This is a genomic window from Longimicrobium sp., assembly GCF_036399255.1.
In the GTDB taxonomy this organism is placed as follows: Bacteria; Gemmatimonadota; Gemmatimonadetes; order Longimicrobiales; family Longimicrobiaceae; genus Longimicrobium.
The window spans coordinates 1-56,952 of the sequence record NZ_DASWNM010000026.1 but is presented as its reverse complement, the minus strand read 5'-3'; the positions used below and the strand labels follow the sequence as shown (position 1 = coordinate 56,952).

At 69.2% G+C, this 56,952-nt stretch carries 50 protein-coding genes (1 of these 50 only partly in view); 14 read left to right on the top strand and 36 right to left on the bottom strand.

Going from position 1 to position 56,952, the window contains the following annotated elements; all coding sequences use genetic code 11:
- Positions 1 to 27, top strand: partial view of a double-CXXCG motif protein gene (locus VGC13_RS04250; RefSeq protein WP_414682979.1) — the 3' portion only. 309 nt of this gene lie to the left of the window's left edge; the window shows 27 of its 336 coding nt (coding positions 310–336); its start codon lies beyond the left edge, outside the window; it ends in the stop codon at positions 25 to 27.
- 186 nt (positions 28 to 213) lie between these two features.
- Here VGC13_RS04250 and VGC13_RS04245 read toward each other — a convergent pair whose 3' ends face one another.
- A complete protein-coding gene (locus VGC13_RS04245) occupies positions 214 to 819 on the bottom strand; it encodes a hypothetical protein (protein ID WP_331123964.1) in 606 nt (201 codons plus the stop codon).
- A 675-nt stretch (positions 820 to 1,494) separates the two neighbouring features.
- Between VGC13_RS04245 and VGC13_RS04240 the strand changes: the two genes are divergently transcribed.
- Positions 1,495 to 2,088: a hypothetical protein gene (locus VGC13_RS04240; RefSeq protein WP_331123963.1), complete on the top strand. Its 594-nt coding sequence runs from the start codon at positions 1,495 to 1,497 to the stop codon at positions 2,086 to 2,088.
- 155 nt (positions 2,089 to 2,243) lie between these two features.
- Positions 2,244 to 3,206, top strand: coding sequence for a JAB domain-containing protein (locus tag VGC13_RS04235; protein WP_331123962.1), 963 nt, complete (start codon positions 2,244 to 2,246; stop codon positions 3,204 to 3,206).
- A 37-nt stretch (positions 3,207 to 3,243) separates the two neighbouring features.
- Here the strand turns inward: VGC13_RS04235 and VGC13_RS04230 are convergent, their stop codons facing one another.
- Positions 3,244 to 3,690 carry a hypothetical protein gene (locus VGC13_RS04230; protein ID WP_331123961.1) on the bottom strand — a complete coding sequence of 149 codons (447 nt, stop codon included), beginning with the start codon at positions 3,688 to 3,690 and terminating at the stop codon, positions 3,244 to 3,246.
- A gap of 213 nt (positions 3,691 to 3,903) precedes the next feature.
- Here VGC13_RS04230 and VGC13_RS04225 point away from each other — a divergent pair, with 213 nt between their 5' ends.
- Entirely contained in the window at positions 3,904 to 4,803 is a 900-nt protein-coding gene (locus VGC13_RS04225; protein ID WP_331123960.1) for an RNA polymerase sigma factor RpoD/SigA, read from the top strand.
- 350 nt (positions 4,804 to 5,153) lie between these two features.
- Here the strand turns inward: VGC13_RS04225 and VGC13_RS04220 are convergent, their stop codons facing one another.
- From VGC13_RS04220 to VGC13_RS04200, 5 genes are all read right to left on the bottom strand, one after another.
- Positions 5,154 to 5,888, bottom strand: a complete 735-nt coding sequence (locus tag VGC13_RS04220; protein ID WP_331123959.1) for a hypothetical protein — start codon at positions 5,886 to 5,888, stop codon at positions 5,154 to 5,156.
- Complete coding sequence (locus VGC13_RS04215) at positions 5,885 to 6,526, bottom strand: Panacea domain-containing protein (RefSeq protein WP_331124112.1); 642 nt, start codon at positions 6,524 to 6,526, stop codon at positions 5,885 to 5,887. Before VGC13_RS04215 ends, VGC13_RS04220 begins: the two co-directional genes overlap by 4 nt.
- Before the next feature lie 360 nt (positions 6,527 to 6,886).
- On the bottom strand, positions 6,887 to 7,912 hold the full coding sequence (locus tag VGC13_RS04210) for a hypothetical protein (RefSeq protein ID WP_331123958.1): 1,026 nt from the start codon (positions 7,910 to 7,912) through the stop codon (positions 6,887 to 6,889).
- A gap of 20 nt (positions 7,913 to 7,932) precedes the next feature.
- Entirely contained in the window at positions 7,933 to 8,373 is a 441-nt protein-coding gene (locus tag VGC13_RS04205; RefSeq protein WP_331123957.1) for an HIT family protein, read from the bottom strand.
- On the bottom strand, positions 8,370 to 9,227 hold the full coding sequence (locus tag VGC13_RS04200) for an HNH endonuclease signature motif containing protein (RefSeq protein ID WP_331123956.1): 858 nt from the start codon (positions 9,225 to 9,227) through the stop codon (positions 8,370 to 8,372). Before VGC13_RS04200 ends, VGC13_RS04205 begins: the two co-directional genes overlap by 4 nt.
- 189 nt (positions 9,228 to 9,416) lie before the next feature.
- Between VGC13_RS04200 and VGC13_RS04195 the strand changes: the two genes are divergently transcribed.
- Positions 9,417 to 10,478: an HNH endonuclease gene (locus VGC13_RS04195; RefSeq protein ID WP_331123955.1), complete on the top strand. Its 1,062-nt coding sequence runs from the start codon at positions 9,417 to 9,419 to the stop codon at positions 10,476 to 10,478.
- Between the two features lie 46 nt (positions 10,479 to 10,524).
- Here the strand turns inward: VGC13_RS04195 and VGC13_RS04190 are convergent, their stop codons facing one another.
- From VGC13_RS04190 to VGC13_RS04175, 4 genes are all read right to left on the bottom strand, one after another.
- A complete protein-coding gene (locus VGC13_RS04190; protein WP_331123954.1) occupies positions 10,525 to 11,745 on the bottom strand; it encodes an adenylosuccinate synthetase in 1,221 nt (406 codons plus the stop codon).
- Positions 11,746 to 11,975: 230 nt separating this feature from the next.
- Positions 11,976 to 12,908, bottom strand: a complete 933-nt coding sequence (locus VGC13_RS04185; protein WP_331123953.1) for a hypothetical protein — start codon at positions 12,906 to 12,908, stop codon at positions 11,976 to 11,978.
- A gap of 33 nt (positions 12,909 to 12,941) precedes the next feature.
- On the bottom strand, positions 12,942 to 14,015 hold the full coding sequence (locus VGC13_RS04180; RefSeq protein WP_331123952.1) for a hypothetical protein: 1,074 nt from the start codon (positions 14,013 to 14,015) through the stop codon (positions 12,942 to 12,944).
- Between the two features lie 1,106 nt (positions 14,016 to 15,121).
- A complete protein-coding gene (locus tag VGC13_RS04175) occupies positions 15,122 to 16,975 on the bottom strand; it encodes a DUF885 domain-containing protein (RefSeq protein WP_331123951.1) in 1,854 nt (617 codons plus the stop codon).
- Positions 16,976 to 17,726: 751 nt separating this feature from the next.
- On the opposite strand from VGC13_RS04175, the gene VGC13_RS04170 reads away from it, so the two are divergent.
- Positions 17,727 to 19,001 (top strand): DUF1963 domain-containing protein, encoded by a 1,275-nt coding sequence (locus VGC13_RS04170; RefSeq protein WP_331123950.1) that lies wholly within the window; start codon positions 17,727 to 17,729, stop codon positions 18,999 to 19,001.
- A 199-nt stretch (positions 19,002 to 19,200) separates the two neighbouring features.
- On the opposite strand, the gene VGC13_RS04165 is transcribed toward VGC13_RS04170, so the two are convergent.
- Positions 19,201 to 19,611 (bottom strand): SRPBCC family protein, encoded by a 411-nt coding sequence (locus tag VGC13_RS04165; protein ID WP_331123949.1) that lies wholly within the window; start codon positions 19,609 to 19,611, stop codon positions 19,201 to 19,203.
- Here VGC13_RS04165 and VGC13_RS04160 point away from each other — a divergent pair.
- Complete coding sequence (locus VGC13_RS04160; RefSeq protein ID WP_331123948.1) at positions 19,601 to 19,768, top strand: hypothetical protein; 168 nt, start codon at positions 19,601 to 19,603, stop codon at positions 19,766 to 19,768. The genes VGC13_RS04165 and VGC13_RS04160 overlap by 11 nt on opposite strands.
- A 91-nt stretch (positions 19,769 to 19,859) precedes the next feature.
- Entirely contained in the window at positions 19,860 to 20,459 is a 600-nt protein-coding gene (locus VGC13_RS04155; protein WP_331123947.1) for a DMP19 family protein, read from the top strand.
- A 1,046-nt stretch (positions 20,460 to 21,505) separates the two neighbouring features.
- Here VGC13_RS04155 and VGC13_RS04150 read toward each other — a convergent pair.
- From VGC13_RS04150 to VGC13_RS04075, 16 genes are all read right to left on the bottom strand, one after another.
- The gene (locus VGC13_RS04150; protein WP_331123946.1) at positions 21,506 to 21,889 is read right to left on the bottom strand and encodes a hypothetical protein; all 384 of its coding nucleotides are present in this window, start codon (positions 21,887 to 21,889) and stop codon (positions 21,506 to 21,508) included.
- 57 nt (positions 21,890 to 21,946) lie between these two features.
- Positions 21,947 to 23,026 carry an alpha/beta hydrolase gene (locus VGC13_RS04145; RefSeq protein ID WP_331123945.1) on the bottom strand — a complete coding sequence of 360 codons (1,080 nt, stop codon included), beginning with the start codon at positions 23,024 to 23,026 and terminating at the stop codon, positions 21,947 to 21,949.
- A gap of 94 nt (positions 23,027 to 23,120) precedes the next feature.
- Positions 23,121 to 24,752 (bottom strand): NADH-quinone oxidoreductase subunit N, encoded by a 1,632-nt coding sequence (locus VGC13_RS04140; RefSeq protein WP_331123944.1) that lies wholly within the window; start codon positions 24,750 to 24,752, stop codon positions 23,121 to 23,123.
- Positions 24,753 to 24,765: 13 nt separating this feature from the next.
- Positions 24,766 to 26,340, bottom strand: coding sequence for an NADH-quinone oxidoreductase subunit M (locus VGC13_RS04135; RefSeq protein ID WP_331123943.1), 1,575 nt, complete (start codon positions 26,338 to 26,340; stop codon positions 24,766 to 24,768).
- Between the two features lie 14 nt (positions 26,341 to 26,354).
- Positions 26,355 to 28,847, bottom strand: coding sequence for an NADH-quinone oxidoreductase subunit L (gene nuoL / locus VGC13_RS04130; RefSeq protein WP_331123942.1), 2,493 nt, complete (start codon positions 28,845 to 28,847; stop codon positions 26,355 to 26,357).
- Between the two features lie 5 nt (positions 28,848 to 28,852).
- Positions 28,853 to 29,158 (bottom strand): NADH-quinone oxidoreductase subunit NuoK, encoded by a 306-nt coding sequence (gene nuoK / locus VGC13_RS04125; protein ID WP_331123941.1) that lies wholly within the window; start codon positions 29,156 to 29,158, stop codon positions 28,853 to 28,855.
- A 4-nt stretch (positions 29,159 to 29,162) separates the two neighbouring features.
- Positions 29,163 to 29,687: an NADH-quinone oxidoreductase subunit J gene (locus VGC13_RS04120; protein WP_331123940.1), complete on the bottom strand. Its 525-nt coding sequence runs from the start codon at positions 29,685 to 29,687 to the stop codon at positions 29,163 to 29,165.
- A gap of 1,196 nt (positions 29,688 to 30,883) precedes the next feature.
- Positions 30,884 to 31,393, bottom strand: a complete 510-nt coding sequence (locus VGC13_RS04115) for an NADH-quinone oxidoreductase subunit I (RefSeq protein WP_331123939.1) — start codon at positions 31,391 to 31,393, stop codon at positions 30,884 to 30,886.
- Positions 31,394 to 31,398: 5 nt separating this feature from the next.
- Positions 31,399 to 32,751, bottom strand: coding sequence for an NADH-quinone oxidoreductase subunit NuoH (nuoH, locus tag VGC13_RS04110; protein ID WP_331123938.1), 1,353 nt, complete (start codon positions 32,749 to 32,751; stop codon positions 31,399 to 31,401).
- Between the two features lie 142 nt (positions 32,752 to 32,893).
- Entirely contained in the window at positions 32,894 to 34,501 is a 1,608-nt protein-coding gene (locus tag VGC13_RS04105; RefSeq protein WP_331123937.1) for a molybdopterin-dependent oxidoreductase, read from the bottom strand.
- Positions 34,502 to 34,535: 34 nt separating this feature from the next.
- Complete coding sequence (nuoF, locus tag VGC13_RS04100) at positions 34,536 to 35,834, bottom strand: NADH-quinone oxidoreductase subunit NuoF (protein WP_331123936.1); 1,299 nt, start codon at positions 35,832 to 35,834, stop codon at positions 34,536 to 34,538.
- Between the two features lie 103 nt (positions 35,835 to 35,937).
- Positions 35,938 to 36,627, bottom strand: a complete 690-nt coding sequence (locus VGC13_RS04095; RefSeq protein ID WP_331123935.1) for an NAD(P)H-dependent oxidoreductase subunit E — start codon at positions 36,625 to 36,627, stop codon at positions 35,938 to 35,940.
- Complete coding sequence (gene nuoD / locus VGC13_RS04090; protein WP_331123934.1) at positions 36,624 to 37,913, bottom strand: NADH dehydrogenase (quinone) subunit D; 1,290 nt, start codon at positions 37,911 to 37,913, stop codon at positions 36,624 to 36,626. The genes VGC13_RS04095 and nuoD overlap by 4 nt, the downstream gene beginning before the upstream one ends.
- Positions 37,913 to 38,638 (bottom strand): NADH-quinone oxidoreductase subunit C, encoded by a 726-nt coding sequence (locus VGC13_RS04085; protein ID WP_331123933.1) that lies wholly within the window; start codon positions 38,636 to 38,638, stop codon positions 37,913 to 37,915. Before VGC13_RS04085 ends, nuoD begins: the two co-directional genes overlap by 1 nt.
- 91 nt (positions 38,639 to 38,729) lie before the next feature.
- Entirely contained in the window at positions 38,730 to 39,359 is a 630-nt protein-coding gene (locus VGC13_RS04080; RefSeq protein WP_349264181.1) for an NADH-quinone oxidoreductase subunit NuoB, read from the bottom strand.
- A 116-nt stretch (positions 39,360 to 39,475) separates the two neighbouring features.
- Positions 39,476 to 39,832, bottom strand: coding sequence for an NADH-quinone oxidoreductase subunit A (locus VGC13_RS04075; protein WP_331123931.1), 357 nt, complete (start codon positions 39,830 to 39,832; stop codon positions 39,476 to 39,478).
- 259 nt (positions 39,833 to 40,091) lie between these two features.
- On the opposite strand from VGC13_RS04075, the gene dcd reads away from it, so the two are divergent.
- The 4 genes from dcd (at position 40,092) to VGC13_RS04055 (ending at position 44,086) form a co-directional block, all read left to right on the top strand.
- Complete coding sequence (dcd, locus tag VGC13_RS04070) at positions 40,092 to 40,649, top strand: dCTP deaminase (RefSeq protein WP_331123930.1); 558 nt, start codon at positions 40,092 to 40,094, stop codon at positions 40,647 to 40,649.
- A 544-nt stretch (positions 40,650 to 41,193) separates the two neighbouring features.
- Positions 41,194 to 41,811, top strand: a complete 618-nt coding sequence (locus VGC13_RS04065) for a chemotaxis protein CheC (protein WP_331123929.1) — start codon at positions 41,194 to 41,196, stop codon at positions 41,809 to 41,811.
- 20 nt (positions 41,812 to 41,831) lie between these two features.
- The gene (locus VGC13_RS04060) at positions 41,832 to 43,523 is read left to right on the top strand and encodes a glycerol-3-phosphate dehydrogenase/oxidase (protein WP_331123928.1); all 1,692 of its coding nucleotides are present in this window, start codon (positions 41,832 to 41,834) and stop codon (positions 43,521 to 43,523) included.
- A gap of 26 nt (positions 43,524 to 43,549) precedes the next feature.
- Positions 43,550 to 44,086: a DUF1572 family protein gene (locus tag VGC13_RS04055; RefSeq protein WP_331123927.1), complete on the top strand. Its 537-nt coding sequence runs from the start codon at positions 43,550 to 43,552 to the stop codon at positions 44,084 to 44,086.
- A gap of 146 nt (positions 44,087 to 44,232) precedes the next feature.
- Here the strand turns inward: VGC13_RS04055 and VGC13_RS04050 are convergent, their stop codons facing one another.
- The 4 genes from VGC13_RS04050 to VGC13_RS04035 form a co-directional block, all read right to left on the bottom strand.
- On the bottom strand, positions 44,233 to 44,865 hold the full coding sequence (locus VGC13_RS04050; RefSeq protein ID WP_331123926.1) for a DUF3800 domain-containing protein: 633 nt from the start codon (positions 44,863 to 44,865) through the stop codon (positions 44,233 to 44,235).
- A 119-nt stretch (positions 44,866 to 44,984) separates the two neighbouring features.
- A complete protein-coding gene (locus VGC13_RS04045; protein ID WP_331123925.1) occupies positions 44,985 to 45,197 on the bottom strand; it encodes a hypothetical protein in 213 nt (70 codons plus the stop codon).
- A complete protein-coding gene (locus VGC13_RS04040) occupies positions 45,194 to 46,975 on the bottom strand; it encodes a DUF2339 domain-containing protein (RefSeq protein WP_331123924.1) in 1,782 nt (593 codons plus the stop codon). Before VGC13_RS04040 ends, VGC13_RS04045 begins: the two co-directional genes overlap by 4 nt.
- A complete protein-coding gene (locus VGC13_RS04035) occupies positions 46,959 to 47,510 on the bottom strand; it encodes a thioesterase family protein (protein ID WP_331123923.1) in 552 nt (183 codons plus the stop codon). Before VGC13_RS04035 ends, VGC13_RS04040 begins: the two co-directional genes overlap by 17 nt.
- Before the next feature lie 200 nt (positions 47,511 to 47,710).
- On the opposite strand from VGC13_RS04035, the gene VGC13_RS04030 reads away from it, so the two are divergent.
- Together VGC13_RS04030 and VGC13_RS04025 are read left to right on the top strand one after the other, a co-directional pair.
- The gene (locus tag VGC13_RS04030; RefSeq protein ID WP_331123922.1) at positions 47,711 to 48,160 is read left to right on the top strand and encodes a hypothetical protein; all 450 of its coding nucleotides are present in this window, start codon (positions 47,711 to 47,713) and stop codon (positions 48,158 to 48,160) included.
- 99 nt (positions 48,161 to 48,259) lie between these two features.
- The gene (locus tag VGC13_RS04025) at positions 48,260 to 48,742 is read left to right on the top strand and encodes a hypothetical protein (protein ID WP_331123921.1); all 483 of its coding nucleotides are present in this window, start codon (positions 48,260 to 48,262) and stop codon (positions 48,740 to 48,742) included.
- A 9-nt stretch (positions 48,743 to 48,751) separates the two neighbouring features.
- Here VGC13_RS04025 and VGC13_RS04020 read toward each other — a convergent pair whose 3' ends face one another.
- The 4 genes from VGC13_RS04020 to VGC13_RS04005 form a co-directional block, all read right to left on the bottom strand.
- Positions 48,752 to 49,849 carry an alanine racemase gene (locus tag VGC13_RS04020; RefSeq protein WP_331123920.1) on the bottom strand — a complete coding sequence of 366 codons (1,098 nt, stop codon included), beginning with the start codon at positions 49,847 to 49,849 and terminating at the stop codon, positions 48,752 to 48,754.
- Between the two features lie 757 nt (positions 49,850 to 50,606).
- Entirely contained in the window at positions 50,607 to 52,508 is a 1,902-nt protein-coding gene (dnaG, locus tag VGC13_RS04015; RefSeq protein ID WP_331123919.1) for a DNA primase, read from the bottom strand.
- Between the two features lie 100 nt (positions 52,509 to 52,608).
- Entirely contained in the window at positions 52,609 to 54,990 is a 2,382-nt protein-coding gene (locus tag VGC13_RS04010; RefSeq protein WP_331123918.1) for an endonuclease MutS2, read from the bottom strand.
- 167 nt (positions 54,991 to 55,157) lie between these two features.
- The gene (locus VGC13_RS04005) at positions 55,158 to 56,807 is read right to left on the bottom strand and encodes an ATP-binding protein (protein WP_331123917.1); all 1,650 of its coding nucleotides are present in this window, start codon (positions 56,805 to 56,807) and stop codon (positions 55,158 to 55,160) included.
- Positions 56,808 to 56,952 lie beyond the last annotated feature (145 nt).

Genomic DNA, 56,952 nt, shown 5'->3' with positions numbered 1-56,952 from the left:
TCCGGTTCCCCCCTGTTCAGAGCATGAATCCGTCGATGGCCGCACCTGTGGTAGTGGGGAGGTGCGGCAAGAGACTGTCAGGATTCTGCAGTTCCGCCGCCCATGCGCTCCTCTTGACGTGTAGCGGGTCTGAAGGAGTCGGGTTGCTGGTCGGCTTTGGTGGGCGGCGCTTTAGCCGCTCCGTGAGGAATGGCTGGACAGGCAGCATCCAGACTACTTCTTCCCGCGTGGCTTCGTGTCAGTGATGAGCTGGCGGGCGAACGTGCGAAACCCTGCCGATACATCCTCAGCCGCGCACATGATCGGCCCAACCAGGACTTCCGCTTCAGGTGGAAGGGCGTGTTCCAACTGCTGGGTCGCCTTCAGGATCGCCTCTGCGCGGGGATGCCTGTGAGGACGGCGGCCTCGTCGCCGCGGCGTTTCACGCCAGTCTAGCGCCTCCAGGTGCGCGACGCCCGCGGGCGTGCCCGTCAGCATCCCTCCGTCTTCGCCGACGAGCCCACGCGAGCGGAGCGCCCGCGCGGTCCGCAGATCCACGTCTTCGCGATTGAGGCCGCCGGCGCGAACGATCAGGCGCAGCAGATCCTCTTGAGCGCTAGAGAGTTTGCCTGTTTCTCTTGGTGCCGCGGTGTCGGCGCCTGGCATCGAAACAGCGTCCCTGCCCGCAACAGTCACCCGTATGCGATCTTCGTCGACGCGCACGAGTCCCGAAGTACGCAGCGGCCGCAACAGCCGGCCATCGACTTCGCCCGGTGGTAGCTCCCCAGCGGCGATGATCCGCTGGAGCAACTCATAATGGTGAGGCTTGAGAAGAGGCATTCTGCGGTAAGCGTGGCTGTATTTCCTGGACCAGCTGACGATCGAAACCCGGTATCGCTCAAAACCCTGGCAGGTATGAACGCCTGAACTTAGGCGGCATCTGTTTCGTGCGACAGATGGCGCGCTTCCTTTCAGACTCCGGGCTGGTTATGGCTCTCCGGTCAACTGGGCCCGCACCCGCTGCCGTCCAGCGACGCGCCATCCTCCTGCGTGTCGACAGATGTTGGCAACTGGAGTCCAAGCCACTGCAGAGTTCATCGCGTTCCTCCTGGGGCGTTCTCCACGGCAGTTCCGGAGGTGCTGACTGACCGTGCTGGTGCTGACGCTCGAGTTGGCGGCAGTCCCACATACGGCTACACCCGGACTGTCCGGGGTGTAGCCGCTTTCTGTGTCTCTCGCGGGAACGCTGCTGCGAGCTCTTTTCCGTCGAGTGGTCACGCACACGGTCATGGTCCGTCCCATCCCTCGGCGCACCCAGCCACGGCAAAAACGACCTGTCCGTGTGTGCCCGAGGCCATCCGGATCGTCGGACAGTGCCGCGGTTTCGTCCGCTTTCCACGAACAGGACAGCGTCACGGAACTGCGTCATGGCATCCGCCGCTGCTGCCTGCACGAGTTTGGAAGGGATCGCTGTCCGGACCCTGCCGAACTGCACCCCAAGCGACGGAGCCCGAAATGGAAGAGTCCGAGTGGCTGAAGACGGGGCTGATGGGGTTCACGTCTCCGATCTCCGTCGATGGGAGCGACCTCCAGCAGTCCTTGATTGCCGCTGAGCTCCCGCCCGAGTTCACGCTGTCGGTCTTACGTGCGTACCGCTTGCTCCTCGCGTGGTCGGAAGGAGGCGCGACCCTGGCCCAGCACTCCGACGCCCAGGATCTCCCTGCATGGGAGCGGGAGGCGCTGAACAGGCTCGATGAGGGCGTGGGTTTCTGGGCGCCCATCTCCATCATAGCTGGCGAGTTGCAGGACGCGGGCGTTGCGGACGGGGAGCAACTCGCTCACGCGGGCCTGGTTCTCGGCGAGTGGGCCTTCGGGATCGGCGCCACGGGCAGCGGTCTGCTCTTCGTCGAAGTGGCTGCCCTGGCCAGCCCGTTCAACCCGAGGCGTGCCTACCTCGCGGGACGAATGCTGCTCGAGCGCGGCCGCATGCGTGAAGCCCAGCGCTGGCTGAGGCGGACGGTGTGGCTCGCGGTCGCGAGCGGTGACGACGAGGTCCACGCGCTCGCCAGATCTGCCCTGCAGGCACCCTCCAGCCCTTCCGGCGAATGACCGCGCGCGGGAATCGGCGCCGTGCCGGCGCAGGTGGGTCAGGTCCCACCGGAACCCTGAGGCCGGGCTGCCGGATTGCTGTCTACACCGCCAGGCTGGAACGCCAGCGTTATCTCACATTCCCATGGCGCGAGTTCGGGGGGCCAGCGGATGCGGTGGCGCTCTTCCGCAGATACGTCGGGCTGCCAGACCGGGAGCACGTAGTGGCGCTGCATCTCGATGCTCGCCGACGCGTCACCGGGATCCACACGGTTTCGATCGGCGGCCTCCAGCGCAGCGAAGCGGGTGCGCGGGAAGTCTTCAAGACGGCCATCCTCGGGAGCGCGGCCTCTATTGTCCTGGTGCACAACCACCCTTCGGGGGACCCGTCGCCCAGTCCTGATGACGTGGCCGTCGCTCAAGGGCTGGAGTTGGCAGGCCAGTTGTTGGGGATTCCGGTCATCGACCACGTGATCGTGGGAGATCCGGGCGCTGCCTCACTCCGCGAGATGGGTCTCCTGGAGTTCGACCCCCAGAACCCCGACCCACTGGAGGCCCGGAACACCGACGAGGGTTGGATGGCGGGGCTAGAGCCCTTGAAGCTCGGGGCCGCGTTCCTCGCCGGCGGATTGCCGGCGGTCCGCCAGCAGGCCCGGTGCGAGTTCCACCGAGAGGACGGTCGTGGCTTCGTTGCTCCTCACGGGCGGCACGCCATCCTCGCCCCGCTGATCACCCTGCAGCCGGATCCAGCACTCAGGCCAGGGGAAATCGAGCCGATGCTTGAGGAACTGCAGCGGCGGATCGGCGCGGCCCTGGAGCGGGCGCTGGACGGGACCGGTGGAACTATTCGGGTCGACGACGTCGGGCTTTCATTCGCTGGCCCGACGCCGGTCTTTCCGGTCACCGCCGGCGCTCGGGTTTTCATGGACTCTACGGAGATAGTCCCGGGGCACGAGGGACTCTGGACGGAGACGGGTACGTTGATGCATGACGCCGCAGGGCGGGCGTTCTGTTGCAATTTCGAGGTGCGCTTCACGCGAGTCTGCGGTGGAGACCAGCAGGTCGGGGAGGTCTTCACTCTCGACGATAGCCAGTCGGAGCATGGCGCCTCGCGCGGAACGAGGGACGCCGCACGATGAAGCGCGAGCCTGCAGCGCACCACGCAGACGCGGCCCGTCACGTCAGCAGGCCAGCATCCGCTCGCTCGGGAAGCGGATGCGTCTCCGCGCGGCGCGGATGCTTCCGGCCTTCGGGGCGCGGCGACCGGTGCATTGTCTCATCGACCATCCGTTCGAACTCCGTCCACCAAGCCGGTGGATGTCCGCCGAAGCTCTCGCGTAACGCCGCGACGACAGCCTGCGCCAACTCCGGCCGTCGACGGACGGGCACCGGAGAGGTGAGGAGTTGCAGCGCGGCCAGCGCCTCCTCGGGGCTCAATGCAGCAGACTGTTCGCGGTGCCACAGATACCAGGCGCGCAGTCTCCCCAACGTTTTCGAGTACGGGCGCGCTCCGGCCAGGAACTTGGACAGGCCGCTGGGGCTCATCCGCACCTGTCGTGAGACGGCTCGCAACGAGGTGGCGCCGGTCCGCTGCCTAGCCGCGGCCCGGATGGTCTCGACCAACTCGGTGTCCCCGGATGAAATCGTTTCAGGAAGCATGTGTCGGCGGGGAAAGGAGTGTGACGACCCTGTTCATTCTGATCACAAGCATCCTCTCCGCGCAACCCAATCGATTGCGCCACCGGCCGAACGAGATCATCGATCTTCGGACGCTGGACGGGTGAACTCCTTGTTCTTCAACACGACGAACTCGGAATGACTCCCCCGCATCCTGCGATGCCGCTGGCCAGGAACAGCGGCGGCGTACGATCAGGGCCCACCGGTCCAATCGTCGGAAAGCCGTTGCGAGTGTCGCTGTGGGGTGACCCAGAAAGCCCCACGTCCCTGGACCTGTATCTGAAGGAGATCGGGGCGCATCCGCTCTTGACGCGCGAGGAGGAGATCGCGCTCGCACGTCGGGCTCGCGCCGGCGATGCTTCGGCTGCCGAGGCGCTGGTTACCTCGAACCTGCGCTTCGTGGTGATGATCGCCAAGAAGTACCAGAACCTGGGGCTTCCGCTCTCGGACCTGATCCACGAGGGAAACGTCGGAATGCTCTATGCTGTCCCGAAGTTCGACCCGGACCATGGCGCCCGGTTCGTCTCATACGCCTCCTGGTGGATCCGGCAGGCGATCTACAAGGCCCTCGGACGCGCCATGCTCGTGCGTCCGCGCGGAGCCGATGAGGTGAAGCTGCGGCGAATCCGTAAGCACGCGGCCCGACTGGCACAGATCCACAGGAGCGAGCCCGCACTCGCGGATGTTGCGGACGCCGCCGGAGTGGAGCTGATCGAGGCCGCACACGCCCTGAACCTCCGGGGCGAGCAGTTCCGGAGACGGGGATTCAGCACCAGCGGAGAACTGGAACTGTTGCCGGACCACAAGCCGCTGCCGGATGCCGAGACCTACTATGTAGAGCGTGCGGAGCGCATTGAGACAACGCTGCAGACATTGCCGACGCGCGAGGCACTCGTTCTGAGGCTCAAGTTTGGATTGGAGGAGGGGCAGCCGATGACTCAGGCCGCCATTGCGGAGTTGCTTGGCATATCCGCCGAGCGTGTCCGTCAGCTAGTCCAGCAAGCGCTCAAGAAATTGCGGGAGCCATCGCGCGCCGTACGGCTAGAGCCATTCATCTGAGTTCCGCGAGAGGAGCGGGCGTTACGTTGGTGAGATCTTTGGTGAGTCACGGGCAACAGCCCGCCACTTGGCCGTGTTCTAATGCTACATCGGCAGTTCTACATTCGAGCCGGCACAACCTGCTGTAGCACTAGCGCCCACCCATCCCCCGAATGGGGTTCAGGGGGTCGCCGGTTCAAATCCGGCCGTCCCGACTAGGATAAGCGAAGGCCCTGCATCGTCTTGCGATGCAGGGCCTTTTCGCGTTCACCACCGTCGCGACGGGTTGGGGTAGGAGTTGGGGCATGTGGAACCCTGCGGGTCACCGTCTCACGGAGTTTCAGGCGCGGGTTCCTTCCGCGTTTTGGCCATCAGAGGTCGAAGTTCGCGACAAGCGCCTCGTCGATACGGTGGAGCGTGTCCGCGTCGACCGTCACCATGGTGAGTCCTGCAATCTGGCCCGGATTGAACGGGCGGCGGTACTCCGAGCCGGTGAACAGGCCGGGCACGGCCAGAATCGCCGTGGCCATCGTCCCAGGAAGTGCGGGTACCCACTCCGAGTCCGACTCGATCTCCCCGTCCTGTGGCTCGACCTCAGCCGAATCGTAGATGGGGACGAGCTGCTGGTAACGGCGGGTGCGTGCGTAGGCATCCGGTGTTACCACGATAGCGTACCGGGCGCCATCAAGATCCGCTTGGGCCTCGGGCGTCAGCAGAACCACGCGACCTCGCTCGGGCTCGTCAGGAGCGTGACGCTCTCCGAAACCTTGATCAATCCCAAGAGCCGCCCGAAAAGCCTGCTGAATCCTGTCGACGGCGTTAGCTTCCCCGATGCGGTGCCCTGCATCATCTGGCATGACGCTCCGAAGTCGCGCCGGAAAGAAGCCAGTTCTCTCCAACTTACCTGTGCTCGTACGCATCCAGGCGAGCGAGAGGGGCGTCGCGCCAAGCTGCGCCTCGGTATTTTGCGTGCTGCCGTAAGCAAAAGCCCAGTTCGGAGTCTCCGTTCTGGGCGTGTGCAGGAGCAACCAGGGTCGCTCCAATTTGATGTCCGCGTCCGGCCTCTCCTCAAGGGGGAGGTTGTGGACGGCTCCGATCTCGCTCATGTGTGGACGGGCACAATCCTCCGGCGCCGCCGCGGGCGTGCTGCCAGGTCGCGACTCACAGCCCGCACATACTCGTCGTGGTCCACAGGGAAGTGGTGATCCGGGAGCGGCTGAAGGGGGATGATTCCCTCCTCCAAGAGCTCAGGACGCATCAGTTTCAGGTTAACGCTCATTCTGGGGTCATCCCGGTCGTCGAACTGCTGGCGGTAGAACGCCTGCATGAGGGGCAGCGGAATCTCCTGCCGGCTCCGACTCGTAGCCGGCCTGTCACCCCAAATTGTAGTCCACGGCTCCTCGCTGTGCGTCAGATCCTCCAGGAACTTCGCCGAGTGCTCACCATAGACCGCGAGCACGCCTTGAAGCACTACGCGCTCTTGCGGAGTAATGCGGGGTCTTCTCCGCGAGCGCGGGATCGTGCCGTATCGAAGGTGCTTGTATTCTTGGTAAACCGCATCGACCACGGGACCGTGGGCCCACGCCTCAACACTTTCCTCGAAAAGCGGCCGCCCGAGCAGCGTCACCCCCCAAGCTTGGGCGTAATAGACCAGCTTCTGAAGCTTGAGGTTCGTAATCGAGTCACCGGCCTTGCGGTCGATCTCGTTCAGGAACCAGGCAGCGATGTCGAGTGCGCTGTGCATGCTCACCGGGGAAGCTGATGTCCCCGAAATATAGCCGAAATCGCAGCGTTTGTCGAGTCAGAAGCTTTGATCGCTACTGAACCACAGGCGGTCGTGACCTGCTCCGCCCGAGGTACTCGAACCGACGTTTAGTGGTCGCGGGACGCCTGCTCAAGGTTTTGGAGAAAGCCAGACAGCGCCCGGTCGATGGCTGTACGCTCCTCCGGCGTCAGGTCACGGTTGGCGCCGAGCTTCTGGCGCAGCCCGCTAGCGCACCTGAATGGGGTTCAGAGGGTCCCCGGGTTCAAATCAGGCCCCGCATCCTCTTGCGATGCAGGGCCTTCGTGTTTCTGCGTCCGCCCTGACGAGGCGCTGGCCGGTTTACGAGGCGGCGAAGAGCTGGTGCCAGTGCGGGGACAGCTTTTCCAGTGAACTCCGATTGAGCCAGACGAGACTGCCCAACCGTGCAGCCGTGCCGTAGGCCCAGTGCGCGACTGCGCGTGACGCATGCGCGTCGTGCAGAATACCCGCAGCACTGAACGCGGTGTGCAACTCGGTTTCGAACGTTCGGTTCCGGGAAAGCCATCGCTCCAGGTGATGCTCCGCCGCAAGGTGGTCCGCCTTGCTGGAGTTACAGGATCCATGGGCGAGCACGAAGTTGTGCCCCAGATCGATCGGGTACCGCGACCAGGGAACGAAATGGTCGACGGCGACACCCGCCTGCAACCTCCCGCCGCAATAGAAGCACTCTCCCCGCTGAACCTCCATGAGGATCGGCTGGTAGACAGCCAGGCTCGATCGCTCCGTTCCGAACAGGAACGCGGAGAGATCGACCGTGCTGCCCAGCACACCCAGGTTCCGTGACCGCACGAAGCGCAGCCAGGCTCCCCGGACAAGATCGAGGATCAGGTCGTAGAACACCCGAAAGCAGTACGCCACTCCGGGCTGCAGGATGATCTGGTCACCCGTGCCCACGTTCTCGTAGAGAAAATCCAGCTTCTCGCGTCCCACCGTCTGCAGCTTCCACAGTGGCATCTCGCACAGCGTACGATCCACGCGCCGGACGAGCTTTTCCCATGCCTCACGGTTCTGCTTCACCTGGCCAAGCGTGCCGCCATGCCGATCACGAGCCGCGGTAATCCGAGTGACGATGGCGGCCTGCCTGCCGGCGTTCTGATTCAGAACCGCTGGAGTGGCCGCCGGAAACGGAGCCGCCTGGCGCCAGTACAGCTCGATCAGCTGCTCGCTGATCTCCCACGTCTTCAGCGGCAGTTCATCACCCGTGTCGTTCCCCCGGACCACGGCCAGGTCGGCCAGTGCGTGCAGCAGCGCGAACTTGTAGGTGGCGACGAATCCGCCATCGGAAAGAATGCGTTGAAGCTGCTGGAGAAAGCGGACCTGCTCCACGGCGCCGGGGGGTGGACGACTCATTCGGTGGGCACGTCCCAATACGGAGCCTGCGCCGGGATCACCCAGCGGACCCCGCCTCGTGGATCGGCCACGTCACCCGTCCAGCGGGGAATCACGTGCACGTGCGCGTGCATGATCGTCTGCCCTGCCGCGGCGCCGTCGTTCAGGCCGATGGTGAACGCATCCGGAACGAACTCGGCGGCGAGGGATCGACGGATCTGCGCGACCAGGCTCCAGACAGAGGCGAGCTCGTCCGGGTGCAGATCGAACGGACTCACCACGTGCCGGCGGGGAATCACAAGGATGTGCCCCGGCGAAAGCGGGTAGCGGTCCGGGATCGCCACCGCGTGCTGGTTCTGGTCCACGAGGTCGTCGGCCGACAGCTCGCAGAACGGGCAGCCGCTCACGAAAACGCGCTCCGGAATAATCGGTTCGGTGGGCTCGTTTTCGAGGGTCATGCCGCCGGCCTGAGGTGCTGGTTGAGCCGGATGGCTTCGATCAGGCCATTGGCGAAGCGGAACGTGAGATCATCGTAGTCGAAAACCGCATCCGCCTGATGCACGGCCGCATGGTGGTTGGGGCAGACCAGGACCATGTTCTCGATCTCATCCTCTCCCCCGCGCGAGAGCCACTGGATGTGGTGACCGTGGCACAACCCGCGGCCGTACCGGGCACGTGGATCGAAGCGGCAGATCTGGCACCGGCCGGCATACGCCTGTTGCAGCGATTCGACGTGCCGGCGTACGCGGGTGACATCCACCGTCTCGAACAGGTAGCGCATCCGTACCGCGGACGCTTCGTCGCCGTCCGCAACCAGCAGCTCCCGCGCGCCCGGCCCCAGCAGAAGCCGCGCTTCGAACTCGTCCTCCGGATAGACCCCCACCTTCCGCAGCACGGGCAGGCCCGCCGAGAAGTCGTACAGCAGCTGATGATCGGTGGACTCAAGCGGCCTCACGGCACTGTGACCCTGGAACGATTGGGCAAGGAGTTCCGCCCGGGCGGCGATCCGCAGGTGACGGATCAGCGCCTCGGCGCCAGGGCTGGCATCGACGTCGAAATAGCGCGTGCGATCCAGGTCGCCCCACACCCGGTAGCGGCCGTAGCGGTAGGCCGGCGGGTTGCGGGTCACCGCCCGGACGACGAGGGCAGCGGCAAGCACGTACCTCCCGGCCCGGTCGCGCGTGAACGCCCACACGGTGTCGCCTTCGGCCACACGCGCGAGCACGGGGCTGTTCTGGTTCAGGTGGTACCCGAAGCCGAACCGCCGGTCGCGCAGATAGTTGTCGGGACGCCAGTAGTACAGGACGTTCACAGGGGACCATGCGCCGTTACGGCTTCTCCGCGGAGAGCTGACCACTTTAGTCCGCATCTGTCGCAATCTACTCGCTTGCCACGTACATTACGCAAGTCACGCGATGACGCCAATCATCATCTAGCGCCCTGCCGCCGTGGACCGGCTTCCCTCCAAGGCGCAGCTTCAGCAGCACCGAGCGGCCACCTCATGACCACTCCGTCCCATGAGTTACGGAAAACGATTGTAGAAGTTCTTTCGGCTGTACATCCTGAGCCGGTGGGGCTTCAAGATATCTATCGTGCCGTCGAGCGCGCCGTCGCGTTCGATGCCAGCGATCTGGCTCCACCGACCGTGCGGGGTGCATCCGTCAGCGAGCCTTCCTGGAAGCGCAACGTGCGGAACGTGTTGCAGCACTCCAAACAGGCAGGCGCTCTCGTCAACTTTGCGCATAACGCATGGCGGCTGCCCACTCCGGATCCACGGACCAGACTGGACGAGGCGATTGCCTGGGATCTGGTCCGCGCAGAGGCGGAGAAGGCGCTGAATCGGGATGAGGTTTATCAATCCACCAAACTCGGCCAGAGATACCGCCTGACCGAGGTCAACGCCGCCACGCTTCTGATCGCGCGGCTGGATTCCCGGAAACCTGAAAGGCTGACGGCTGGTGAAGTTCGGCGGGCTGCTCAGTACCTGAATGCCTCAGGCGGAAGGGTCGGGCGCCGGACATTGATGTACACGGTCGCCAAGGAAGTCAGTCTCGTTCATCTTCACCCTCGGCTGAGCTGGAGCGCGGACAACGACTGGGTCGAGGCGGTCGGGGCGGCAGAGACTGCCAAGCCGGTCTACCAGGATTTCGGAGAGGCGCCGGATGACGATCCGGCCCGCCTTGCGCGATTCGCCCGCCGCGTGCGGCGCGGGCAGCCCAAGTTCAGGAAGAACCTTCTGACGCTCTACGGCGGGCGATGCGCGGTGTCAGGGTGGGGCCCGGAATCGGTCCTCGAAGCGGCGCACATCCGCCTTCACGCCCACTCCGGCCTGAACCGTTCCGAGAACGGCATCTTGCTGCGCGCCGATCTTCACGGGCTTTTCGACGACGGACTGCTGAAGATCGATCCCGATACGCTCACCGTGGTTCTCGACCCATCCCTCCGCGACACTCCGTATTGGCCGCTGAACGGCGCCGCGTTACGCCCGCGCCGGGACGGGAGCCACCCCTCGCGCGAGTATCTACGCCAGCGCTGGCCAACCTCGCCGGACGCCACGGGATAACAAGCAAGAGCATCCACGCCGCGCCTGGGCCGACGTGAACCTTCGCTCACGCGCCGCACGCCGCTGCGACATCGCCGGCTCGGGGGCCGCGGGACACGAGCAGCTCGCCGGGCAGGTGCCGGCGGATGGCGTGGACGAGGTCGTCGGGAGAGCCGTCCATGGCCTCCCCTTCGCACGTCCAGCGGGCGGCGGCGGGGAGCTGGTCCAGGCAGGTCACGGCGACGCCCATCCGGATTCCGGCGGTGCGGCCCAGCGCGGCCACGTCGCCGAAATCCTGGGTGATCCGGGCCTGCAGGGCGGTGACGTCGAGGAGGGCGTAGCGCAGGCGGCCCTGGAAGGCGTGGGGGACGTTGGTCAGGTCATACACGCCGGGGAAAGGCTTGTCCGCAAGCTCGCCGTCCAGGGGGCCGGCGCCGTGGCGGGTAAGGTAGGCGCGGGTGGCGTACGTGACGGCCGTCTCGGCGGGGGGAAGCTCGGACATCAGCTCCACGACGTTGCGGACGCCGGTGTGGGAGCGGGTCACGTGCGGGAACGTGCCCCGGTCCTGGTCCAGCGCCAGCCCCTGCGCGCCTTCGAAGACGACGTCGTCGTGCTCGCGGAGAACGTCGTGGTCCGGACGCACCTCCACGCGCCCGAGGAACTCGTCCAGGACGGCGAGCCAGTTCTCCATCAGCGCCCCGCTGCCGATCAGCTCCGCGTGCGTTTCGCACGCCGCCTCGATCCCCAGCTGCGCCACACGCCGCGGCACCCACGCGTCCCGGATGCGGCGGAGCATCGCGGCGGCGGCCGCGGGGTCGCGCAGGGCCTGGCCGACGGTGAGCCGAAGGCGCGGCTCGGCGCCGCGGGTGACGGTCTCGTTGATGCCCAGCCCCACGCTTCCGTGGCGCGCCGCCCCCCGGCTGGCTTCCACCATCTCGTTGATCAGCATGTCGTACGGCGTGGTGACGAGCGCCCGCGGATCCACGTGGATGCGCGGGTCCACGCCCAGGCGCGCCAGCTCCCCGTGCTCGCGCTGAAAGAGGATGGGGTTGGCGATGAAGTGCCGGCTGAGCAGGGTGCCGGCCCCGGCCAGGCTCCCCGCGCCAAAGTGGCTGAACACGTGGCGCACGTCCCCCTCCGCCACGACGGTGTGGCCGGCCTGCGCTCCGCCGTTGAACCGCACGACCAGAACGCCGCTTCCCCCGTACTGCCGGGTGAAGTAGTCCGTCATCAGTCCCTTGCCTTCGTCGCCAAAGCTGGAGCCGATCACCACGCGCGCATGCTTCATGGGCCGGACCTCTTTCCTGATGATGAACGGGGCGCCGCTCCGCCCCCTGGTTTCCGTCTCCCGCGAAACGCCGCGGGAGGACCGAGTGCCAAGTGCCAAGTGCCAAGTGCCAAGTGCCGAGTGCCGAGTGCCGGGTGCCGAGTGCCGGGCGCACGACGCGCCCGGCACCCCACGCATTGTCTTCAAGCGAGCCCGCCCTGGCCCGCGCTCGGGCCCGGGCGGTGCCGCCGCTACAGGGCCACCAAGCCGGCGTCCGCGTCTGCGCTGGCGTTCACCGTCAGACCCTTGAGCGCGCTGCGCACCACCAACGAGGTGTCGCCGCTCCACGACGAGGCCACCGCGTCCTTGTCCCTGCCCTGCCGCACCTGCAGGATGCTGACGATGATCTCGCCCAGCATGGTGTAGTCGTCCACGGGGATGGCATGCTGGCCCAGCAGGCCGCGCCACTCGTCCAGCACCTGGGGGTACATGCGGGCGTGGTTCCCCTGCATGATCACCAGGTGGTACACGTCCCAGGAGCGCCGCGCCATGGCCAGCAGTTCGGCCGTGGTGTAGCCCCGCTGCACGTCGGTGCCAAAGACGCGCTGGATCTGCGCGCGGGTCAGCGCGGGAGGCACGCCCTCGTCGCCGTAGGTAAAGAGCACGCCCTTTTCGCCGCGCTTTTCGAACGCGTCGGTGCTGGTGTGCATGGCGGCGAAGTACCACGGCAGGTGCGTGCTCTCGCTGCTGTTGCCGCCGCCGCCCCGCTCCACGTACAGCGACATGGCCTGCGTGCCCAGCGCGGTGGCGCCGGCCTCGAACTGCGTGGCCTGGAACGGCGCCCGGTCGCCGCACTCCACGTCGCCGTAGGCGGCCACCAGGATGTGGGGATCGGTGACGGGCTGCCGGCCGTAGATCTCCAGCGCCACCGCCGGCAGCGACTGCTTGAGCAGGATGAAGGCGAGCTCGTCCATGGACCCCGTGACGTCCCCGGCGATGATGATGGGGGTGGAGCGCGGGTTCACGGCGCTGTCGCGCGACTCGCGCACGCCGTTCCTGAGCTTCGACGGGTCGTTGGCGTCCACCATCCCGCGGGTGTTCAGGACCTCGGCCTTGCTCTTTCCGCTGAACGAGGTGGTGGCGAACCGGCTCCACTCCTCGGCGCTGAATCTGCTGCTTCCCATGTGTGCCTCTCGGTCAAAGTTCGTCCGGCAGGGTTACCGGCCGCTGCGATCGCCGTACATCTCCCGCGGCGCCAGGTCCATCACCACGAACTTGCGCGGACCGAACGCGGCATCCCGCGCGCGGGCCCAGTTGGCGTAGTCTTCGATTCCATCGTCCGCCCCCGGGGTGGTGAGCCACTGCCGCAGCGCGTGGGGCACGGTGGGGTCCCGCAGCAGGCGCGTTCCCCCCGGATCGCCCAGCAGCGTGCGGCCGATCAGCCGGGTCATCTCGCGGTCCAGCCGGGGCGTGGCCGTCCGGGCCGCCGCCTCGTGCGCGGGCGTGATCGCCTTCCACACCCTGGCGCTGGATGCCGGCAGGTGCGTCATCGTCTCCCCGGCCTCGCGGGCGTACCACCATCCGCCCAGCAGCAGCCCGGAATGGGAGGTGGGCGAGATGAAGTAGTTGTCCAGGTCGATGGCGTTGTGGGTGAGCCCCGCCCACTGCAGGTACGCGGCGGCGTTGTGCAGGGTGCCCAGGATCCACGCCACGTGCCGGGGATCCATCCTTCCGCCCAGGTGGTCCAGCGCGTCGCGCAGCCGCACCACGTCCGGCGCGCGGGTCACGACCAGGGCGGGGCCGGCGGCGGTCTCGGCCTCCAGCTGGACGCAGGGAAGGAGCTTCTCCACCTCTTCCCACATGTCCCGGCTGGCGGCGCGGAAGCCCTTGATGGTGCGCAGGGCCTGCGCGTACAGCGCCCGGTGCTCTTCGCGAAACAGGTACGTGATGGAGCGCCGGCCGATGAGCAGCGTGCCCAGCTCGAACTCGTGCCGCCGCAGAAAGCGGATGTTCAGGCGCTTGCCGGAGCCCAGCGCCAGCGCCTGGACGCCCGCGCCACGCCACGTGCCCGTGTCGATGGCCCGGTCCCGCGCGGCCTTGAGCTCGCTCAGGTGCTTGAACGCCTCGGCGGCGGCCGGGTGCCGGTCCGGGTGAAAGCCCAGGGCGAGCATGCGGTACAGCCTTCCGTCCGCGTCGTCGTCGCCGCTGAACAGCCGTTCCGGCTGCCAGGCGGGGATGGCGAGCAGCGCCTCGGCGGTGATGGGGATTTCCGTATCCAGGGTGGCGGGCATTGATCTCCGTCCTCTGCGAGTGACCTGTGCCGAATTCCGCGACTGCACGTTCTACTGAGAACGTTCTCATCACGAGAACAGTCTCGACACGAGAATAATCTCTGGCACACCGGGTGTCAAGGATCTTGTTTTCACAATGGATTGGCGCGGTGGTGCGGGGTGGGCGTTACGTGTGCCCCGGACGCGCCGATTGTGTCCGGACATTCGTCGGAGCCCATCCCGTCGGCTACGGCTGGGTTCCGCGCGAGGAGCCCCCGTTTCCGAGGAGATTCTTCGGTCCGCGCGGAGAGATGCCGCGCGTTTCGGACGGTTCGGGGGGGCGCCTTCCTCAGTGGGTGTTGCCAACCCTTCCAGCGTAATTGACTTCCTGAGGGAGGCGCCGCCCCACGATTCGCTTGTACACTGCACCCTGGCGCCGACCGAAGGACCTCGCCAGCAGAACGACGGGGCTGGTCCCGTGCCCTGATCTGGCCCCTGCGCCTCCGAGACGAGGTCCTTCGGTCGCGCGCAATCTGTAGTGTGACTTCTGGCTGGACGTGATGCGCTCCCTCAGGAAGTCACCGCTTCGTCATGGATGTGAGGTTTAGCAACACCCTCCACGTGACCGAAGGACCTGCTCTCCGGCGAGGGGGGCCGGCTTCATGCGCGCGGCCAGCCCCGCGGTTTGTGCCAACGAGATCCTTCGGTCGGCGCCATGGCTTTTTCGTACCCGCAGATCGAGGAGCGGCGCCTTCCTCAGTGGGTGTTGCCAAACCTCCCCAGCGTGATTGACTTCCTGGGGGAGGCGCCGCCCCGTAATTCGCTTGTACACTGTACCCTGGCGCCGACCGAAGGACCTCGCCAGCAGAACAACCGGGCTGGTCCCGTGCCCTGATCTGGCCCGTGCGCCACCGAGACGAGGTCCTTCGGTCGCGCGCAATCTGTAGTGTGACTTCTGGTTGGACATGATGCGCTCCCTCAGGAAGTCACCGCTTCGTTATGGATGTGAGGTTTAGCAACACCCTCTCAGGCTGAGGAAGTCAAAGCGGGCAGGCTGATTCTTGAACACCCTCTCAGAGGGCCGAGCTCGGCAGCTGCTCCGGCGTCCAGCGATCCCGAATCTGGCGCTACCGCCGCAGGTACTCGTCCACGTTGCTCGCGAGCACGTCGAGCGGCACGTTGCCGCCCAGCACCACCGTGTCGTTGAACGCCTTGAGGTCGAACGCGGCGCCCAGCGCGGCCCGCGCCCGCTCGCGCTGACGGTTGATCTCGCTGTGGCCCACCTTGTAGCCGCACGCCTGCCCCGGCCACGAGCAGTAGCGGTCCACCTCGCTGGCCACCTCCAGCGGGTTGCTCCCGTTCACCTCCACGAAGAACCGCACGCCCTGCTCGCGCGTCCACCCCTTGGCGTGCAGGCCGGTATCGACTACCAGCCGGCAGGCCCGGAACGCGATAGACTGCAGGTAGCCCAGCCGGCCGACGGGATCGCTGTCGTACGCGCCCAGCTCGTCGGCCAGCTGCTCGGCGTAGAGCCCCCACCCCTCGGAGTACGCGTTGAACGAAAGCATCTGGCGCACCAGCGGCATGTCGTGCGTGTACTCGCCCTGCCAGATGTGGCCGGGGATGGCCTCGTGAAAGGCAAGGTCCGCCAGGCTGTACCGGCTGTGCAGGTCGGTAGTGCGCAGGTTGATCCAGAAGCGGCCGGGGATGGCGCCGTCCACCGACCCGGCGCCGCCGTACGCGGCCGGCGCGCCCGGCTCCTCCTCAGGCGGCAGGCGCTTTACCTCCATGTTGGGGTTCACCACCGTGTTGAACGCCCGCGGCATCTGCGCGCGGATCCACGCCAGCCGCTCGTCGATGAAGCGCAGGATCTCGGCGCGCCCCGCGTCGCCCTCGGCGAATTTGTAGCGCGGATCGTTCGCCAGCGCCTTCATCCGCTCGCCCACGGTGCCCTGCGCGTAGCCGATCTCCTTGAGGATCGCGTCCATGCGCGCGTGCAGCCGCGCCAGCTCGCCGCGGCCCAGCTCGTGTACCTCGTCCGGCGACATCGTGGTGGTGGTCGACGCCTTGAGGGCCCAGCGGTAGAACTCGTCGCCGTGCGGCCGCGCCGAAATCCCGGCGTCGTTGGTGGCGACGGCGCGCTGCGCCTCCAGTTCGCGGATCTGGCGGTCCAGCGCCGGAGCGATCTCCTGCGCGGCGATCCGCCGCGCGCGCCCGGCCCAGTCCCCGGGGATGTTCCGGGACCGGCGCTCCAGCGACTCCACGAGCATGCCCCCCTCGCGCGCGCCCTGCGCGGAAAGGCGCAGCTGCGGCAGCGCCTTGTCCAGCAGAAAGGCCGGCGGAACCATGCCCATCTGCCGCGCCGCCCGGATGCGTTCCAACTCGCCGTCCAGCTGCCGCGCGTACGACTGCAGCCGCGCCAGGTACGCCTCGGCGTCGGCGGCGTTCTCCACGCGGTGATCGCTGTCCAGGAAGCGGGGGATGTCGAGATACGCGCCGGTGTTCTGGATCACCACGTACGGCGAGTTGCGCCAGCCGCCCACGGTGATGTCGCCGTAGGGGAGCGCAAAGCCTTCCAGCGCCGTGGTGTAGGCGCTGCGGACCACTTCAACGCTGGTCCTCACGGCGTGCGACAGCCGGCCGGCGTCGACCGCCGCGAGCCGGCCCAGGTCCGCGCGCAGCTGCTCCGCGATCCGCCGCTGCCCCGCCGCGGAGCGGTCCACCAGCCGGGACCGGAGACCGGCCCGCGCGCCCACGTCCAGGCCAAGCGAGGTCGCCAGCTCGGGCGAGAGATCGAGGAGATCGTTGCCGATCTGGTCCAGGAGCATGATGGCGTTCCGGTCGGCGTCGGTAGGCGCGGACGAGGGCGGCATGCGGGTGGCGCCGCATGCGGAGACCAGCGGCAGCGCGGCGACGGACGCCAGGGCGGCCAGCATCTCCCTGCGCGTAAGGAGTCCGTGGGCAGTCGGGGCGTCGGACATCGTCGAAGGCTCGGTTCAGGGCGTGAGGGGTGGCCCACAATGTGGACTCGCCCAGCGGGAAGCGACAGCCCCGGCGGCTGCCGTCATGTGCCCGCCGTCTCAGAGTGTGATTAAGAATCCCCTGCGGTCGCGCCGGTCTGTCATTTCGAAGGAGGCGCCACACCGCACCATCGGCTCGCACGAAATCCTGCGCGCGCCGACTAAGAAATCTACTGTCTGCTGCTGGTGCCCTGCCGCACCGCTCCGGTAATGGCCCTGTCCGCCCGTGTCGTAGCCGCAAGGTAAGCACGGGCTGCCGCGTCTGCCCTCCAGCAAATCCGACAGCGGATTCCTCGGCCCTGCAACCTCTGGTGTGAAAGCAGGCTACGGCGTGGCCGGGCCTCGGAATGACAGCGTTGCTGGATCTGCCTGATGTGCAGCGTCGGATTCTTAAACACACTCTCAGCGAACCTCGCCGTCACCAGCCGGAAGGGGTGATTTCGAACACGACCGCCCTCGTGGCCACACCGGCGCCCGTATCGATCATCCAGCCGGCGTCCGGCGGCGGCATCGGCGTCCCGTCCGTTGCCCGGTTGGAGCGCACGGCCGCCTTCGTCCTCCCCGCGCGTTGTCAGGGGCGGCGAGTGCGGATAACATGGCGAAGGAGCGGTTCGGACCGGGAGCCGGAGCGGTGACGACGGAGGGACACGATGAGCGAGCGCATGCGTCGGAGAGGCGGCGAATCCCGCCTCCGGACGATGGAATAGGCGGGATGGCTGAAACCGACGAGGTCGACGCCCTGTTCCGCCGCTACCGGCGTGAGGCGGTGCTCCTGCACCGCCCCTGGCCGCCGCACGCCGGGCCGCCGACCAACAGCCGGTTCGGCGGACTTCCCCGGCTGCCCGAGCGCTACGAGTGGCCGCGCACCTCCCGCGGCACGCCGCTCCACTTCATGGCACAGGTCGACTGCGCCGACATCGCCTTCAAAACCGTCCTGCCGGACCGGGGCGTGCTCTTTTTCTTCGGCCGGGACGACGCCTACGGCGCCTGGCACGGACAGCGGCCGGCCTCCGACACCTGCCGCGTCCTGTACGTGCTCGATGCCGTGGCGCTTACCCCGCCGCGGCAGCCGCCCGCGGACCTGCCGCCGATCCGCCATCCGTCCAGGGGGCAGAACGTCCACTCCGCGTGGCCTGTCGTGCCGCTGAAGTTCGACAGCTTTCCCGGCGAGGACGCCCTGCCCCTGGCGAGCGACCGCGACCCGCGGGCGTGGCGCCGTCTCCTGGAACGTCTGGCGCCCCGTGCCGGGAAGGCGCCGGAGATCGGTGCGGAGGTGCGCGCCGCCTACGACGCGCGGCTCGATGCCCGGCGTGCCGCCGCCCTCGCCGCCGCCACCGGCGCCCGGCCGCCACGCGCGCCCAGGCACGGAAGGGAGGCGGCCGAGGGCGGCGGCGCCATCTTCGACTTCGCCCCCGCGGGCCCGCAAAGCTTTCCCCAGCACTGGGCTTGCGTTCACCACCTCGCCCGAGAGATCCTGGACCGTCCGCGCTCCCCCTCCATCTCCGGGAAGGAGCACGGGGAGCGGGTCGCCGAGGCCGAGCGCTGGCTGGGCCGCTCGCGCGAAGGCGCACTGGACCGCCCGGTGGCGGAGGATGACCGGCAGGCGCTGCGCACGTGGCTGGCAGGCCTCGACGACCGCGCCCAATTCGTCTACTGGAGCGCCGTCCGCACGATCTGGTCGTGGGCGAGCGACCCCGCCCTCGCGGCGCGGATCCCCGACCACGTCTACGCCGCCTGCGCGCCCGTCTTCTACGGCTACGACGAGGAGAACCTCCGGTTTGCCCAGATGCTGGGCCACTCTCCCGCCCCCCATGTCGCGCGCCCTGTCGGCGCCCCCACGATCTGCCTGCTGAGCCTGGACACCGACGGGGCGCTCGGGTGGTACATCGGGGAAGGCGGCCAGTGCGACTTCTGGATCACTCCCCGCGACCTCGCCCGCCGCGACTTCAGCAAGGTCGAAGGCGTGCTCGACGGGTACGGCTACTGACGCCGGCTCGCCCGTGCGGCCGGCGGCCAGCCGATCGCCGCGCCGTCGCTCCGGCTCATGCCAGATCCTGAAAAAGAATAATCGTACAGAGGAACAGAGTCAGACAGAGGAAACGAGACCATGCTTCCACTCGCTTTCTCTGTTTGATTCTGTTCCTCTGTACCCTACAGGTGTTGTTTTTCCTGATCTGGTATCAGCATTAGCCCTTCGCCTGCACGTGGCGGCCGAAGTTGTCCAGGATCGCCTGCCATCCCTGGCGCTGGAACTCGGGCGGAAACTCGTTTTCCGCATCGAACGTCTCGCGGACCCGCACGCCGCCGGGGGCTTCGGCGAACTCGACCGTGACCTCGCGGCCGTCGCTCATCCGGTACTCGATGGCCCGCCCCGGCACGACGCGGGTGTAGGTGCCCTCGAAGTCGAAGCCCTCGCTGCCGTCCTTTGCCTCCATCCGCGACCGGAACGTACCTCCCTCGCGAAGGTCGACGGTGCTTTCGGTGGTGTGCCAGTCCTCGCCCGCGGAATTCCACGCCCGGATGTCTTCCGGGGTGTTCCAGGCGTCCCACACCCTGTCCGGCGCGGCGTTGACGAGCGTTTCCACGGTGATCTTCATCGTTGTCTCCCTGTTGAACGTTGGCGGTGGCTCACCCGTGCGTCGAACGAGCGGAAAGGATTTCGACATCGGTTCCATCCGCCGGCACGTCGCCCCGGTGGTCGAGCCCGCGGCCGGCCAGGCGGGTTGCCGGATGGGGGCGGACGAGGTACGCTGAACGCCGGCGGCGCCGCACCCAGGCATCGCGGCGCCTGGGCGGGCGGCCGGCGACCGGCGGGCTTTCCTGGTCGAACAACCCTGGGAGCAAGATGTATTTGATGGAGTATCCGGACGCCAGGATCAACGTGCCGCTCGACGAGGTTTTCGTGCGGACCGAGGAGATCGACGATTACGAGACCGATCCGCAGTTCCTGGCCGAACGCGTCCGGGAGTTCGTGGATCGCATGCTCACCAGCGGACGCTATCCCCGGAGCGGCATACCGCGGGATGCGGTGCTCGCCGCGGCGGTCTACGACTTCATCAGCACGTTCGAGCACGATGGGCTCCACACCTTCATCGACAGCACCGGCTGGGACGAGGTGCTGAACGCGGACATACGCGAAGGGCTGAGGCGGCTTGGATTCGATGGCTTCAGCGCCATCTTCGCCGACCTGGAGGCGTTCATGGCGCGCATCGATCCACAGTCCTTCGAGGACGGCGACTGGTGGGAAGATCCGGTCCTCGAGGCGCTGGACGCCCGGTTCTCTCCCTTCCATCCGATCCAGTGGTACTACGACCAGCTCGCGGCCTGGATCGTGGGATGGCCCTGCCTGCGCAGCGTGCCGGCCGCGGAGTACCAGGCCACCATCAATGCGATCGCCAAGAAAAACCTCGACCCGCCGCCGGACGCGCCCGGTCTCTCTGCCTGACGAGGGAGCGCATGCGAAATCCACCGGACTTCGCCGGCATCGACGGCCAGTGCACCTTCCGGATCACCCCCGGTGACCTCGCCCGCCGCGACGTCAGAGGGTGTTCAAGAATCCCTGCGCTCGCGCCCGTATGTCATTTCGAAGGAGGCGCCACACCGCACCATCGGCTCGCACGAACTCCGGCGCGCCGACTGAGAAATCTACTGTCTGCTGCTGGTGCCCCGCCGAACCGCTCCGGCATTGGCCCTGTCCGCCCATGTCGTAGCCGCGAAGCAGGCACGGCTACCGCGTCTGCCCTCCAGCAATCCGACAGGGGATTCCTCGGCCCTGCAACCTCTGGTGTGAAAGCAGGCTGCGGCGCGGCCGGGCCTCGGAATGACAGCGCTGGTGGATCTGCCTGGATGCGCAGCGTCGGATTCTTGAACACGCTCTGAGCCTGAGAGGGTTGCTAAACCTTCAAGCTCGCAACCAAGCGGTGACTTCCTGGAGGGAGCGCACCACGCGTAACAAGAAGCCACACACCCCCCTGCGCGCGACCGAAGGATTTCGTCCGCCTTCGCGAAGGACTGTCTTCCGGGCGCGGCAGCCGGCCCCCGGTTCTGCCGGCGAGATCCTTCGGTCGGCGCCAAAGTCCATCGTACCCGCAGGTTGCGTAGCGGCGCCTCCCTCAGGAAGTCAATCACGCCGGGAGGTTTGGCAACACCCTCTGAGGGAACGTCGGAAACGGCACGAGAAAACTCCGTTGACTCCGCTGACTCCGTGTGAGTTTCCACCTGCTCCACAGCCCTTGCTCACGGAAAGCTGGGCCGGAAGTAGCGGCTCCGGTCCGCCGTTGCCGGCTGTCCCCTGTCCCCTGTCCCCTGTCCCCTGTCCCCTGTCCCCTGTCCCCTGTCCCCTGTCCCCTGTCCCCTGTCCCCTGTCCCCTATTCCCTATTTCCTGTCAGGCCCGTTCTTTGGAGGATGCCTCGTAGCCCGCCGAAACGCCAGCACCCTCTCCCACAGCATTCGTGAGAGAGGGTGCGGGGGATCCGCGGGCGGCGGAGGCGCTAGGGCCGGCCCGCCGCCGGGGGCTGCTGCGCGCCGGCGGCCGGCGGCACGCTGTCGGGCCGGGTGGCGCCGCTGCCGCCTTCGGACGGCGCCGGCGTGGGCGCCGCGCCGCCGCCCGGCAGCGTGTCGCGCTGGTCCAGCTGCTCCAGGTGAATGCTGGTATCCACCGCGATCCCCATCCGCGCCGCCTCCTCGGGCGAGAGCGCCTTGGCCTCCGTCTCCACCTGCTGCGCCGACATCCCGTCCTCCCACTGCGTGTTGGCCGTATCCATCTTTACGGCGCCCGTCTCGCCGCCGCCTCCGCCCCGGCAGGCGCCCGCCCACAGGCACCCGGCAACAAGCACGGCAAGACGAACGGCACGGCCCGGAATCGGCTTCGGCATGGTTGCGCTCCCCACGTGATTTTTGACGGGATCGGTCGATGTGCGGGCGGGCGGGCGTCAGGCGCGGGGCCCGGCGCCCTCCAGGAAGTCGCGGACGCGCTCCCACACCTCCTGGGCGCGCTCCCAGTGCGGCAGCCCCCCCGTGGGCAGCCCCACCACCTGCACGTTGGGGCGCCCGTCCAGCTCCGGCAGGCGGTCGTAGCTCTCCTGGCGGCGGTTCTCGACCGTGCCGTGCACCACCAGCACCGGCTGGCGCAGCCGGCGAAAGGTCTCGGCCGCGTCCTTCGGGAACATCCGCCCGCTCAGGAAGTCGTCCACCGGGAACGCCGCGCCGTCCATCCGCGACGTCTCGGCGCCAAACTCCACGAACTCCTCGGGCACGCCGAACTCGGGGGTGAACAGGTTCTCCTCCGCGAACCGGTACAGCGCCTCGGGCGTGGTGAGCCGGTCGTAGAAGGCGCGCTGCACGCCGGGCAGGGTAAACAGCAGCCGAGACCACAGCCGCGGGATGGCCGGCGGGTCCTTGCCCAGCCCCGAGGGCTCGATGGCCGCCAGCGCGTGCACCAGGTCCGGCCGCCGCCGCGCCACCTCGGCCGCGTACGCCGCGCCGAGGGAGAGGCCCACCACGTCCGCGCCCCCCGCCGGACGGACGACGCGCTCCAGGAAGTGCTGCAGCTGGTCTTCCATCAGGCCGGGCTCGTACGCCAGCTCCGGGCGGTCGCTGTGGCCGAACCCGATCCACTCCAGCGCGTACAGCGGGCGCTGGGTGTGCTTGCGAAAGGCGCGCACCAGCGGCCGCATCTCGTGCGCGCTGGCCACCGCGTTGATGGAGTGCAGGAACACCACCGGCCGCCCCGTCCCCTCGCGCACGTAGTACGCGTAGTGGACGTCGCCCCACTTTTCGTACTGGATGGGCAGCCCCAGCGCGTTGGGCAGCTCCGTCACCGGGCGCCGGCGCGCGCGGCGGGCGCCGAACACGTACACCGCGTAGGCCGCGGCCGCGGCCGCGCCGAGGCCGGCGGCGGCGCGGCGGCGCGTCACCAGCGGCTTCTTGCCCTTCTCGTCGTCCCCCGGCCCCTCGTCCCGCTCGTCTCGGTCCGCCATCCCCGTGGCCCTTTCGCCCATGCTGCCGTCCATTGATCCCACCCGTGCAAGCCCCGTGCAAACGGAAAAGCCCGGCGACGCGCGCCGGGCCGTGCATCCGTCCCGCTCCGCCGCCCGGCGGCTCCGTTCAGCGCGCCAGCGCCTGCGTCTGCGTCTCCGGCCGCGGCCGCACCTGCCGCTCCGGCTGGGGACTGGTCTGCAGCTGCGGGTGCTCCGGCACCGCCGGCTGCAGCCCCTGCTGCGCCCAGGCGAACAGCGAGCGCTCGCCGTGCTCCGCCCAGGTCATCACCCCGCCCTTGATGCCGGCGGTAAAGAACAGCAGCACCACCAGCGCCGCCGCCGTGGCCACCCCCGCGAACGCCGGCCCCGACAGCCGCGCCTCGGCGTGGTCGTCGGCCGAGCGGGCGGGGCGCATGTACATCACCACGATCACCCGCAGGTAGTAGAAGTACGACACCAGCGAGGCCAGCACCAGGATGACCGCCAGCGACGGCACCCCCAGGCGCACCAGCGCGCGCAGGATGTACAGCTTGCCCAGGAACCCCGCCGTCAGCGGAAAGCCCGCCAGCGACAGCAGGAAGATCGAGAGCATGGCCGCCAGCCACGGCTTCTGCGAGGCCAGCCCCGCGTAGTCCTCCAGCGTCACCCGCTCGTCCGTGCCCCGCGCGTTGGCGATGATGATGCCGAACGCCCCCGCCGTCATCAGCGTGTACACCAGCAGGTAGAACAGGAACGCCGCGCCGCCCCCCGCGTACCCCGCCAGCACCGCCGCCAGCAGGTACCCCGCGTGGGCGATGGACGAGTACGCCAGCATGCGCTTCAGCGAGCCCTGCGTCATCGCCAGCAGGTTCCCCGCCACCATGGTGATGGCCGCGATCAGGTACATGGGCCGGGCCCAGTCGCCGAAGTTGCCGCTGAAGCCCACCAGGAACACGCGGATCAGCGACGCGAACGCCGCCGCCTTCACCCCGGTGGCCATCAGCGCCGTCACCGGCGTGGGCGCGCCCTCGTAGGCGTCGGGGGTCCACATGTGAAAGGGGATGGCCGCCACCTTGAAGCCGAACCCCACCAGCACCAGCCCGATCCCCGCCAGCAGCATGGGCTCGCTGCGCTGCCCCGAAAGGAGCAGCGGAAAGATGCCGCGGATGTTGGTGGACCCCGTGGCGCCGAACACCATCGCGATCCCGTACAGGAAGATGGCGCTGGTGAACGCCCCCAGCAGAAAGTACTTGAGCGACGCCTCGGTGCTGCGCGGGTCCATGCGGTCGAAGCCCACCAGCACGTAGATGGCCACCGACATCACCTCCAGCCCGATGAACACCATCATCAGGTCGGACGCGCCCGCCATCAGCATCATCCCCAGCACGGCGAACAGCACCAGGGCGTAGAACTCGCCGCGGTTGATCCCCCGCCGGTCCAGGTAGCCGACGGAGATCAGCACCGTCATGGCCCCCGACAGCAGGAACAGGCAGTTGGTCAGGCCGCGGAACGCGTCCACCGCCACCATGCCGTTCTCCACGTCGCGCAGCGGGTCGGCCGCCAGCGTCTGCGTGATCAGGGGGATGTTGGCCACGAAGGTGGCCGCCAGCACCGCCAGCGACGCCCAGGGCACCCAGCGCGCGGAGGGCCGCGACGCGTTGCCCTTCTGCATCACGTCGCCCAGCAGCACCGCCATGGCGCCCAGGGCCAGCACGATCTCGGGGAGCAGCGCCCAGAGGTAGTCGCCCTGGTTGCTCACCAGCTCCAGCCTACGATCCATGGGTCGGGGGTCCTTATCGGTTGTCGGGCGCGGCGGCCACCGGGGGCGCCGGCAGCTCCGGCGCCAGGCGCGAGGCCTGGCTCAGCTCCAGCACGCGGGCGGCCGCGGGCTCCATGCGGTCCAGCACCGGCCTGGGATAAAAGCCCAGCAGGATGATGAGCACCACCAGCGGCGCCAGCAGGCCGATCTCGCGGGCGTTCAGGTCCGGCAGCCCGCGGTTCTCACGCTTCGACAGCGGGTTGAAGAGCATCCGCTGCACCATGGGCAGCATGTAGTACGCGGCGAAGATCACCCCCAGCGCGGCGACCAGCGCCATCCACGGGCGCGACAGGAAGGCGCCCACCAGCACCAGGAACTCCGAGGCGAACCCCGCCGTCCCCGGCAGCCCGATGGAGGCCATGGCCGCGAACACCAGCAGGGTCGCAAAGACGGGGAGCGACGCCGCCAGCCCGCCGAAGTCCTCGATCTCGTAGCTGTGCCGGCGCTCGTACAGCATGCCCAGCAGAAAGAACAGCATGGGCGTGGAAAGGCCGTGGCCGATCATCACCAGCAGCGCGCCCTGCAGCCCGATCAGGTTGAAGGCGAAGATCCCCAGGATCACGAAGCCCAGGTGCGCCACCGAGGTGTACGCCACCAGCTTCTTGGCGTTGGGCTGCACCGCCGCCACCATGGCCGCGTACAGAATGCCGACGAGGCCGAGGACCATGGCCCACGTCACCGTCCGCGAGTCCGACGCGGCGTCGGGAAACAGCGGCAGGGCAAAGCGGATGAAGCCGTAGGTGCCCATCTTCAGCAGCACGCCCGCCAGGATCACCGAGCCCGCCGTGGGCGCCTGCACGTGCGCGTGCGGCAGCCAGGTGTGGAACGGGAACATGGGCACCTTCACGGCGAACGCCAGCGCGAACGCCATGAACAGCATGAACTGCTCGCGCCCCGTAAGCTGCAGCCGCAGGAAGTCGAAGTACGAAAAGGTGGGCGCCCCGCCCGCCGCCTGCGCCTTGTGCCACAGGTACAGGATGGCCACCAGCATCAGCAGCGAGCCCACCGCCGTGTACAGAAAGAACTTGACCGCCGCGTACACCCGCTCGCGCCCGCCCCAGATGCCGATCAGGAAGTACATGGGGATCAGCATCATCTCCCAGAACACGTAGAACAGGAACATGTCCAGGGCCACGAACACGCCCACCACGCCGCTGGTCAGCGCCAGCAGGCTGGCGTAGAAGCCGCGCTCGCGCTCGCGGATGTACGTCCACGAGCCCAGCACCATCAGCGGCAGCAGCAGGGTGGTCAGCAGCACCATGAACAGGCTGATGCCGTCCATCCCCAGCTGGTAGCGGATCCCCCAGTCCGGGAACCAGGGCGCGTCGATGCAGTTGCTCATCCCCGTCTGCGGCCCGCCGATGCCGCAGCTGGTCCCGGGGCGATAGTAGAAGAACAGGGGGACGGAAAGGATGAACTCCGCCACGCCCACCCACAGCGCCACGTGCCTGGCGTTGCGCTCGCCCGACAGGTACGCGGCCACCGCGCCCAGCAGGGGAAGCACGATCAGCAGCGTAAGGATGCCGTGGCTCTGAAAGAAGCTCTGCATGTCCGTTCGTCGGGTCAGAAGGCCACGAAGCTGCCCAGCACCACCAGCACGCCCAGGATCAGCACGAAGGCGTAGGTGTTCACGAAGCCGGTCTGCGCACGGCCCACCCACAGCCCCAGCGCCTGCGCCATGCGGCCGAAGAAGTCCACCGTGCCGTCGATCACGCGGTCGAAGCCCCACTCCGCGCGCGAGACGGCGTTCACGGGACGAACCACCACCCGGTCGTAGAGCTCGTCCACGTACCACTTGTTGTACAGCGCCTTCTGCAGCCCGCCCGTGTACGCCGGCTCCTGGTCGGCGGTGCGCAGCTTGGCGTTGCGGCGGCTCACCAGCACGTACGCCAGCGCCAGCCCGCCCAGGCCGATCGCGATGGCCAGGAAGATGGGCCACGCCGCGTGGGCCGCCTCGCCCGCTTCGCCCACGTTGTCGCGCATCACCGTCTCGGCGCCCGAGATCACCGGGTGCAGCCAGTGGTGCAGCGTGGCGTCGCCGCCGATGGCGATGGCGTTGAAGAGGGGGCCCAGCACCGGCACGTGGTCGAACACCGCCTTCTCCACGTTCAGCAGCCCGCCGATCGTCGACAGGATCGCCAGCAGGATCAGCGGCATGGTGAGCGTCCAGTCACCCTGGTGCAGGTGCCCGCGCTCCGTCTCGCTGCCGCGGAACCGGCCGAAGAAGGTGTAGATCATCATGCGGCCCATGTAGAAGGCCGTCATGAACGCCGTAAGGGTCAGGATGACGCCGATGGCCAGCATCCAGGGCGTGGGATTCATCCCCACGCTCTCCAGCCCCTGCGCCAGCGGGTTGTGCCCGTCCGCCCCCAGCCACGCCGCGCCGATGATCTCGTCCTTGGAGAAGAAGCCGGCGAACGGCGGCACGCCCGAGATGGCCAGCGTGGCGATGCCCATGGTGATGAACGTCCACCGCAGCGGCCCGGCCAGCCCGCCCATGTTGCGCATGTCCTGCGCGTCGGCCGGGTTGTGCGTGGCGTGGAAGGCGTGGTGCATGGCGTGGATCACCGCGCCGCTCCCCAGGAACAGGCAGGCCTTGAAGAAGGCGTGCGTCATCAGGTGGAACACGCCGGCCACGTACGCGCCCATCCCCACCGCCGCGAACATGAAGCCCAGCTGCGACACGGTGGAGTAGGCCAGCACCTTCTTGATGTCCCACTGCTTCAGGCCGATGCTGGCCGCGAACAGCGCCGTCAGCGCGCCCACCACCGCCACCACCAGCGACGCCACCGGCGCCATGGCGAAGAGGACGGACGAGCGGACGACGAGGTACACGCCCGCCGTCACCATCGTGGCCGCGTGGATCAGCGCGGAGACCGGCGTGGGGCCGGCCATGGCGTCCGGCAGCCAGACGTACAGCGGCAGCTGCGCGCTCTTGCCCGCCGCGCCCAGGAAGAAGAACAGGCAGATGGTGGTCACGACGGCGCCGCCAAAGGCCAGCTGCGGCGCCAGGCTCATCACGCCCTGGCCGTCCGCCGAGTCGGCGAAGTTCAGCGTGCCCAGGTGCGTGAACAGCAGGAACATGGCGATCAGGAAACCGAAGTCGCCGATGCGGTTGACGATGAACGCCTTCTTTCCCGCGTCGGCGTTCGCCTTTTCCTTGAACCAGAAGCCGATGAGCAGGTAGCTGCACAGGCCCACGCCCTCCCAGCCCACGAACATCACGGGGTAGGAAGCGCCCAGGACCAGGATGAGCATGAAGAACACGAAGAGGTTCAGGTACGCCATGTAGCGCGGGTACCCGGGGTCCTCCTTCATGTAGCCGATGCTGAAGACGTGGATCAGGAACCCGACGCCGGTGATGATGAGCGTCATCAGCATCGACAGCGGGTCCAGCAGCAGGCTGAAGTCCACCTGCAGGTCCTTGCCGCTCACCACGTCGTTCACCGGCATCCAGCTCCAGCCGTGGATCGCCTCGAACGTGCCCGTGCCGCGCATGGCCAGGAAGTTCATCACCGCGATGATGAACGCCCCCAGGATGGCGCCCGGCGCCACCAGCGACGGCAGCGTGTGCGTCCACGGCTTGGGCCCGGCCGGATGATCGTGCGCGTCGTGCGCGTGGTCATCGTGCGCGTGGTCATCGTGCCCGTGCGCGTCGTGCCCGTGCGCGTCGTGGGCATGATGCGCGTCGTGGGAATGGCTCGCGTGGTCGGCCGCGGCCGCGTCGACGGGGTTGGGGCGCAGGCCGCTGTCCATCCCCTCCTGCTCGCTGGGCGCGCCCGCGTGGGCGTGCGCCAGGGCGGCGCCGGCGGGGGCCTGCGCGTGGGCCGCGTCGTGGCCGTGCGTGTCCCAGTGCGGGTCGCCCACGGGGGGAACGACCGGCAGGGCGCGGCGCGCGGCAAGCAGCGCGGCGAATCCGTTGATCAGGAACCCGAGCAGCGGCAGGCCCAGGATCAGCCAGGGAAGCACCGGGTGAAACGCGGCGCCGTGGGCGGCCGCTTCGGCGCCGTGCGCCGCGGCCGGGGCCCCGTGTTCGGCGGCTTGAAGGAGGAGCATCACCCCTACCACCTGAGCAGGCTGAAGTTCTTGACGTCCACCGACTCGCTGTGCCGGAAGACCGCGATGATGATGGCCAGCCCCACCGCGGCTTCCGCGGCGGCGACGGCGATCACGAAGAACACGAACACCTGTCCCTGCACCCCGGCCGTGGCGCTGAGCGACACGAAGGCCAGGTTCACGGCGTTGAGCATGAGCTCGATGCACATGAACAGGATGATGGCGTTGCGGCGCACGATGACGCCCGCCACCCCGATGCTGAACAGCAGGGCGCTCAGCCCCAGCGTGTACGAAAGCGGTATGGTGTCCACGGGCTCAGACCTTTCTCTTGGCCAGCATCACCGCGCCCACCACCGCGATCAGCAGCAGCATGGCGGTGGCCTGCAGCGGCACCGTGAATTCCTGGTACAGCGGCATGCCGATCATTCCCACGGAGCCCTGCTCGGCCTGCTTTGCGGCCAGCAGGGCGGCGCCGGCCTGGTTGCCCAGCGGCGCGGGCATGTCGGCGGTGAACACGCGGGCCAGCAGGGCCAGCATCACCAGCCCGGCCCCGCCCGCGAGGATCTTCCACCCGGTTCCCCGGATGTCGGACTCGTAGTCGTTGCCCAGGTTCAGCAGCATGATGACGAACAGGAACAGCACCATGATGGCGCCGGCGTACACCAGGATCTGGATGATGCCGATGAAGTAGGCACCCAGCAGGGTGTAGATGGCCGCCAGCGAAAAGAAGGTGCCGATGAGCCACATGGCGCTGGCCACCGGGTTTCTTCGCGTGATCATGGCCAGGGCGCTGCCGCCGGCGCACGCCGCAAAGAAGAAGAAAAGGACCTGGATTACCATTCGATCGCGGTTCGATCGTCGTGGGGGGCCGCGCCGTTCCGCAGGCCCGCGGGGCGCCGTCTCCGGCGCCGAAAACACGAAGTCCCGACGGCGGATCACACCCGCCGCGGTACTGCGATTCCGTCTTTCTCTCCTGCCGCGCGGACCCCGTGTCCGCGGTCCCGGAGCCCTTCAGCCACCCACCAGCCGGCCGAAAGAACCCGCGAATGAGCCCGCCGAGAACCCGGCGAAGGGCCCAGGCGAATGAATTCGCGGCTGGGACAACGCGATGTCCGCCTGCGGACCCGTGTCCGCCGTCCCGTCACGTCTCCGCCGGCCACCAGCACGCCGCCAAACCCGGCGAATGGCCCAGGCGAATGAATTCGCGGCTGGGACAACGCGATGTCCGCCTGCGCGGACCGTATCCGCGCCCCGTCACGCCTCCGCCGGCCACCAGCATGCCGACAGATCCGGCGAATGGCCCAAGCGAATGAATTCGCGGCTGGGACAACGCGATGTCCGCCTGCGCGGACCGTATCCGCCGTCCCGTCACGCCTCCGCCGGCCACCAGCACGCCGACGGACCCGGCGAATGAATTCGCGGCTGGGACAACGCAATGTCCGCCTGCGCGGACCCGTGTCCGCCGTCCCGTCACGTCTCCGCCGGCCACCAGCACGCCGCCAAACCCGGCGAATGAATTCGCGGCTGGGACAACGCAATGTCCGCCTGCGCGGACCGTATCCGCCGCCCCGTCACGTCACCGCCGGCCACCAGCAGGCCGCCAAACCCGGCGAATGAATTCGCGGCTGGGACAACGCAATGTCCGCCTGCGCGGACCGTGTCCGCCGTCCCGTCACGCCTCCGCCGGCCGCCAGCACGCCGACGGTAGATTCCTCGGTCGCGCGCCGGGTGTCGAGGTTCGGACCGTTCTGCGCGGCGCTCCCTCGGAATGACAGTACGCAGCGCGTTGTCACACTCCGGGGTGTCGGTCGCGCAGCCCCGCGCCGTTTTGCGGGGCTTCTCGCTGTTCCAGCCGCGGGTTCACCCGCCCGGGACGATGCCGGCCGACGACGCCCCTCTACCTGCCCGGGACGACACCCGCCGACGACGCCCCCGTCACCCGTTCACCCCTTCACCCCTTCACGCCAGACCCTCGGAAGCCGCGGAACCGTCCTACTTTCGCACTCCCGCACTAACGCACTTCCGCACTTCCGCACTTACTCCCCCGCCGGATCCGCCGGGTCCCACAGCAGCGTGCTCGGGTGCTTCTGCTTCATCAGCCGGTCCAGGTCGTACACGAACTCGTTGCGCGTGTACTCGGCGTTCTCGTAGTGGTTGCCCACGTGGATCGCCTCGACCGGGCACACCTCCTGGCACATGCCGCAGAAGATGCAGCGGAACTCGTCGATCTCGTAGACGATGGGATAGCGGTTCCCCTGGTCGTCCTCGCCCGGCACCAGCTTGATGCAGTTGGCCGGGCAGATGGTGGGGCACAGGCCGCAGGCCACGCACTTGGGACGTCCGTCCTCGTGCGTCTCCATGACGTGCGTCCCCCGCCAGCGCGGGCTCAGCTGCTTCTTCTGCTCGGGGTACTGGATGGTCACGTCGCTGCGGTCGCCGGCGCTCTTGCGCATGTGCCGGAACGTGAGCGCCATCCCCTTGAGCGTGGCCCGGATGTACGACGACTGCCGCACCGGGCGCTTCATTACGACTACGTTGGCCGCCATGTCCGTTACCTTACGCCCGCGCGGGGAGTGGTCAGCCTGATGCGCATGGCCTCGTCGCGCTTGCGGGCGCGCTCCTGGGCCGCCAGGCGCTTGGTGTCCATCGAGCCGGTGCCTTCCAGCGTGTGGCCCTTGTCCATCAGCCAGATCACCGCCATCAGCATCACCCCGTTCACCGCCGTCAGCACCAGGCCGCCCCACAGGGTGAAGTAGCCGCGGGCGCCGTTGGCCGCCACCTCGACGAAGGGCGCGCCCATGCTGTCCAGCGCCAGCACCGTGGCCGCGGTCACCACCACCACCGCCAGCGCCACCGGCAGCATGATCTTCCATCCCAGGTCCATCACCTGGTCGTAGCGGAACCGCGGAACGGTCCAGCGCACCAGCATGAAGACCATGATGAAGAAGAAGGTCTTGGCCAGGAACGCGCCCAGCGTCAGCAGCGTGATCCACCACGCCGGCTGCGTGCCCACCCACTGGCCGTTCACGAAGCCCAGCATGTCGTCGCGGCCCAGGCCGGGAATGTCCCACCCGCCCAGGAACAGCGTGGCCAGCAGCATGCTCTGCGTAAGCACGTGCGCGTACTCGGCGATGAAGAACATGCTGAACTTCATCGCGCTGTACTCGGTGTGGTACCCGGTCACCAGCTCGCTCTCCGCCTCGGGCAGGTCGAACGGCAGGCGGTTGGTCTCGGCGAACGCGCTGATCCAGAAGAAGAAGAACGAGGCCGACAGCGGCAGCGCGAACCACAGGTTCATGCGCTGCTGCGTGTACACCACCTCGTCCAGCCCCACGTTGCCCACCAGGAAGAAGACGGACATCAGCGACAGGCCCAGCGAGATCTCGTAGCTGATCATCTGCGCGCCCGCCCGCAGCCCGCCCAGCAGCGCGTACTTGTTGCTGCTGGCCCACCCCGCCATCACGATGCCGTACACGCCCAGCGAGCTGAACGCCATCAGGAACAGGATCCCCACCGGCAGGTCGGCGATCATCATGGGCATCACCCCCCACGGCGTGGGAAGCGGCGCCGCCAGCGGGATCACCGCGAAGGTCACCATCGCCGGGATGATGGACAGCATGGGCGCCAGGGTAAAGAACACGCCGTGCGCCTCGCCCGGGTTGCTTTCTTCCTTGAGGATGTTCTTGAGCCCGTCGGCCGCCGGCTGCAGCAGACCGCCGGGGCCCACGCGGTTGGGGCCGATGCGGTCCTGCATCCACGCGCTGATCTTGCGCTCCAGCAGCGTGAGCATGGCCACGATCACCAGCACCGCCACGAAGACGATCAGCAGCTTTATGACGGAGGTCACCAGGTAGGCGTCCGCCGAAAGCTCCTTCAGGTTTCCTACCGCATCTCCTGCTTGCATCTCGCGCCTGGTCCGTTTGGCCCGCGTGGATGGAAAGCGCGGCTCACGCCCCGCCCGTAGTTCCGTCTATCCGTCCGCGAAAAGCGCCGCCGTGCCGTTACTTTCGCACTCCCGCACGTTCGCACTCTCGCACTTCCCTTCTTCAGTCCCCCGCCTGCCCCACCGCTTCGGGGAGCGCCACGCCCTGCGCGCCCAGGTCGCCCCAGGCAAGCATTCCGAACTCCGGCCGCACCGCGGCAAGGCCCGCGAACGCGTCCGCCGCCGTGCCCGGCGCGCCCGCGTCGCCGATGCCGGCCAGCAGCACGCCCAGGATCTGCCACGCGGGGCGCGACATCCCCGGCGCGCGCAGCGCCGGCCAGAAGCGCTGCACCCGGCGCTGCACGTTGGTAAAGGTGCCCTCCATCTCGGCGAACGTCGTCGACGGGAGCACGAAGTGGGCGTTGCGCGCCGCGGGGCTCAGGTGCTGCCCCACGTAGACGAACAGCGACGCGTTCGCGCCGAAGCCCGCCGGCGCGTCCGCCAGCTCGTCGCCCAGCACAAACAGCACGCCCGTGTGCGCCGCGGCCGCCTCGAGCCCGCCCTTGCCGTCCGCCCCGCCCGTGCGGCCAAAGCCGAACAGCTCGGCGCCCGCCACGTTGGCCGCGCGGTCCGTGCGCAGCGCCAGCGTGGGATGGCCGGGCAGGGTCACTTCCTCGCCCTGCTCGCAGCGGAACACGCCGCCGCCGCCGCCCACCGCCTCCATCACCCGCCGCAGCGCGCCGATGTCCTCGTTGGCCGCGAAGGGGCTGACCACCGCCGCCGCGCCGCCCGCGTGCCCCTTGAGCGCGTCGGCCAGGCGCAGCAGCGCGTCGGACCACGACATGGGGACGTGCCGGCCGCCGTCGCGCACCAGCGGCGCCTCCACACGGTCGGTGCGGTTGATCCAGTTGTAGTTCAGCCGCCCGAAGTCGCACATCCAGTGCGCGTTCACCTCGGGGTTGGGGCGCGGCTTGATGCGCATCACCTGGTTGTCGCGCGTCTCCAGCCGCACGTTGCACCCCTGGGTGCAGTTGGGGCAGATGGAGGGGGTGCGGTCCAGGTCCCAGGCGCGCGCCTTGTGCAGGAAGTCCTTGCTGACCAGCGCGCCCACCGGGCAGATGTCGACGATGTTGTCGGCCCACAGGTTCCCCGTGAGCCCCTCGTCGAAAAAGGTGTCGATCACCGCGCGGTGGCCGCGCTGGACGACGGTCAGACGCTCGTCCTGCGCCACCTCGCGCATGAAGCGCACGCACCGGGTGCACATCACGCAGCGGTCCGCGTAGAACAGCACGTCGCCGCCAAAGTCGTCGCGGCCCAGGACGCGCTTGGGCTCCTTGGTGCGGCCCATGGCCGGCCCCTCGGCGGCCACGTAGTCCTGCAGCTTGCACTCGCCGCTCTGGTCGCAGACCGGGCAGTCGAGCGGGTGGTTCACCAGGTAGAACTCCAGCACGCCTTCGCGGGCCTTGAGCGCGGCCTCGCTCTCGGTGTGCACCACCATGTCCTTGGCCACCGTGCCCACGCAGGCCGGCACCAGCTTGGGGCTCTTCTCCACCTCGACCAGGCACATGCGGCACTGGGCGGGGGCCGAAAGCCCGGGATGGTAGCAGTAGTGCGGAATGTCCACGCCGGCCTGCGCGCAGGCGTCCAGCAGGCGCGTTCCGGCGGGCACGCTCAGCGTCATCCCGTCGATGGTGACGGTGACGTTCTCTACCGCGGTCGTTTGGTCGGCCATGGCCGTCTTTCTGGGATGCGTTCCGGTGCGCGGCTCAGCGCGCGCCGGCCAGGGCAAAGTCCCCGGCCTCCATGAGCGCCAGGTAGTCGCCGCGGAATTTCTGGATGCTGCTGACGATGGGCGCCGCCGCCGCGTCGCTCAGCACGCAGATGGTCTTGCCCGTCATCTTGTCGCTGATGTCCAGCAGCGTGTCCAGGTCGTCCGGCGTGCCGCGGCCCAGCTCGATGCGCCGGAGGATCTTGCTGCTCCACGCCGTCCCTTCGCGGCAGGGCGTGCACTGCCCGCAGCTCTCGTGGGCGTAGAAGTCCACCATCCGCCGCACCTGCTTGACGACGTTGGTCCCCTCGTCCATCACGATCACGCTGCCACAGCCCAGCATGGTCCCCGCCGCCGCCATCGATTCGTAGTCCATCCCGATGTCCAGCTCGTCCGCCGTCAAAATGGGCACCGACGAGCCGCCGGGGATCACCGCCTTGATGGCCTTCCCCGACGGGGTTCCTCCACAGACGTCGTAGATGAACTCCTTGAAGTTGAAGCCCAGCGGCACCTCGTAGTTGCCGGGGCGCTTCACGTGGCCGCTGACGCAGAACAGCTTGGTGCCCACGGACTTTTCCGTGCCCCACTGCTTGTACCAGTCGGCCCCGTTCTGCACCACCTGCGCGGCGGCGATCAGCGACTCCACGTTGTTCACCGCCGTGGGGTAGCGGAACGCGCCCGCGATGGCCGGATACGGCGGCTTTACCCGCGGCTCGCCCCGGCGCCCCTCCAGCGAGTTCAGCAGCCCCGTCTCTTCGCCGCAGATGTACGCGCCCGCGCCGATGTGCAGCGTGATGTCGAGGTCGATGCCGCTGCCGAAGATGTTCCTGCCGATGTAGCCGGCCGCGTACGCCTCTTCGATCGCCCGCGCCATGATCTGCGCCGCCTCGAAGAACTCGCCGCGGATGTAGATGTAGGCGTGCTCGGCGTTGATGGCGTACGCGCCGATCAGGCACCCTTCGATGAGCGCGTGCGGCGTCCACCGCATGAGCTCGCGGTCCTTGAAGGTCCCCGGCTCGCTCTCGTCGGCGTTGCAGACCAGGAAGTGCGGCTTGCCCGGCTCCTTCTTGGGCATGAAGCTCCACTTCATCCCCGTGGGGAACCCCGCGCCGCCGCGGCCGCGCAGCCCGGAGGCCTTTACGACGTTGACGACCTCCGCGCGGTCCATCCCCAGCGCCTTCTTGAGCGCCTGGTAGCCGCCCAGCTGCAGCCAGCCCTCCAGCGTCCGCGCGCGCGGGTTGCCGAAGTGCTCGGAAAGCAGGCGGACTTCGCTGTCGTGACGATACGGATAAGCCATGGAAGTACCTAGTACCTAGTACCTAGTGCCGAGTACCCGTTCCCCGCGCCGTTACTGGGCACTAGGTACTTGGCACTAGGCACTGTCGCTCCGAAGCCGGCCCTCACGTAAGCCTCTCCAGAATCGCCGGCACGTCGTCGGGCCGCACGTTCTCGTAGTAGCGCTCGTTGATCTGGACCGCCGTGGGAAAGCCGCACGCGCCCAGGCACTCCACCTCCATCACCGTCCACAGGCCGTTGGCGCTCATCTCGCCCGGCTCCGTGCCCGTGTGCTTGAGGAACGACTCCAGCACCGCGTCGCCCCCGCACAGGTTGCACGAGATGTTGGTGCACACCTGGATCAGGTACTTCCCCACCGGGGCCAGGTTGTACATGGTGTAGAAGCTGGCCACGCCGCGCACGTAGGCGGGCGGCAGCTGCAGCTTCTCCGCGACCTCGTCCATGGTCTGCGGGCTGAGGTATCCGCGCAGCTCGTGGGCAAGGTGCAGCGCGGGAAGGAGCGCCGCCTGCCGGTCGGGGTAGCGGCTCAGCACCTTCTCCAGCCGCTCCTCGTACGGCCCCACGAAGAGCGGGGCTTCCGGGTTGCTGGTCGACACCTGGTACGGCAGGGTGCCGGCTACGGAGGCGTGGCCGCCGTCGGCCGGGCGCTGGCCCACGTAGCTCAGGCCGCGCACCTCGTCGTCCGTCAGCTGCGGAAACTCGCCCGTGTCGCCGGCAAAGCCGGGGTTCTTCTGCGCCGCCGGCCACGACGACGGGTCGTACTCGCTGCCCGCGCGAATGGGGGTGGCGCTCATCGGTCGATCTCTCCCAGCACGATGTCGAGCGACGCGTTCACCGCGATCACGTCGGAAAGCAGCGCCCCCTCGATCATGTGCGGCAGCGCGGCGATGTTGATGAAGCTGGGCCCGCGCACCCGCCAGCGCACCGGCTTGGATCCGCCGTCGCTGACGACGTACATCCCCAGCTCGCCCTTGGACGATTCGACGCTGAACCAGCTTTCGCCCACCGGCGCGCGCACGCCCTCCATCACCAGCTTGAAGTGGTGGATCATCGACTCCATGTCGTTCATCGCGGCCGTCTTGGGCGGCAGGATGACGCGCGGGTCGTCGACGTTGATGGGCCCGCCGGGAAGCCGGTCGATGGCCTGGCGAAGAATGCGCACGCTCTGGCGCATCTCCTCCATGCGGCACAGGTAGCGGTCGTAGATGTCGCCGTGCTGGCCCACCGGCACGTCGAAGTCGTACGTCTCGTAGTCGTAGTACGGACGGTCCTTGCGGATGTCGTACGGTACGCCCGAGGCGCGCAGGTTGGGGCCGCTGAGCCCCCAGTTGATGGCGTCGGCCCCGCTGATGCCGCCCACGTCCTGCGTGCGCCCGATCCAGATGGCGTTGTTGGTGAGCAGCGTGTCGACCTCGTCCAGCACGGGGATGAAGCCGTCCAGGAACTGGCTCAGGTCCTCGACCCACCCCGCCGGCAGGTCCGCCATCATCCCCCCGATCCGCGTGGACGAGGTGGTGATGCGGGCGCCGGTGAGCTTCTCGTGCAGGTCGTAGATCTTTTCGCGCTGCTGGAACGTGTACAGGAAAACCGTGAACGCGCCCAGGTCGATGCCCGTGGTGCCCAGCCACAGCAGGTGGCTGAAGATGCGGTCCAGCTCCATGCACATCACCCGCACCACCTTGCACCGCTCCGTCACCTCGATGCCCATCATCTTTTCGACGGCCATCGCGTAGGCGCAGTTGTAGATGAGCGGCGCCAGGTAGTCCATGCGGTCGGTGAGCGGGACGATCTGGTTCCAGTCCCGGTACTCGCCCAGCTTTTCGAAGCTCGAATGCAGGTAGCCGATGTGCGGGATGCAGCGGACGACGGTCTCGCCGTCCAGCTCCAGCACCAGGCGCAGCACCCCGTGCGTGGCCGGGTGCTGCGGGCCGATGTTGATGAGCATGTGCTCGCCCGCGATGTCCTCGTGCACCTCGCGGGCTTCGCCCTGCACGGGGATGATGGGCGCGTGCACCAGGGCACCCCCGGAGCTGAGCTCGGGGTTGCGGGTGACGTTGTAGACGACGGTGCGCAGTGCCATCAGCCCCCTCCTCCCATGCCGCCGAACTGCCCGCCCTGCTCCACCGCCTCGGCCTGGTTGAACGGGTCGGGGATGGACTGGCCCAGCGCGTGGGCCATCTCCAGCTCCTGCGGCGAGTAGTGGTCCTCGGTCTTCATGCTCAGCGCGCGGCGCGTCTGCTCGGCGCGGCTGAAGCGGCCGCGGAGCGGAAAGTCCTTCCGCAGCGGGTGCCCTTCGGCGTAGTTGTACGGCATCAGAATGCGGCGCAGGTCCGGGTGACCCCGGAAGACCACGCCGAACATGTCGTAGACCTCGCGCTCCAGCCAGTCGGCGGCGCGCCAGAGAAAGAAGACGGTGTCGATCTCCAGCGCGTCCAGCGCGAGCTCGCACTTCACCCGCAGGTTCAGCTTGCGCTCGATGGACCACAGCTGGTAGACCACCTGCAGCATCCGCCCGCCGCCGTAGTCGACCGCGGTGAGGTCCTGGAGGAAGTCGTACCCCTGCTGGTCGCGCAGCCACCCCAGGATCTCGGCGTTGCGCTCGGGCGGGATGTAGACGATGTGCTCGTCGCCCGCCACCAGCTCGTGCCGAAGCACGCCCACGCCGAACTCCGCCCGCAGCGCGTCCACGCTGGGGTGCGGCGGCAGGTCGCCCGCCTGCGGCGGCGCGCCCGTGTCAGGCGCGTCGCTGGGCGCGGGGCCCTGATCGAGGGAGTCGAGTCCCTTCTTGAAACCGTCGTTGCTCATGTCGGGTGCACAGAAGTGCCGAGTTCCAAGTGCCCAGTTCCGAGTGCCAGAGGATTCCGGCACTTGGCACTAGGCACTCGGTACTTCTTCTTCACGGACTGCGGTCCGAGACCCGGACCACCGCCCCCGTGCTCACCAGCCCGCTCGCGCGGTTCTGGTTGGTGCTGTTGCCGAACGGCAGGGTGATGCGGTCCACCACCTCGCGCGGCAGGTAGCTTCCCGTCTCGGGAAGCTGGTCCACCGAGTTCCACTCGTCCTCGCTGGTGGCGGCGGACCCGCGGATCTTTTCCTGGATCATCAGGATGCCGTACATCAGCCCCTCGGGGCGCGGCGGACAGCCGGGCACGTACACGTCGACGGGGATGATGGTGTCGATGCCCTGCACCATGCTGTACACGTCGAACACGCCGCCGCTGCTGGCGCACGCCCCCATGCTGATGCACCACTTGGGGCTGGGCATCTGCTCCCAGATCTTCTTGAGCACGGGCGCCATCTTGTAGCTCACCCGCCCCGCGCAGATCAGCAGGTCGGCCTGCCGCGGGCTGAAGCTCATGCGCTCCATGCCGAAGCGCGCCAGGTCGTACCGCGTGGCCGCCGTGGCCATCATCTCGATGGCGCAGCACGCCGTGCCGAACGGCATGGGCCACAGCGAGTTGGTGCGCGCCCAGTTCACGACGGCGTCCAGCTTCGTCGTAAGGAAGCCGGGCTGGCCGTCGAAGATGTTGCCCTGCTGCAGGGTCGCCGGCTGCGGCGTCCCCGGCAGCCCCTGGTGAACGGCGAGGCCCTCCGCGTTGCGCGGCTGGCCCTCGGTCATGTCGTTGCTCGAAGGGCGGTCGTTCAGTCCCATTCGAGGGCTCCTTTCTTCCACTCGTAGATCAGGCCCACGGTGAGGATGAACACGAAGATCCCCACCACGGCGAACCCGCCCCACCCCAGCGCCCGCGCCTGCACGGCCCACGGCAGCAGGAACACCGTCTCGACGTCGAAGACGATGAACAGGATGGCCACCACGTAGAACTTGACGGAAAAACGCTCGCGGGTGTTCCCCAGCGGCGTCATTCCCGACTCGTACGGGCTGCTCTTGCTCTTGGTGGCGCGTCCGGGGCTGAGCACCTGGCTGAGCACCACCATGCCGATGGCCTGGGCCACCGACAGCACCAGGAGGATCAGTACCGGGATGTAAGGGCGGAGCATGCGCGTCCTGGGCCTGGCCTGAACGATGAGTTTGTGAAAACGTTCACTTGCTCGGAGCCGGGCCAAGATACTGCCCCGGCAAACCCCGGTCAAGCAGACGCGGGGCCGCGTTCGCGGCCCCTTGCCGCCCCCCGCGCGCGGGGGTAGCTTGGCGCTCCTGTCCAGGCGGTCGGCACGGCCCTGTACACCCGTTTACCGGGTGCGTTCAGGGCCGCGCGCGCCAGGCCCTCCGCGCCCCTTCAAGCTCCGTTCCGCCGCCATGAGCATACGCTCCGACCGCTGGATTCGCCGCATGGCCCGCGAGCACGGCATGATCGAGCCGTTCGAGGACGCGCAGGTGCGCGCGGGCACCATCAGCTACGGCGTGAGCAGCTACGGCTACGACATGCGCGTGGCCAACGAGTTCAAGATCTTCACCAACGTCAACAACGCCATCGTCGACCCCAAGGCGTTCAGCGACAAGAGCTTCGTCCCCTTCGAGGGCGACGTCTGCATCGTCCCGCCCAACAGCTTTGCCCTGGCGCGCTCGGTGGAGTACTTCCGCATCCCGCGCAACGTGATCACGCTGTGCGTGGGCAAGAGCACCTACGCGCGCTGCGGCATCATCACCAACGTCACCCCCTTCGAGCCCGAGTGGGAGGGCTTCGTGACGCTGGAGATCAGCAACACCACGCCCCTCCCGGCAAAGATCTACGCCAACGAGGGGATCGCGCAGGTGCTGTTCTTCGAGGGCGACCCCGAGGGCCCCGAGGTGAGCTACGCCGACCGCAAGGGCAAGTACCAGGGCCAGACCGGGGTCACGACGCCCCGGTTGTAGCCTGCTGGTACGAAAAGAAGTGCGGGAGTGCGGGAGTGGGGTTGACCGGCTGAGGTCGGCGCGAAGGGCGGGCGCCCCCTCCGGGCGCGCACCACGCGCCCACCTCCCCCGAAACTGCCGGGGGAGGTTGATGATATCGGAAGGCTCGCGGCGCGGCCGATGCGGACGCGCAGGTGCACGAGACGCCGAGTCCGCGCAGGCGGACTTTGTGCAGTCGTAGCGGCGAATTCATTCGCTCACGCGGCGGACGCGACGCAGACCGTCCGCCGCGGCTTCGAACTCGCGTGAGGGATGCGCGCCCGCAGGGCCGAGAACCCGGCGCGCATGCACGAGCGCAGAGGGAACGCGTCGAGGCCGGTGAGCGCCGGGGGCTCGGCGCACTTGGGCACAGTTGTATCGTGCCCTAGTGCGCCGAGCCCGGCCCGGAGCGCAGCGGAGGGACACGCCCAACCCATGCAGTTCAGTCCCTTGCGTTTCCAGAGCCGGACGCAGACACAGACGAAGCAGAGACGCAGCCGAGGCTGCCCGAGACATACGCAGAGCCATGACGCAGAGCCCCGTCACCCCCGAGCAGATGGACGCCATCCGCGAGGTGGTGAACATCGGCGCCGGCCACGCGGCGACCAACCTGTCGGCCCTCACGGGGCTCACGGTGATGATCTCCGTGCCGCGCATTCAGTGGGCGGACCCGGCGAACCCGGCGCTCCCCGGCACGGGCGACGTGGTGCTGATCAGCGTGCCCATCACCGGCGTCAGCGAGGAGGGGGGCGAGCGCGCGTCGCTGGTCCTGGCCACCGAGACGGCGCTGCGGATGGTGGCGCTGATGCTGCGCCGCGACCCGTCGCAGCACCAGGAGGTGGGCGCGTTCGAGCGCTCGGCGCTGATGGAGATGGGCAACATCGTCTGCGCGGCGTACGTGGGCGTGCTGGGCACCTTTCTGAGCAAGGGGGTGATGATCGGCACGCCGGAGATGTTCGTGGGCAACCGCGACGAGATCGAGGACCCCACGGCGCACGGGCTGGTGATCGAGACGGACTTCACCTTCCTGGCCACCACCTTCGAGGGCGTCTTCGTCCTGAGCCACAGCGACGTGTCGTTCGCGTCGCTGCTCACCGCCCTGGGCTTTCGCGACGTGGCGCGCCCGGGCGGCGCGGCCGTCTGACGCGGCCGCCCGCCCCGCCCATGGCCGACGACCTCGCTCCGTTCAGCGCCGCGACCCGCCACGCGCACCTGCGCGCGCTGGGCGGCGAAACGTGGGACCTGCTGGTGATCGGCGGGGGGATCACGGGCGCGGCGGCGGCGCGCGACGCGGCGGGGCGCGGGCTGCGGGTGGCGCTGGTGGACGCGGGCGACCTGGCGCGCGGCACCAGCAGCCGCTCGTCGCGCCTGATCCACGGCGGGCTGCGCTACCTGGAGACGGGAAACCTGAAGCTGGTCTTCGAGGCCAGCGCCGAGCGGCGGAGGCTGCTGGCGCTGGCCTCGCACCTGGTCCATCCCCTTCCCTTCCTGTTCCCCGTCTTTCGCAAGGGCCCGGTGGGCTTTCGCAAGCTGCAGGCGGGGATGTGGCTGTACGACGGCCTTTCGCTGTTCCGCAACATCTCGCGGCACCGCATGCTGGCCCGCGACGCGGCGCGTACGGAGGAGCCGCGGCTGCGCACGGAGGGGCTGGTGGGCGCGGCGGTGTACTACGACGCCTCGGTGGACGACGCGCGCCTGACGCTGGCCAACGCCCGCGGCGCGCACGAGGCGGGCGCGGCGGTGGTGCCGCACGCGGAGGTGGTCGGCTTTCTGAGGGACGGCAAGGGGCTCGCGGGCGCGCGGGTGCGGGACTGCCTGGTCGAAGGCGCGGAGACGGTGGACGTGCGGGCGCGGGTGGTGCTGAACGCCACCGGCCCGTGGAGCGACGCGGTGCGCAAGCTGGCCAATCCACGGGTGAAGGCCCGCCTGCGGCCCACCAAGGGCGTGCACATCCTGGTGCGCCGCGACCGCTTGGGGAACCGCAACGCCATCACCTTCCAGTCGCCGGTGGACGGGCGGGTGATGTTCGTGCTGCCCTGGGGCGACTTCTCCTACGTGGGGACCACGGACACGGACTACTCCGGCTCGCCCGCGGAGGTGCGCGCGGACGCGGAGGACGTGCGCTACCTGCTGGAGTCGGCCAACTCCATCTTTCCCGACGCGCGGCTGACGGCGGATGACGTGGTCAGCACCTGGGCGGGGATCCGGCCGCTGCTGTCGCCGCGCGGGCCCGAGGGCGGGCTGGCGGCCAGCGCCACCTCGCGCGAGCACGAGATCTGGCGCGACGACGGCGGGCTGCTGAACATCGCCGGCGGCAAGCTGACCACGTACCGGGTGATGGCCGAGCAGGTGGTGGACGTGGCCGCCCGCGCGCTCAAGGACGCGCACCGCGTGGAGAGCGGCATCTCGCCCACCGCCGACCTGCCGCTCCCCGGTGACCCGCACGAGCCGTGGGAGCCGTTCCGCGACCGCATCGTCTCCGACGCCGTGGCCGCCGGCTTGGGCGCCGACACCGGCGAGCACCTGGCGCGCGCCTACGGCGAGGACGCGGCGTCGGTGCTGGCCGCCGCCCGCGCCGACGCCGCGCTGGCGGGGCGGATGATGGAGGGGCACCCGTACGTCTGGGCCGAGGTGGCGCACGCCGTCCGCGCCGAGATGGCGATGACGCTGGAAGACGTGATGATCCGCCGCCTGCACCTGTTCTACGAGGCGGCCGACGGCGGGCTGGCCGTGGCGGACGAGGCCGCGCGCCGCATGGCCGCCCAGCCCGGCATCGGCTGGAGCGAGGCGGAGGCGGCCGCGCAGGTGGAAGCCTACCGCGCGGCCGTCGCCGAGAACCGCGGCTTCGGCGCGTAGCGCGCCTCTTCGACGGGAGCTTCGCCGTGGACTTTGCGACCGCGTACCTGCAGGACATGCGCGCCGCCGCCGCGACCTACAAGAAGCTGGCGGACGAGGCGATGGCGCAGGTGGACGACGGCCAGTTCTTCGCGCCGCTGGGCGACGGGGAGAACGGCATCGCGCTGATCGCGAAGCACATGGCGGGGAACCTGCGCTCGCGCTGGACGGACTTCCTGACCACCGACGGCGAGAAGCCGGACCGCGACCGCGACGCGGAGTTCGAGGTGCACGGCGACACCCGCGCGGCGCTGCTGGAGGCGTGGGAGCGCGGCTGGGCGATCTTCCTGGGCGCGCTGGACTCGCTGACGGCGGACGACCTGGGCCGCACGGTCCACATCCGCGGCGAGCCGCAGACGGTGATCCGCGCGGTGGACCGCGGCGTGGCGCACGCCTGCTACCACGTGGGGCAGATCGTGCTGCTGGCCAGGCACTTCGCCGGTGCGGAGTGGCGCACGCTCAGCATTCCGCGCGGCCGTTCGCGGCAGTTCAACGCGAAAATGGCCGGCGAACAGGGGCGGTGAACGAAGCGAACAGGTGGCCCTTGCGATTCGGGGTTTGTGCGGTTATACTGGTGGGCAGCAGGAAAAGCATAAAGGTACCTCCCCGGTGACAAGAGCCCATGGGGCTCTCCCTTCTAACCAAAGGGTAGCTGGGGAGGTCGCTTTTTTTATGTACGTTGCTTGAACGCCTCCCACTCGGCCCGGATCCAGGGCCGGATCAGCTCGTAGGGCCTGCTGTCTCCCTTCAGCTTTCGCTGCACCGCCCAGGTGCAGTAGTCCACCGCCTGCAGTCCCGCGTGCGCCGCCGACGTGTGGTGCAGGATGGTGAACGTTCGCCCGCGCAGCGACTCGCGAATCGCCGTCCGGAACGCCTTTGCCAGCGCCTTGCGGTCGCGCTGCAGCGGCAGGCTGTCGGTGATGATGACGACAGGCTCCGCGTCTTCGCGAAAGCGGGTCAGGACGCTGTCGACCAGGATGTAGCCCAGGTGGGCGTAGAACTCGAACGGGTCGCGCAGCTCGTCGGGGGTGAGGCGCTTGTCGACCACCAGCACGTCGAAGTCGAACCCTCCCACCGCCCGCAGGGCCTCGAACACTCCATCCCGCACCGACTGCCGGTCTTCGGCGGCATGGAAGCAGTGCAGCTCCAGCCCCTGCTCCAGGAAGCGGTAGCGCAGGCGCGTAAGGGCCGCGGTCAGCGGCCCCGGATCGCGCAGCGTCAGCGCCCCGAAGCAGAAGTGCCGGGAGCCGTTCTCGGAAAAGTCCAGGTTGCCCGATTCATCGAAGAAGAGATAGACCGCCACCCCCGCCTCCTCATCCCCACGGACGCCGCACTCGAAGTCACCTCCGGATCTGACAAATAGATAATCACTCCGTTCACTTTCAGCAAGGCGAGCATCGGGCCGCGTTCGTCAGGGAGCGGTCATCCCCCCTCCTCCGTCTCCGCGATGACGGGCGCGGCGGCGGGGGTGTAGCCGATGCACTGGTACACCGGGGTGCGCGGGTACTTCGGAAAACGGGGATCGACTTCGGAGCGCTGGCAAAGGAAGAAGCGCGAGCCGCGGCGCGTGTCCACGATGCGGACGCTGGCGCACGACTCGCACAGGCCGGCGGGCGGGGCGTACGGCTGCTTCACGCGTCGCGCCCCGCGGGGCGGGGCTCCGGCTCGGCCGCGGCGCGCGGCTTCCACGCGCCGGAAAGCGAGTAGCTGAAGTACAGGAACACGGCGCCGAACCCCAGGAACAGCAGCACGCGAAAGAGCGGGTCCAGGCGCTCCAGGTCCACCAGGAACAGCTTGGCCACCGTCGCCAGCAGGGTCCAGATGGCGACGCGCTCCGCCGTGGGCCACGCCTGGCGCATGGCCAGCAGCAGCAGCCCCAGCGCGTACGCGCCCCACACCATGGTCGCGTAGCCCTGGCCGCCCTCCACCTGCGCCAGCTGGCGCCACACCCACCCCAGCACCGCCACGTGCGCCCAGACGCGGTAGCCCAGCACCCCGCCGCGGCTGCGCACCAGGTACGAGGCCGCGAACCCGGCCGCGATGGCCGCAAGGTCCGCGGCGACGCGCGCCGGGCCCACGTCCCCGTTCTGCACCAGGCGGTACAGCACCCAGGCGCCCACGGCCATGAACCCCCGGTGCGCCAGCCAGCGGATGGCCGGGCCCGCGCCGCCGGCGGCCAGCCCGTGCAGCGCCAGCGCCTGCGCCGCCAGCGCCACCAGCAGCGCCTCGCGCTTCAGCGCGCCCAAGCACCCCACCGGCAGCAGCACCGCGGCGGCGAAGAGCAGCACCCGCGCCAGCCGCGCATCCGCGCGCCGGAGCGCCCACGCGGCGAGCACGTACACGCCCGCCGCGCACGCAGCCAGCACGCCCCACTCCGCCGCGCCCATCCGCCACACCAGCGCCGTGGTCGCCACCAGCATGGCGGGGGGGACGATGGAGACGCCGTACCAGTGCAGCGAGTCGCCGTCGCGCCAGCGCCGCTCATGAGGTTTGGCATCCGCGGAACTGCGGCGGGCGGCATCGATCGCGGCCACGCGGCGCGCCAGCGGCAGCACCCCCAGCACGATCCACGCGAACACCGCCGCGCCCTGCATCCACCCCCGCGCCGCGCCGGAGCCCGCCAGCGCGGCGGAAAACGCGTTGGCGTACGAGGCCAGCAGCACCCATCCCAACGCCATCGACGTCCACAGCACCGAGCGCCAGCCGCGGCGCAGGTAGGGGACCACGGTCCACGCCAGCACCGCGGCTGTGTACAGCGCCAGCCCGCGCGGCGACGCGTACGAGATCCCCAGGATCAGCGGCGTCCCCAGTCCGCCAAAGGCGCCCACGATGGCCAGCGCCGGCTGGCTGCGCCACAGCGCCAGGCCGAAGGCGGCCGCCGTGATGGCCACCATCCCCGCGAACGCGGCCGCGTAGCCGATGAGCCCGTACAGGTTGAACGCCGCCCAGCCGGTGATGTAGAAGGTGGCGATGCCGCCGCCCAGCAGCACCGAGCCAAAGCGCCGGCGCTCGTCCATCCGCAGCCCCAGCGCGGTGAGCACGGCCCCCACCGCCGCGCCAAAGCCCACGCGCACCTGCGGCGTGAGCCAGCCCATGTCGATGGTGTAGCGAAAGAGCAGCGCCACCCCCAGCAGCAGCAGGACGATCCCCAGCCGGTTGAGCCACGTCTGCCCGTCCCACGAGAGCGGGCTCGCGCCTTCATCCGGCATCCACTCCCGCGCACGGTCGTAGAACGAGTCGCGCGCACGCCTGCGCGCCGGCACCCGGGAGACCGCGGCGGACGCGGCGGCAGGCTTCGACGCAACCGGCGCATCCGCGGCGGGAAGGGGCGGAACGCGGCGGCCCAGCTCCTCGACCAGGCGCTCCAGGCGTTCCAGCCGGGCCTCCAGCGCGTCGTCATCCAATCGGTTCATACGTCCTGTTCGGTGCGTTGGACCGGATCGCCTCCTCCGCCTCCACCCACATGCGCACGCCGTCCGGCATGGGCGGCGAAACCAGCGGCCACGGCGACGCGTCCACCAGCTGCTGTGGCAGCACGCGCCCCTGGGGGCCGATGAACGCCGCCTTTACGACCGCCCGCGCCACCTCGTCGCCGCCGCGCACGAAGCGCTGCTCCATGTAGAAGCAGCGGTCGTCCCAGCACACCAGCCGCGTGTGGATGCTGAACCGCTGCCACAGCCCCAGCGAGCGCCGGAACCGCACCGTCAGCGACGCGATCACCGGGTTCCACCGGCGCCGCCGCAGCTCGCCCGCCACGCCCATCCGGAGCATCAGGTCCACCCGCCCCAGGTCCATCAGGGTCAGGGCGCGGCCGTTGTTCAGGTGAAGGTTCAGGTCCAGGTCCGTGGGAAGCACGCGCGCGTGGATCACGGACTCGTCCAGCGGCCCCAGCCGCGGCCCGCGCCGCGCGCCCAGCAGAACGAGGATCAGCCGGAAGATCAGGCTCATGCGATGGCGCGGTGGACGGGGGGCGGTGGTCCGGAATATAGCCCCGGATGCGCGGATGGGGCAGTTGGGACAACATGAAATCTGGAACACCTGGCGCCAAAACCGGGGCGTTCCGCTCGCGGAAATGCTATCTTTGCCTGCGGATCGCCGCGAAAGCGGTCTACCTGGATCCGTTCGAGAACAGCAAAACGATACCTCCCATGCACCACCTTCTCCGCCGTCTGCCGCTGATCCTGGCGTTCCTCGCCGCCTTCGTGCCCGCCGCCCTGCGCGCGCAGGCAGATGTCCAGCCGGGAACGCGCGTCCGCATCTTGCCCACCGTTGGCGACACGCTCATCCGGGGCACGGTGGTCACGCTGGATTCCGCCTCGCCGCTGATCGCGCCCAAGCCCGCGGCCGAGTTCGTGCGCATCCCCTTCGCCACCATGGAGCGCCTGGAGGTGAGCCGGGGCGGCAGGGCGTCCACGACGGCCGGCGGCGTGATCGGAGCCGTGGTGGGCGCGGGAGCCGGACTGGGCGCCGCGCTGCTCTGGACCCGAGACTGCGAGTACGTCTGCGGCGCGGCGCAGGTGGGCAGCGCCGTCATCGGCGGCGCGGTGGGGCTGGTGGTGGGCGTGCTGCTGGGCTCGTCCTCGCCGCACGGGCAGTAAGCGCTGGCAGACGGTGCCGGTGCCCCCCATCCCCACCGCGCCCTGAATCAACGGTCGCGTCCGTTCACGTCCGCACGTCACCCTTCCCCCGAGAGCGCCATGCCTGCGATTCGCCTTTGCCGTCTCGCCGCCGCCGGCCTTGCGTGCGCCGCGCTCCTCCTCGCCGTACCGTGCCTGAACGGGCAGACGACGGTGCAGCCCGGTGTGCGCGTGCGCATCCTGGCTCCCGCCACGGCGGACACCCTGCTCACCGGCACGGTGGTGGCGTTCGACTCTGCCGCGCTGCTGCTGGCGCCCGAGTCCGGCCGGGCCGGGGTGCACGTACCGCTGGCTACCATCCGGCGGCTGGAGGTGGCGCAGCAACGCAGCCACGAGGCGGGCCTGTGGGGCCTGGTCCTGGGCGGGGCGGCCGGATACGCCCTCATGTCAACCGAATGTTCCGGCGTCGGGGGATGCAACCACGTTCGCACGCTGGGCCTCGTGGGCGGCGCCGCAGTGGGAATGCTGCTGGGCAATCTGTTCGGCGGCGGGGGCGGCGACCGGTGGCGTACGGTCCCGGTGTTCAGCCCGGGCCCGCCGTAGCCGGCGCGATCAGCGCCCCCGCGCCGCCACGTCCCACACCTGCGCCACCTCATCCCCGCGGACGCCGTACAGCCGCTCGTGCAGGTTGACGGATACGCAGACGTGGTTGGGGACGATGCGCACGCGCTCGCCCACGCGCGGGCGCCAGTCGGTGCCGGACAGGTCCAGCAGGCCGTGCTCCTCGGAGACGGACTTCACCACCACCTCCGGCCGGTCCAGCAGCGCACCGTAGCCCACCGTGTCGGCGCGGATCTCCTCCTTGGCGAGCGCCTTGGAGCCCGCGTCCACCACCGCCTGCCCCGGCACCGACACGGAGACCACGGTCGCCAGCACGGAGTACGCGTTCTCGTCCCACCCGCAGGCGCCGATCTCGGCGGTGGTGCGGTCGTTGAAAATGTTGGTGCCCGGCCGCACCTCGGTGATCCCCGCGATCTCGTGCGAGCGCCAGAAGGTGGGCGTGGATCCGCCGCTCACCACCCCCGCCGGCACCCCCGCCTCGTCCAGCGCCCGCAGCACCCCGCCTATCCGCGCCGACACCGTGCGGATCCCGTCGTCCTGCCGGTCCACGTTGTCGCGGACGTGGCCGGGATAGAACATCACGCCGCGGTACTCGATCCCCTCCGCGTCCGCGGCCGCGCGCGCCAGCGCCACCGCGTCCGCGGCGGACTGCACGCCCACGCGCCCCATCCCCGCGTCCACCTCCACCAGCACGCCCACGCGCCGCCCCGCCGCGCGCGCCGCCTCCGCCAGCCCCCGCAGCGCCTCCGCCGAGTCCATCGCCACCGTCAGGCGCACGTGCGGTGGCAGCGCCATCAGCCGGTCCAGCTTCGCGCGCCCGAAGGGCGGATAGGCCAGCAGCAGGTCGTCGACCACCTGCGCCATCACCTCCGCCTCGCGCACCGTCGCCACCGTCACGCCCACGGCGCCGGCGCGCACCTGCTCGGCGGCCAGCGCGGGGCTCTTGTGCGTCTTGGCGTGCGGGCGCCACGCCAGCCCGTGCGCGCGGCAGTACTCGGCCGCGCGGCGCAGGTTGTCGTGCATGCGGTCCACGTCCACCAGCGGGACGGGCGTGTCGAGGTCGTCGAGGGTGCGGGGCGTTTGCGGCATCTTGCTTCGGATTCCGGAGGGGCGGTGTGTTCCGGAAGGTACGGTGGGACGGCGGATTGCGCGACGGGCGGCGGTGAACGGGTGAACGGGTGAACGGGTGAACGGGTGAACGGGTGAACGGGTGAACGGGTGAACGGGTGAAACGTGGTTGATGCTGAGGGATTGCGCGAGTCCGCGCCGGGAGCGAATGAGTTCGCCGCGGGAAAGGCGCAAAATCCGCCTGCGCGGATTGTAGCCGCGGGTGTGGGGCGCTGCGACGGGCGCGGAAGGGCCCGACAGTAGATTCCTCAGTCGCGCGCCAGGATCACGGTTGCGGAAGGCGACGCGCGGCGCTCCTTCGGAATGACAAATTGGGGTGTCGTGGCGCGTCTGGCTGCGGACGCGCAGGTGCGTGGGACGCCGCACACGGCCGGGCCGCCGAGTCCGCGCAGGCGGACTTTGCGTTTTCCCAGCGGCGAATTCATTCGCTCCTGGGGCTGAGGGCGGACTCTCGCGACGTCCTTCAACCGACCGGGAGGATTTCGGCCTGAGCGCCCCTGCAGTTTGCGTGAGGGATGCGCGCCCGCAGGGCCGAGAACCCGGCGCGCATGCACGAGCGCGTCGGAAACGCATCGGAGACCAGTGAGCGCCGGGGGCTCGGCGCCGTTGGCAACAGTTGTATCGTTGCCTACGGCGCGCGCAGCCCGGCCCGGAGCGCAGCGGAGGGACACGCCCACCCCGCGCCCTTCATCCGTAAAGCCCGGCCGCTACACCAGAATCAGCGGCGCTCGCGGAGGATGGGGTCGTTGGGGTCCAGGATGCCGTGGCGCATCTTGAGGTGCTTGTTCTCGCGCTTGAAGGCCAGCTGGTCCTTCATCCGCTCCAGGATGTCCAGGTCGAAGTCGTCGTCGCTGGGCGCGTCCTGCTTGATCTCGCGGAACTGGCGCTCCATGGGGCGCGCCAGGATGCGGTCCATGTTCTCGGCGAAGAACGCCGTGGCGCCCGTCCAGTCGTGGTGCTCGGTGTCGTGGCGGATGGACTCCACGTCACCGGCCAGGTCCTCCGGAAACTCCAGCAGCCACCGCCCCTCGGGGTCGCGCCGCCCCTCCGTCTCGATGAGCACGCGAAAGAGCCGGCGGTAGTCCGGGTCCTGGAAGTCGTCCGGGCCCACGAACTTGGCGCACTCCTCCACCCAGCGCTCCGCGTTGAACATCATCATCAGCAGGTTGCGCTCGGCGCCCATCCGCACGCGCATGGCCGGCCTGGGACGCGGCTCGTAGCGCTGACCGAGGTCCGCCTGGTAGCGCGGGCGGTCACGCTCACGCTCGCGGTCCTCGCGCCGCCGCTGCTGGTGCACCTCGTTGAAGGTGCGCGGCTGCTCGGTGACCGACGCCGCCTCGGCCGTCAGCGACTCCACCGGCACGCCGGTGCGGTCGCTCATCCGCTTCAGGTACAGCCCGCGCACCACCTCGTTGCGCGCCGCGCGCACCGTGGGCAGCAGCACGTCGATGGCGCGCCGCGTTCCCTTGATGCTGGTGAACGCGCCCCTGCGGTCCAGCAGCTGGAGCTTGCGCTCCATCACGTCCAGCGCGTCGTCCAGGTAGCGGCGCAGCGCGTCGGCGCCCTGGGCGCGCACCAGCGAGTCGGGGTCCTCGCCCTCGGGAAGCGTGGCGACCAGCACCTCGACCCCCGCGCGCAGCAGCTGGTCGCCGTTGCGGAAGGTGGCCTTGAGCCCCGCCTTGTCGCTGTCGTACAGCAGGATGGCGCGCGAGGTGTAGTTGGCGATGAGCGACGCCTGCTCGTCCGTCATCGCCGTGCCCAGCGGCGCCACCGCGTGGGTGATGCCGTGCGCCGCCAGCGACACGTAGTCCATGTACCCTTCGACGACCAGCGCCACTTCTTCCTTGCGGATGGAGCCGCGGCTCCACCCCAGCCCGTACAGCGTGCGCCCCTTGGTGTAGACGGGCGACTCGGGCGAGTTCAGGTACTTGGGAACGTGCTCCTCGACCTGCTCCAGCACCCGTCCGCCAAAGGCCAGCACCCGCCCGCCCAGGTCCTCGATGGGAAAGATCACGCGCCCGCGAAAGGCGTCGTACGGCTCGCGCCCCGTCTTCTTGGCCTCCTTCACCAGCCCCAGCGCCAGCAGGTCGGCCGTGTGGAAGCCCGCCTTGCGCGCGGCCGTTCCCAGCGCGTCCCACTCCTCCGGCGCCCACCCCAGCCCAAAGCGCTCGATGCTCTCGGGCGTAATGCCGCGTTTGGTGAGGTAGTCGCGGGCACGCTGCCCGCCGGGCGCCGCCAGCTGCTCGCGGAACCACTTGGCCGCAAAGCCGTTGACCTCGTACAGCACGCGGTTGGGGTCTTCTTCGCGGTCGCGCTGCTGGTCGCGCTCGTCGGGCACCTCCACGCCCACGCGCGCCGCCGTCCAGCGCACCGCCTCGGGAAAGGTCATCCCGAGGTGCTTCATCATGAAGTTGTAGACCGTGCCCGCCTCGCCGCAGACGAAGCACTTGTAGAAGCCCTTGGCCGGGTCCACCGAGAAGTTGGGCCCCTCGCCCCCGTGCAGCGGACACGGGCCTCGCCAGGTCTTCCCGGTGCGCTTGAGGCGCGTGTGCTCCGAGAGGATCTCCACGAGGTCGGCGCGCTGCCGGATCTCTTCGACGAGGTGGTCCGGGATGGGCAAAGGGAAGTGCGTTAGTGCGTTAAGTGCGTGAGTGCGGGAGTGGAAAGGACACGAGTGAACAGACTTCCGCACTCACGCACTGACGCACTCACGCACTTCTTCATGCGAACTCCACCACCGTCACCCCCGTGCCCCCCTCGAACAGCTCGCCGGGGCGCTGCACCGAGACGCGGCGGTCGTTTTCCAGCAGCTTGCGCACGTGCGCCCGCAGCGCGCCCGTCCCCTTGCCGTGGATGATGCGGAACGACGGGAGCCCCGCCATGATGGCGCTGTCCAGCGCCCGCCCCAGGAACACGTCCACCTCGTCGGGGCGCATTCCCCGCAGGTCCACCTCCGGCCGCGCGTCCGACCCCGCGTTCACGTACCCCGCGCTGGGGCGCGGCCGCGGGTCCGACTGCTGGTCACCGGGGGAAAGCGGCGTAAGGTCCTCGCGCGGCAGCAGCAGGCGCATGGCGCCGGCCTCCACCATCGCCTTGCCGTCGCGCACGTCCACGACCGTCCCCGTGCGCCCCAGCGACTCGATGCGCACCCGCAGCCCCGGCTCCAGCTCCAGCCGCGCGCCCCCCCTGCCCTTCGCCGGGCGGCCGGTGCGCTCCGCGGGCTGCTTTTCGCGCTGGCGGGTGGCGGCTTCCTCCACCCGGCGGCGGGCGGCGCGGGCGGCCTCTTCCAGCTTGTCGGCGTCCGCCGCGCCGCGCACGTCGCGGATGGCGGCCTCCACCTCGGCGCGGGACTGCAGCAGCAGGTCGCGCGCCTGCTGCCGCGCCCGCCGCTCCGCGTCCTTTTCGCGCTCCTTCAGCTCGCGCTCGCGCCGCTCCAGCGTTTCGCGCAGCGCCTGCGTCTTCGCCAGCTGCCGGGCCAGCTCGTCCGTCTGGTCGGCGAAGCGCTGCTCCTTGGCCTCCAGCTCCAGAAGCAGCTTGGCGATGTCGCGCTCGCCGGCGGGAAGGGTGGCCTCGGCCTCCTCCAGCAGCCGCGGCTCCAGCCCCAAGCGCCGCGCGATGGCCAGGCCGTACGAGCGGCCCGGAATCCCCTTCAGCAGCCGGTACGTGGGCTGCAGCCGCTCGGCGTCGAACTGCAGCGACGCGTTGATGATCCCCCGCTCTTCCGTCGCCAGCAGCTTCAGCTGGCCCAGGTGCGTGGTCGCCACGGTAAAGCACGAGCGGCGCGTCAGCTCCACCAGCACCGCCCGGGCAAGCGCGGCCCCCTCCTGCGGGTCGGTGCCGCTGCCGATCTCGTCCGTCAGCACCAGCGCCTGCCAGTCGGCCCCGTCCAGCACCTCGCGCAGGTTCTTGAGGTGGGCCGAGAAGGTGGAGAGCGACGCCTCGATGCTCTGCTCGTCGCCCACGTCCGCATACACGTCGCGGAAGACGGGGAGCCGGGTCCCCGGGCCCACCGGCGGCACGATGCCGCTCTGCGCCAGCAGCGAGATCAGGCCGATGGCCTTGAGCAGCACTGTCTTGCCGCCCGTGTTGGGGCCGGAGATCAACAGCGTGCGCTCTCCCCGGTCCATCGCCAGGTCGAACGGCACCACCTCCTGCGACCGGGCCTGCAGGATGGGGTGGTAGCCGCGGGTTACCACGTACTCCTCCGTCCCGGCCTCGAGCATGGCCGGCGCGCGGCCGTCGGTGCGCAGGGCGTAGCGGGCGCGCGCAAAGAGCGAGTCCAGCGCCACCAGCGCGTCCAGCGACGCCAGCAGCTCCGGCTGCAGCGGGCGAAGGCGGGCGGTGAGCTCGCGCAGGATGCGGGTGACCTCGCGCGCCTCCTCGGCCTCCAGCGTGCGCAGGCGGTTCATCATCTCTACCGCGGCCGGCGGCTCCACGAACAGCGTGGCGCCCGTCGCCGACTCGTCGTGCACGATGCCGCCCACCTCGCCGCGCCCCTCGCGGCGCACGGGGATCACGTAGCGCCCCTCGCGCACCGTCACCGACGCGTCGGGCACCTGGTGGTGCGACGGCAGCGAGGCCATGAACGAGGCCAGCCGCTCCACCAGCCGGTTGCGGGCGCCCTTGATCTCGCGCCGCAGCCGGTACAGCGCGGGCGAGGCCTCGTCGCGCACCAGCCCCGCGTCGTCCACCGTGCGGACGATCTCGGCCTCGTCCTTTTCGCGCTCCACCAGCCCGCCGGCGATCAGCGACAGGTACGGCAGGGTCCCCGCGCTCTGCATGACCGCCCGGCGCGTGGTGCGCGACGAGGCCAGCAGCACGCCCACGTCGCGCAGCTGCGGCCCGTCCACCACCGAGCCCTCCACCCGCAGCTTGCGCAGCCCCTCGCGCACGTCGGGGATGGCGGGGACGGACCAGCCGCTGTCGCCGCGCAGAAAGGCGCGCATCTCGTCCACGCGCGCCAGCTCGGGGTGAATGAACCCCAGGTCGGCGCTGGGCGAAAGCGCGCGCACCGCGTCGGCGCCCAGCCCCGACGAGGCAAAGCGCGCCACGAGGTCCAGCGCCTCGCGGTACTCCAGGACGTTCAGGGCGTGCGGGTTCATCCGATGGACCAGGGGTGCTGCACGGTGTCTTGTGCGGAACCGGGAAAGATAACCTCCCGCCGCCGCGCTCCCTACCCCTGCCCCCCGGATCCGGTTCGGCGCGCGCGGTCTTCGTCCCGTGCGCAACGGACGACGCGGTGCACATCGCCCGCCCTACGCCGCACGCCTCACCGAAGAATAGCCGAAGAAAAGAAAGATGGGAAGGCGGGGGGCTGGGCCGCCGGCGGCACCCCGGTGGGAAGGAAGAGGCGAAAGGTGCTTCCCTCGCCGGGGGGCGAGCGGACGTCCAGGGTGCCGCCCTGCAGTTCCGCCAGCCGCCGCGCGATGGGAAGGCCCAGGCCGGTTCCCACCCCCGGCTCGCCCAGCTGGACGAACTCTTCGAAGATGCGGTCCAGGTCGTCGGGGGGGATGCCGGGGCCGTGGTCGGTCACCTCGAGCACCACGCCGTCGGGCACGGGGCCCAGCCGCACCTCGACCGGCCGCCCCGCGCCGAACTTGACGGCGTTGGAGAGCAGGTTCAGCAGGATCTGCCGCACCCGCCGCGCGTCGCCGGCCACGGTCAGCGGGCGCTGGGCCACCCGCACGTTGAGTGAGCACCCGTGCTCCAGCGCCAGCGGCGACAGGCCGTCCACCACGCTCTCCACCAGCTCCGCCGTCTCCACGTCCTCCACCCGCGTCTCCAGCCGGCCGGCCTCCAGCCGCGACAGGTCCAGCAGGTCGTTGATCAGGTCCAGCAGGTGGCGCGCGGACTTCTGCGAGCGGTCCACCGCCTCGCGCTGCTGCTCGGTAAGCGGATCGTAGACGCCGGACAGGAGGAGGTCGTTGTACAGCATCACGGCGCTCACCGGGGTGCGCAGCTCGTGGCTCATCATGGCGTAGAAGCGGTCGCGGGCCAGGATGGCCTGCTCGCGCTCGCGCTCCGCCCGGATGCGCTCGGTCACGTCGATCCCCACGCCGATCACGGCGGGGCGCCCGTCCAGGACGGTGCGGCTTCCGTGCACCTCCAGGTGAAGGACCTCTCCGTCCGACCGCTGGCCGCGCAGGCAGTACTGCACCGTCTCGACCTCGCCCGCGATGCGGCGGCGCACGTTCTCGCTCACCGTTTCGCGGTCTTCGGGGACCACCACCTCGAGGATGCCGTGCGGCTGGTCCAGCCACCCCGCGGGAAGCCCGAAGATCTGCAGGAAGCGTGGATTCACGTAGCGGAACAGGCCGTCCTGGATGACGTAGATCCCCACCAGCGACTGCTCCACCAGGGCGCGGAACCATTGCTCGGTGGTCCGTACGGCCGCGGCGGCGCGGTCGCGCTCTCCCTGCGCGCGGCGCCACTCGATCTCGGTGACCGCCAGCGCGGCCAGGTCGTCCAGCGCGGCCAGCGCCTGGGGGGTCCACGCGCGCGGCTGCGTGTCGGCCACGCACAGCACGCCCAGCGCGTGGCCCTGGGCGGTCACCAGCGGCACGCCGGCGTACGCGCGCACGCCCCACGCGCGCATGGCCGCGTCGGCGCCCACCGGCGGGCCGGCGTCGCGGTCGGGCACCACCAGCGGCTGGCCGGACGCGATGACCTGCCCGCAGATGGAGCCGTCCAGGGGAATGCTGCGCGGCGCGGCGCCGGGCGGAAGGCCGGCGGCGCTCTTGATCCACTGCCGCTCGCCGTCGATGAGCGACAACAGCGAGATGGGCGCCCCTCCCACCTGCACCGCCAGCCGGGTGAGGCGGTCGAAGGCTTCTTCGGGCGGGGTGCCGGCGAGCGAGGTGGCGCCGAGCGCCGCCAGGCGCGCGGGGTTGCGAAGGAGGTCTGCGGGATCGCTGGACATGTCGGCCGGACCGGCATGGGTGCGGGCGAACGGCACCGGGGGTGGTGAGGCAAGTTGGATGCGGCGGTGTGCGGTGCGCAAGGGAAATGGCGGGGTGGTACGGCGGGGGGACAGGGGACAGGGGTGAAGGGGTGAAGGGGTGAAG

Excerpts from the sequence above, each read along its gene's own strand:
- VGC13_RS04245 (WP_331123964.1), bottom strand. The coding sequence starts at position 819 with ATGCCTCTTCTCAAGCCTCACCATTATGAGTTGCTCCAGCGGATCATC.
- VGC13_RS04240 (WP_331123963.1), top strand. The coding sequence starts at position 1,495 with ATGGAAGAGTCCGAGTGGCTGAAGACGGGGCTGATGGGGTTCACGTCT.
- VGC13_RS04225 (WP_331123960.1), top strand. The coding sequence starts at position 3,904 with ATGCCGCTGGCCAGGAACAGCGGCGGCGTACGATCAGGGCCCACCGGT.
- VGC13_RS04220 (WP_331123959.1), bottom strand. The coding sequence starts at position 5,888 with ATGAGCGAGATCGGAGCCGTCCACAACCTCCCCCTTGAGGAGAGGCCG.
- VGC13_RS04215 (WP_331124112.1), bottom strand. The coding sequence starts at position 6,526 with ATGCACAGCGCACTCGACATCGCTGCCTGGTTCCTGAACGAGATCGAC.
- VGC13_RS04205 (WP_331123957.1), bottom strand. The coding sequence starts at position 8,373 with ATGACCCTCGAAAACGAGCCCACCGAACCGATTATTCCGGAGCGCGTT.
- VGC13_RS04195 (WP_331123955.1), top strand. The coding sequence starts at position 9,417 with ATGACCACTCCGTCCCATGAGTTACGGAAAACGATTGTAGAAGTTCTT.
- VGC13_RS04190 (WP_331123954.1), bottom strand. The coding sequence starts at position 11,745 with ATGAAGCATGCGCGCGTGGTGATCGGCTCCAGCTTTGGCGACGAAGGC.
- VGC13_RS04185 (WP_331123953.1), bottom strand. The coding sequence starts at position 12,908 with ATGGGAAGCAGCAGATTCAGCGCCGAGGAGTGGAGCCGGTTCGCCACC.
- VGC13_RS04180 (WP_331123952.1), bottom strand. The coding sequence starts at position 14,015 with ATGCCCGCCACCCTGGATACGGAAATCCCCATCACCGCCGAGGCGCTG.
- VGC13_RS04175 (WP_331123951.1), bottom strand. The coding sequence starts at position 16,975 with ATGTCCGACGCCCCGACTGCCCACGGACTCCTTACGCGCAGGGAGATG.
- VGC13_RS04170 (WP_331123950.1), top strand. The coding sequence starts at position 17,727 with ATGGCTGAAACCGACGAGGTCGACGCCCTGTTCCGCCGCTACCGGCGT.
- VGC13_RS04165 (WP_331123949.1), bottom strand. The coding sequence starts at position 19,611 with ATGAAGATCACCGTGGAAACGCTCGTCAACGCCGCGCCGGACAGGGTG.
- VGC13_RS04155 (WP_331123947.1), top strand. The coding sequence starts at position 19,860 with ATGTATTTGATGGAGTATCCGGACGCCAGGATCAACGTGCCGCTCGAC.
- VGC13_RS04150 (WP_331123946.1), bottom strand. The coding sequence starts at position 21,889 with ATGCCGAAGCCGATTCCGGGCCGTGCCGTTCGTCTTGCCGTGCTTGTT.
- VGC13_RS04145 (WP_331123945.1), bottom strand. The coding sequence starts at position 23,026 with ATGGACGGCAGCATGGGCGAAAGGGCCACGGGGATGGCGGACCGAGAC.
- VGC13_RS04140 (WP_331123944.1), bottom strand. The coding sequence starts at position 24,752 with ATGGATCGTAGGCTGGAGCTGGTGAGCAACCAGGGCGACTACCTCTGG.
- VGC13_RS04135 (WP_331123943.1), bottom strand. The coding sequence starts at position 26,340 with ATGCAGAGCTTCTTTCAGAGCCACGGCATCCTTACGCTGCTGATCGTG.
- nuoL (WP_331123942.1), bottom strand. The coding sequence starts at position 28,847 with ATGCTCCTCCTTCAAGCCGCCGAACACGGGGCCCCGGCCGCGGCGCAC.
- VGC13_RS04120 (WP_331123940.1), bottom strand. The coding sequence starts at position 29,687 with ATGGTAATCCAGGTCCTTTTCTTCTTCTTTGCGGCGTGCGCCGGCGGC.
- VGC13_RS04115 (WP_331123939.1), bottom strand. The coding sequence starts at position 31,393 with ATGGCGGCCAACGTAGTCGTAATGAAGCGCCCGGTGCGGCAGTCGTCG.
- nuoH (WP_331123938.1), bottom strand. The coding sequence starts at position 32,751 with ATGCAAGCAGGAGATGCGGTAGGAAACCTGAAGGAGCTTTCGGCGGAC.
- VGC13_RS04105 (WP_331123937.1), bottom strand. The coding sequence starts at position 34,501 with ATGGCCGACCAAACGACCGCGGTAGAGAACGTCACCGTCACCATCGAC.
- nuoF (WP_331123936.1), bottom strand. The coding sequence starts at position 35,834 with ATGGCTTATCCGTATCGTCACGACAGCGAAGTCCGCCTGCTTTCCGAG.
- VGC13_RS04095 (WP_331123935.1), bottom strand. The coding sequence starts at position 36,627 with ATGAGCGCCACCCCCATTCGCGCGGGCAGCGAGTACGACCCGTCGTCG.
- nuoD (WP_331123934.1), bottom strand. The coding sequence starts at position 37,913 with ATGGCACTGCGCACCGTCGTCTACAACGTCACCCGCAACCCCGAGCTC.
- VGC13_RS04085 (WP_331123933.1), bottom strand. The coding sequence starts at position 38,638 with ATGAGCAACGACGGTTTCAAGAAGGGACTCGACTCCCTCGATCAGGGC.
- VGC13_RS04075 (WP_331123931.1), bottom strand. The coding sequence starts at position 39,832 with ATGCTCCGCCCTTACATCCCGGTACTGATCCTCCTGGTGCTGTCGGTG.
- dcd (WP_331123930.1), top strand. The coding sequence starts at position 40,092 with ATGAGCATACGCTCCGACCGCTGGATTCGCCGCATGGCCCGCGAGCAC.
- VGC13_RS04065 (WP_331123929.1), top strand. The coding sequence starts at position 41,194 with ATGACGCAGAGCCCCGTCACCCCCGAGCAGATGGACGCCATCCGCGAG.
- VGC13_RS04060 (WP_331123928.1), top strand. The coding sequence starts at position 41,832 with ATGGCCGACGACCTCGCTCCGTTCAGCGCCGCGACCCGCCACGCGCAC.
- VGC13_RS04040 (WP_331123924.1), bottom strand. The coding sequence starts at position 46,975 with ATGAACCGATTGGATGACGACGCGCTGGAGGCCCGGCTGGAACGCCTG.
- VGC13_RS04035 (WP_331123923.1), bottom strand. The coding sequence starts at position 47,510 with ATGAGCCTGATCTTCCGGCTGATCCTCGTTCTGCTGGGCGCGCGGCGC.
- VGC13_RS04030 (WP_331123922.1), top strand. The coding sequence starts at position 47,711 with ATGCACCACCTTCTCCGCCGTCTGCCGCTGATCCTGGCGTTCCTCGCC.
- VGC13_RS04025 (WP_331123921.1), top strand. The coding sequence starts at position 48,260 with ATGCCTGCGATTCGCCTTTGCCGTCTCGCCGCCGCCGGCCTTGCGTGC.
- VGC13_RS04020 (WP_331123920.1), bottom strand. The coding sequence starts at position 49,849 with ATGCCGCAAACGCCCCGCACCCTCGACGACCTCGACACGCCCGTCCCG.
- VGC13_RS04010 (WP_331123918.1), bottom strand. The coding sequence starts at position 54,990 with ATGAACCCGCACGCCCTGAACGTCCTGGAGTACCGCGAGGCGCTGGAC.
- VGC13_RS04005 (WP_331123917.1), bottom strand. The coding sequence starts at position 56,807 with ATGTCCAGCGATCCCGCAGACCTCCTTCGCAACCCCGCGCGCCTGGCG.